We start from the raw sequence: 56132 nt of genomic DNA on the forward strand, positions 1-56132 counted from the left end.
TTGCTTACTTTCTTTGCAGCAGCAAAGAAAGTGAGTGCCGCCCCGCACAGGGGCAGTGCTAATAGACCGACACGAAATCAGGCTTCCACACAAACGCAAGCGAACAGAACAGAACCGAACCGAACCGAAACAAGGAGCAAACAAAGAGATGAAGAAGATCATCAACAACCCTGAAGCCTTCGTCGATGAAATCATCGAATCCCTGCTGATAGCGCATCCAAAATGGATCAAACCCGCGACAGAAGACAAACGCGCACTCGTCCGCGCTGACGCCCCGACGCAAGGCCGCGTAGGCATCGTCACCGGCGGTGGCTCGGGCCACATGCCCGGCTTCCTCGGCTACGTAGGCGAGGGCCTATGCGCCGGCGTGGCAGTAGGCAACGTCTTCTCATCGCCATCATCGGAACAGATATTCGAAGCGACGAAAGCAGTCAACGGCGATGCAGGCGTGCTCTACGTCTACGGCAACTACGGCGGCGACGTGCTCAACTTCGATCTCGCCGCGGACCTCGCGGAAGCCGAAGGCATCGACATCAAAACGGTCGTGCTGACCGACGATGTCGCCTCCGCACCGAAAGACCGCGCCGCCGACCGACGCGGCGTCGCCGGCATGGTCTTCGCATTCAAATGCGCTGGCGCCGCAGCAGAACGCGGCGATTCGCTCGACGACGTCGCGCGCATCTGCGCCAAGGCCAACGCGAATTGCCGCACGATGGGCGTCGGCCTCTCGCCGACCATCCTGCCCGCCGCAGGCAAACCGACGTTCACGCTGCCCGAAGGCGAGATGGAAATCGGCATCGGCATACACGGCGAACCCGGCACGCATCGCGGCAAGCTCGAATCCGCCGATGCCATCGCCGAGCGCATCACGAAGCAGATCGTCGGCGATCTCGCCGCGCCGAAAGGCTCGCGCGTCGCGTTGCTCGTCAACGGCCTCGGCGCGACGCCGCTCGAAGAGCTCTATCTGCTGTACCGGCATTCGGCGAAACTCATCGCCGATGAAGGGCTGAAAATCGCGCGCTCGTATGTCGGCGAATACGTGACGAGTCTCGAGATGGCGGGCGCATCGATCACGATCATGCTGCTCGACGACGAACTCGAGGCGCTGCTCGAAGCGCCCGCGCGTTCGCCGTTCTTCCGCGACGGCACCGAATCCTGAAAGGAGCGTGCAATGAGTGTGACGAGCAAGGAACTGCGGGACATCCTCACGCGCGCGCTGAACGCGCTTCCCGCACACGCCGATGAACTGCGCGATCTCGACGCGGCGCTCGGCGATGGCGATCTCGGCATCACGGTGCAGGCGGGATCGACGGCAGTCGTGAAAGCGTTGAACGCATTGCCCGACGAGGCGTCGTTGAACGACATCATGCTGGCCGCGGCCAAGGCATTCTCGACGGCGAATCCGTCGACGTTCGCGGCGCTCGTCGGCGGCGGATTGATCGCAGCGGCGAAGACGGTGAAGGACAAGGACGCGATCGGCCGCGACGATGCGCTTGCGATCGGTCAGGCGGTGGCGGCGCGCATCATCGAACGCGGCAAGAGTCAGGTCGGCGACAAGACCGTGCTCGATGCGCTCGTGCCGAGTCTCGATGTGCTGGCCGCATCGCAAGGCAGCGCGACGGACACACTCGATGCCATGGTCGCCAAGGCACGCGAGCAGGTCAGCGCGACTGCCACGATGCAGTCGAAGAAGGGCCGCGCGGCATGGGTGCAGGAGCGCAGCATCGGGCACGCGGATCCCGGTGCGACGGCTTATGTCAGGTTTCTAGAGGCGTTGAGAGATGCGGTCGGGGGATGAATGCCGCCCTAGCGTGATAACGTTCGTGCCGCGGCCTTAACTTCGTCTAATGTAGCCGCGGCGAGCCAATGACAATAGCCACCCAAGGTTGTTCGATCAATGTGCCCCAGTTCGATCGTTCCATATTTTCCCGCTCGAAAGTCGTGCTTCGACCAATAACTGTCCGTGTGCCACGCGTGAATGTGCAGGACATCGCTTGCAATTTTTCGATCTCCCGAGGTGAAGTGATCAAGTAAGCCAAGCGAACAGCGTTGCGGATACGTGAGGCGCAGGGCAAGTTCGCCAGCGTACATGGTCAAAACCTGCTTGCTCCAGCCCGGCCACTCGCCCGTAAAGTCGGCGAACTCTTCTTGCAGAAGACGTTCGCAATTTTCCATCTGAGAAGCCAAAAAGTTCAGCACCATTTCCGTAGGGCCGAGAACCGACGCGCCCACGTTGTGCGTGCCGTTATGCGGGAACCCCCATCGCTCACTGCATTCGGCTAGTTTTCGACGGACCGACTCCGCATAAGCATATGCGCCGAATCCGAGGCAAAGACCTGATGGCTCAAACTCGACTAACGCAGAAGTCACAAACGTGTCGCAATCTGTTTTGAGGATGTATTCGTACTCACGACAGAGGTCGAATACAGCGGGGCTGACTAGATTTGCTACCGAATTGATGAACTTATAGTCCGACCACGTGGCATGCTCGTCCGCGAAGGGTAGCGCCGTGATGTATCGAATTCGATCGTTTGAAGGAAGTTTCTTCAGGGCGTCAGGGTGGCAGACGGCGATGAGATCACACGTCGCAGTTGCACCCGAGAAGATCAAGCTTTTGTACAGCCACGAGAATTCCTCGAGCATTGTGGCAGCATTGTCTACGTAGACGAGTATGCCGGTGCGGTGGTTTTTCACGTATTTCCCCTGCCATAAATATTACGGATGCCGAAGTGTACCATTCGTGATCTGACCGCCGCATGAAAGCTTGACATCGATCATTCTTGTTTCGTTACTCTTCTCCTTTTGTAAAAAACTCATTCGCAACAATCGACGCCGTGCGAATCGATATCTAAGCTTACTCGCGTCTGTCGTCTTGTTGAGGCGGACGCTCAATATGCACATCTAGATACAAAAGGATAATAACCATGTCTTGCATTTTCTTTGTCGGTCTGCGCGACGATGAAATGGTTGAGTATGATTCGACTTTCAACGTTTGGAACGGTCGTTGGGGCCTCAACAACCAAGGCGGTGACCCAGTCACGATCGACGCAAACGATGGTGCTATCGCCATAAAGACAAAGGGTTTGTACCGCGTCTCCGGCCTGATCACTGGAATCGCGGCTCCATCGACAGGCGATAACGACCTGGTTCGCGCGTATATCAACCTCCCGCCGGATCAATTGGAGCGAGATCCAAGCTATCCGGATCCTTATTACTTCGGATCGCAAACGAAGAACGTCGGCGGAAGAACGACGCTGCCTTTCTCGGGTCATCTCGTCTTGACGACCTGGCCCAAGTTCACGTTCTACGTCAGCAAGAACTTCAGATCGCTTTCGACGAACCTATTGTTCGAATACGTTCAGCAATGATTGCATGAACCTGACGCGTCCTATACGAATGTTTCATCGAAAGACAGCCGTTAGGATTGCAATGATTCATTGACCGCGCTGAAACCCCCCGCCCCCAAGGCATCATATGGGGGGCTTCACGTCTCTACCGGCGCGCTCCAATCAGGTGAAAACGGGCTGCGTCCTCGCGGCCAACGCCTTCACGCTCGCTTCCTCTGCACCACGACCTCACGCTCGCGCTTGCCCGCCGGCACCACCTTCAACTTCTTGCGCGTAAGAGCGAGCGCTTCGGCCTTCGTTGCGACGCACGGCCCTGAGCCGAGCAAAGGCTGACGCGCCGTCTCGCGCAACGCGAGCACGGACACCACGCCAATCACGGATGCCGCCATCAGGTAATACGCGGGCATCATCAGATTGCCGGTCGCATCGACGAGCCACGCCGTGACGAGCGGCGTCGTGCCGCCGAAGAGCGACACGGATACGTTGAAACCGATGGCGAGCGCGCCATAACGAATGCGCGTCGGAAAGAGCGCGGGCAGCGATGAAGGCATCACGCCGGTGAAGGTCGATAGCAGCGCGCCGAGTATCAGCAAGCCGAGAAACACCGGAAGCATCGCGCCCGTTTGAACGAGCAGCAACGCGGGAATCGACAGCGCGAAAAGCCCGATGCAGCCGATCATCATCACCGGCTTGCGGCCGATGAGATCGGAGAGATGGCCCGCGAAGAGCGTCATCGGGATCATCAGCATCATCACGAGCAACACGAGAAACAGGCCGTGCGTTTCATCGAAGTGCAGCGTCGCCGAAAGAAAGCTCGGCAGATACGACAGCGCCATATAGTCGGTAACGTTGAAGATCAGCACGAGGCCGACGCATTGCATCATCGGCTTGAATTGCCGCGACAGCAGTTCGGCCAACGATTGTTTCGGTCGCGACCGTTCATGCGCCTCGCGCGTCTCGGCTTCCTTCTTGAACGCGGGCGTCTCTTCGAGCTTCATGCGGATATACAAGCCGACCAGCCCGAGCGGACCCGCGATCATGAACGGCACGCGCCATCCCCATGAAAGCAGCGCGTCGTGCGGGAGCAGGGCGGTCAGCAACGCAACCGTGCCCGCGCCGAGGATATAGCCCGCGAGCGTGCCGACCTCCAGAAAGCTGCCATAGAAGCCGCGCCGCGCATCGGTCGAGAACTCAGCGATGAACGTCGCCGCGCCGCCGTATTCGCCGCCCGTCGAGAAGCCTTGCACGAGACGCGCGACGAGCAGGAGAACGGGCGCGAGAATGCCGATCGAGTGATAGCTCGGAATCAGGCCGATGCAGAACGTGCCGACGGCCATCATGATCATCGTCATTGCGAGCACGCGCTGGCGGCCGATCCTGTCGCCGAGCGGCCCGAAGACCATCCCGCCGACAGGACGCACGAGAAACGCAGCGGCGAACGTGCCGAAGGTCGCGATCAACTGCGCGGACGGACTGCTCGACGGAAAAAATACTTTCCCCAGCACGACGGCGATATAGCTATACACGCCAAAGTCGAACCATTCCATGGCGTTGCCGAGCGCCATCGCGCCGACGGCACGTTTCAGCAAGGCATGGTCGACTACCGTGATATCGCCCAGCGTGAGATGCGGCGACGTTTTGCTTCGGGCGTTGCGCTCGTGCGAGAGGCTCAATTGTCTCACTCCTGATTTCGCGGCGAACGCGAGGGACTGCGTTGCGTTCGCGCGGAAGGCCGCCGATGGGGCGCGGGGCCCTCGGCACGATGAATGATCAGAGTGTGCGGGTCGCGGCGCGTGCATGCCTTCGCTCACGCGTCCTTGAATCGGCAGAAAACGACACTCGCATCATGGCAATGTCGGATTGCATCGCACACGCGACGCGCAAGCGTTGGCCTCGGTCCGACAGGAGCGCCTTGACGCGATCATCGCTCAACGCGCCAATCCCTTTACGCGCAACGCTCACAGCGATTCAGCGCGTCATTGGCACGAGCCATGCGTTTGATGAAGCGGGCGCGATGCCGCCGGCACGATGATTTCATTCCGGGAACCGTGTCGACGGATCGCGCCTCTTTTTATCGACGGATTCACGGGGTTGCCATGAAAGCGGAGACCATCGCCGTTCTTCTCGCCGCGAGCGCGGCGTCGTCGGCCGTGCCTGCGTTCGCGCACGATTGCGGCGCGGCGAACATGCAGTGCGAAAGCGCGGTGAAGCATGTATCGCACAAGGAGAACAGCGCGCGGGCGGTTCACGGGATGCGCGCGAAGAGCACCGGACACGAAATGCCCGACGCTGCCAAGACGCCGCCAATCGAACACGAGCAGCACGACAGCATCGATGCGTGGTATCGCGGTGGCTGATCGCTCAATCGAACGTGATGCCGTCGAAACGATGTCCGCCGAGCGGGCTGATCAGATAGCCATGCACGCGTTTCGATATCGGCTGGAAGATGTTGGCGTGCGCGAGCGGCGTGTACGGCACCTGATCCTTGAACACCACTTGCGCTTCTTCATAGAGCTTCGTGCGCGCGTTCTGATCGGTGACGAGACGCGCTTTCGCGAGCAGATCGTCGAACTGCCTGTTGCACCACTTCGCCATGTTGCTGCCGTGAACCGCGTCGCAACCGAGCGTCGTGCCGAGCCAGTTGTCGGGATCGCCGTTGTCGCCGAGCCAGCCGTAAAGAATCGCGTCGTGCTCGCCGTTCGTCTTCGCGCGCTTGTTGTACTCGGCCCATTCGTAAGTGACGATGTTCGCCTTCACGCCGATCTTCGCCCAGTCCGATTGAATCAGTTGCGCCATCAGACGCGCGTTCGGGTTATAGCCGCGCTGCACCGGCATCGCCCATAGCGTGATCGTGAAGCCGTTTGGAAAGCCCGCTTCCTTCAGCAGTTCCTTCGCCTTCGCGGGGTCGCGCGGTGCGTCCTTCAGCGCCTTGTTATACGACCATTGCGACGGCGGCATCGGATTCGTCGCGATGGTCGCTGCGCCTTCGTAGACCGTCTTGATGATCGCCTGCTTGTCGATCGCCATGTCGAGCGCGCGGCGCACGTTCACGTTATCGAGCGGCTTGTGCGTCGTGTTGTAGCCCACATACGCGACGTTGAAGCCGACGCCCGACAGCACCGTGAGCTTCGGATCCTGCCTCGCTGCGGCAATGTCGGCGGGACGCGGAAACGACGTCACCTGGCATTCTCCGCTCGATAGCTTCTGCTGACGCACGGCGGCATCGGGCGTGATCGAGAAAACCAGCTTGTCGATATGCACGTCCTTGCGGTTCCAGTAAGTCGGATTGGCGTCGTAGCGGATCGTCGCGTCCTTCTGATAGTCGCGGAACACGAACGCGCCCGTGCCCACTGGCTTCTGATTGAGGTCTTCCGGCTTGCCCTGCTTCAGCAGTTGCGTGGCATATTCCGCCGATACGATCGATGCGAACTCCATCGCGATGTTGCGCACGAACACGACATCAGGCGTCTTCAACGTGAAGCGCACGGTGTAGTCGTCGAGCTTGTCGACGGATGCAATGTTCTTGTCGTAGCCGAGATCGGTCAGATACGGGAAGCTGACGGGATTCGCCTTCTGAAACGGCTCGTTCGGATCGATCATGCGCTTGAACGTGAATACGACATCGTCCGCGTCGAAGTCGCGCGTCGGCTTGAACCAGGCGGTCGACTGAAACTTCACGCCGCGCCGAAGATGAAACGTGAAGGTCTTCGCATCCGCGGACTCATCCCACTTCTCGGCGAGACCCGGCACGAGATCGAGCGTGCCGCGCTTGAATTCGACGAGCTGATCGTAGACCGCATGCGCGCCCGCATCGAAGTCGGTGCTCGTCGTGTATTGCGCGGAATCGAAACCGGCGGGGCTGCCTTCGGAACAGAACACGAGCGTCTTGTTCGCCGCCGATGCGGCTTGCGACGTCAATGCGAATGCGGCAAAGAGGGAAACGGCAAGGAGTCGATGCGTCAGAACCATTTTTCTTGTTTGCTCGGAAGAGTGGGCAAGCCGCCTCGCGGCGGGCGTGAGCCATACTCTACCAAGCAAACGTTTTTCGAGCTTGCTACATCGAGCGCAACGCGAAGCGCTTGAGCTTGCCCGTCTCGGTGCGCGGCAACGCCGTTAGAAACGTCACGATGCGCGGATACTTGTAAGGCGCGACAGTGCGCTTGACGAACGCCTGCAATTCAGCGATGAGCGCATCGTCGCCGGTGAAACCGGGATTGAGCACGACGAACGCCTTTACCACTTGCCCGCGCGTTTCATCGGGCACGCCGATCACGCCGCATTCCGCCACCGCTTCATGCTGCATCAGCACGCTTTCCACTTCCGGCCCGGAGATGTTGTAGCCCGCCGATACGATCATGTCGTCGGCGCGCGCCTGATAGAACACGTAACCGTCATCATCGATCACGACGGAATCGCCGGGCAAGTTCCAGCCGTCGCGCACGAATTTCGACTGACGTTCATCGGCGAGATAGCGGCAACCCGTCGGGCCGCGCACCGCGAGCTTGCCGATGGTTCCGGGCGGCACCGGCTGCATCGCATCGTCGACGGCCTGCACGATATAGCCCGGCACCGCGCGTCCGATCGCGTGCTCGCGCACGTCCGCACCCGCCGACGAAACGAAGATATGAATCATCTCCGTGCCGCCGATGCCGTCGATCATTTCGATGCCGCTCGCTTCGCGCCATGACGCGCGCGTGGAATCGGGCAACGCTTCGCCCGCCGACACGGTCTTCTTCAGGCTCGACACATCGAAGCCTTCGATGAGCGGCGCCATCTGCCGATAGAACGTCGGCGCAGTGAACATGATCGTCGCGCGAAAGCGCTGCACGGTTTGCAGGAGCGTTTCGGGCGTGAGCTTTTCGAGCAGGATCGTCGACGCGCCCACGCGCAATGGAAAGCACAGCAGGCCGCCGAGGCCGAACGTGAACGCGAGCGGCGGCGTGCCGCAGAACACATCGTCGGCCGTGGGCTTCAGGATGTGTCGCGGGAACAGATCGCACATCGCAAGGACGTCGCGATGAAAGTGCATGCAGCCTTTCGGCGCGCCGGTCGTGCCGCTCGTGAATGCGATGAGGCACACGTCGTCGGCGGCGGTGTCGCAGGCATCGAAATGATCGGGCTTGCTTCGAGCCAGCGATTCGAGCGACGCGGGTGCATCGTCGTGAAACGTCAGCACTTGCGCGAGCGCTTCGCAATGGAAGTCGTCGCCTTTCGTCGTGCAGCGCTGCAGTTCTTCCATGAGACGCACATCGCATAGCGCCGCCGATATCCGCGCCTTCTCGATGATCTGCTTCAGTTCTTTCGCGCGCAGCAGCGGCATCGTCGGCACGACGACGAGACCGGCCTTCAGCGCCGCGAAGAACGCGACGGCCATCTGCAACGTATTCGGCCCGCGCAACAACACGCGATTGCCCGGACGCAAACCCATTTCATCGACGAGCACATGCGCGCTGCGATTCACGAGCGTGCGCAACTCGCGATACGTCGTTGCGTGCGGCTCGCCGTTCGCATCGGACCAGATTGCCGTGCGATCGCCATGTCCGCTTTCGATCGCGCGATCCAGCAACTCGGTCGCGCAATTCACGCGCGCCGGATAAGCGACGTCCGCATTGTCGAGCATGAGCACCGGCCATTGTTCCTGCGGCGGCAGATGATCGCGCGCGAAAGTATCGATGTGTGCCGAGCGTTCCATCGTGTCCTCCGCTTAGTCGGGGATAACAGCCGTGGCTTCGATCTCCACCAGCGCATCGTCTTCGATGAGCGCGACGACTTGCACCGCACTCATCGCGATGTCGTAATCGCCGATCAGCTCGCGGAATGCCGCGCCGATTTCCTTCGCCGCCGCGAGATACGCGCGCTTGTCGGTCACGTACCACGTCATGCGAACGAGATGCTCCGGCTTGCCGCCCGCTTCGCGCAGCACGGCCACGATATTGCGCAGCGCCTGCGCGGCCTGAGCGCCGAATGCGTTGCTGACGAAGCGCGCCTCTTCGTCCCAGCCGATCTGCCCCGCGATGAACACCTGCGTGCCGCGCACCGCGACGCCGTTCGCGTAACCGCGCGGCTTGATCCAGTCCGAAGGCTGAAGGGTCTTTTTCATGAGCGTGATTCCTCTTGAAGTGCGCGGCTCGTGCCCGGCGCGAACCGTTCGATCGCGAGGGCGATGTCGCCGGGAATGGCGATCGAGCGGCCATCGTCGAGCGATGTCGTCACGAGGACCTGCTTCGCGCGAAAGCGCACTTCGCCGTCGCAATGACAGACGATGTCGATGCGGATCGAGCGCTGTCCGACGGAATCGACCGCGAGCGACAGCGTCACCGTTTCGCCCATGCGGCTCGGTCGCGAGAACTCGCAATTGAGCTTGACGATGGGAAGTCCGACGCGGCGCCGCGAGATCATGTGCGCGTAGTCGATGCCGAGCGCATCGTCGAACCAGTCTTCGACGAGCATGTTCGTCATCACCAGGTATTGCGGAAAGTACACGATGCCCGCCGGATCGCAGTGCGCGAAGCGGATTCGCATCGGCATGTCGAAGCGTTGTGTCATCGTTGATGTGCTCCGTGCGCCTTGAGCAAGTCGCGTCCGACGATCAACTGCTGCACTTCCGTCGCGCCTTCATAGATGCGCAGCGCGCGTATCTCGCGATACAGCGATTCGACCGCCGTACCGCTCTTCACGCCGAGGCCGCCCCACAACTGCACGGCTGCATCGATGACCTGTTGCGCGCCTTCGCTCGCGTGCCATTTCGCCATCGCGGCTTCGCGCGTCACGCTCTCGCCCTGATCGCGCAGCCACGCGGCGCGATACACGAGCAGCGCGCTCGTGTCGATGGTCAACGCCATCTGCGCGAGCTTCGCCTGCGTGAGCTGAAAGTCGCCGAGCGTCTGGCCGAACATCTTGCGCGATGCGGCGCGTTCGAGCCCTTCCTGCATCGCGTGACGCGCGAAGCCGAGCGATGCCGCCGCCACCGACGTGCGGAAGATATCGAGCGTGCGCATCGCGATCTTGAAGCCTTCGCCCGCGGCGCCCAGCATCTGACTGCGCGGCACGCGCGCGTTCTCGAAGTGCAGGCGCGCGAGCGGATGCGGCGCGATCACGTCGATGCGTTCGGCGATCTGCAAGCCGGGCGTATCCGCATCGACGATGAACGCGCTGATGCCGCGCGAGCCCGGCGCTTCGCCTGTGCGCGCGAACACGACATGGAAGTCCGCGATGCCGCCGTTCGATATCCACGTCTTGTCGCCGTTCAGCACGTAGGCGTCGCCATGGGCGCGCGCATCGAGCGACATCGCCGCGACATCCGATCCCGCTTCCGGTTCCGACAACGCGAACGCCGCCAATGCAGTGCCGTTCGCGACGCGCGGCAAATAGCGCTCTTTCTGCGCATCGCTGCCGGCGAGCGATATGGCGCCCGAGCCGAGCCCTTGCATCGCGAAGGCGAAGTCCGCGAGGCTGTCGTGTTTCGCGAGCGTTTCGCGCAGCAGGCACACGGCGCGCGTGTCGATCGTATCGTTCGATGCGCCGTATCGGGTGCCGCCGATGCAGTGCCTGAGCCATCCCGCATCGCCGAGCATGCGCACGAGGCGCTTGCAGGCCGCGTCGGTATCGGCGTGATCGACATGCTTCAGATGCTCGTTCGCCCATGCATCGGCATCGCGTGCGAGTTCGCGATGTCTCTCATCGAAGAAGGGCCATGCGAGCGCGCTGTGTGGATCGGCGTTCATTCAGTCTCCTTCGAACACGGGACGCGTCTTCCCCGCGAACGCGCGATAGGCGCGCTCGAAATCGCGCGTGCTCATGCAGATGGCTTGCGCCTGCGCTTCCGATTCGATCGCTTCGTCGATGCTCATGCTCCATTCCTGATGCAGCATCTTCTTCGTGATGCCGTGCGCGAAGGTCGGCCCGGCGACGAGTTCGGACGCGAGCTTCGCGGCTTCGTCGAGCAAGGTTTCGGGTGCGCAAAGGCGGTTGTAGAAGCCCCAGTGATAGCCTTCTTCGCCGCTTGCCGAGCGGCCCGTGAAGAGCAATTCGGCAGCGCGTCCCTGACCGATGATGCGCGGCAGAATCGAACACGCGCCCATGTCGCAACCCGCGAGACCGACGCGCGCAAAGAGAAATGCGAGCTTGCTGCGCGCGGTGCCGAGACGCATGTCGGACGCCATCGCGAGGATCGCGCCCGCGCCCGCGCAGACGCCATCGACGGCGGCTATGATCGGCTGCGGGCAATGACGCATCGCCTTGACGAGATCGCCCGTCATGCGTGTGAAGAGCAATAGCTCGGGCATCGGTAGATCGATCAGCGGTGCGATGATTTCATGCACGTCGCCGCCGGAGCAGAAGTTGTCGCCCGCGCCGTGGATCACGACGGCTTTCACATCGGTCGCATAGGCGAGTTGCCGAAACAGATCGCGCAACTCCGCATACGATCCGAACGTCAGCGGGTTCTTGCGTTCGGGCCGGTTCAGCATGATCGTCGCGACATCGTTCGTGACGGACCATCCGAAGTGCGTCGCGCGATAGTCCGCGAGCGTTACGCGATTGCCGGCGAGAAGCGCATCGGCGCTCGATGAGCTCATCTGTGTCTCCTTAGTCCTTCAGCGTCTTCAGCAGATGCTGCTTCAGCTTGCCGAGCCGCTGATGCGTCTGCGATTTTTCGTTCAGTTCGAGACCGCCGAACATTTCGACGACCCATTGCTCATGCGCGGTCGCCATCTTGTCGAACGCGGCGCGGCCTTGCGGCGTGAGACGCACGCTCGTCGAACGGCGATCGTTCGGATCGGCATAACGCGATACCAGTCCTTCTTTTTCGAGCTGATCCGTGATGCCCGTCACATTGCCGCCGGTGACCATCATGCGGCGCGATAGCTCGGTCATCTTCAGGCCCTCGGGATGACGTTCGAGTTGCGCCATCAGGTCGAAGCGCGGCAAGGTCGTATCGAACTCGGTGCGCAGGCGCTTGCGCAGTTCGGCTTGCACGAGGTTCGTCGTGGTCAGCATGCGCAGCCATAAGCGCAGTCCCATGTGGCTGTCGGCGCCGGTGCTCATCTCGAGATCGACGACGTTGTCCGCCGGTTTCTCCACGCCCTTGCGCGGCGCTTTCTGCTCGGTTGCGGCGTTCGTCTTCTTGTTGCCTGCGATGTTGCTCACGTTACTTCTCCACCTGATACGGATATCGACTGGCCGTTCATCGCATCGGAACCGGGCGCGCACAGCCATAGCACGGCGTTGGCGACTTCTTCCGGCTGCACGAAACGGCGTTGCGGGTTGTTGCGCACGAGCGCATCGCGTGCGTCCTGTTCGCTGCGCGCGGTCTTCGACATGATCTGATCGAGCGATGCGCGCAGCAGCTCGGTTTCGGTATAACCGGGGCATACCGCGTTGACGGTTATGCCCTTCGTCGCGACTTCGAGAGCGAGCGCGCGCGTGAGACCGATGACGCCATGCTTCGCTGCGCAATACGCCGCGACATACGCATAACCGATCTGTCCCGCCGTGCTCGCGACATTCACGATGCGGCCAAAGCCACGCTCCAGCATCGACGGCAACACGGCGCGCGTGCAGAAGAACACGCCGGTGAGATTGACGTCGATCATGCGTTGCCACAGTGCCGCATCGGTTTGCGTGAAAGGCGCGGCTTGCGCGTGGCCTGCGTTGTTCACGAGGATATCGGCCGGACCGGCGCGCGAGAAGGCTTCGGCGACGGCGGCTTCATTCGTCACATCGACGCGTATGCACGCGACGTCGGCGTAATCGCGCATCGCGTCGCGCTGCGCTTCGAGGCGCGCGAGATCGCGGCCCATCAGCGTGATGCGTGCGCCGGCATGCGCGAGCGCCTCTGCGCACGATGCGCCGATGCCGCTGCCACCGCCTGTCACGACCGCGTGTTTGTCGGCGAGAGTCGTCATGATCAGACCGTTCCTTCAGCGCGTTGCGCGCGTTCTTGCGGCGTGAGGCGCGCATTGTCGGCGGCCAGTGCGCGCTCGCGTTCGAGATTGCGTTCCAGTTGCGATTTGGCGGCCGCGTATTGCTTCGGCCACGCGATATCGAAGTAGCCGATCTTCGCGGCCTCGTTCAATGTCCACGATGGATTCGCGAGATGCGGGCGCGCCACCGCGCACAAGTCCGCACGTCCCGCGGCGATGATGCTGTTCACGTGATCCGCTTCCGAGATCGCGCCGACCGCGATGGTCGCGATACCCGCTTCATTGCGTATGCGATCCGCGAACGGCGTCTGGAACATGCGCCCGAACACAGGCTTCTCCTGCTTGCTGACTTGCCCTGAAGAGACGTCGATCATGTCCGCGCCGGCGGCCTTGAATGCGCGCGCGATCTCGACGGCGTCGTCGGGCGTCGTCCCGCCATCGACCCAATCGTGCGCGGAAATGCGAACGGACATCGGCTTGTCTTGCGGCCACACAGCGCGCATCGCCTTGAATACTTCGAGCGGATAACGCAGGCGATTTTCGAGCGAGCCGCCGTATTCGTCAGTGCGATGATTGGTCAGCGGCGAGAGAAAGCTCGACAGAAAGTAGCCATGCGCGCAGTGCAGTTCGAGCCAGTCGAAGCCTGCAAGCGCGGCCATTTCCGTGGCGCGCACGAACTGCGTTTCGATCTCGCGCAATTCGTCGTGCGATGCCTCGCGCGACCATTGGCTCACGCCTTGCAGATACTGTTGCGGCGATGCGGAAACCAGCGGCCAGTTGCCATCGGGAAGCGGCTGATCGATGCCTTCCCAGCTCACGCGCGTCGATGCCTTCGCGCCCGCATGGCCGAGCTGCATGCCGATCTTCGCATCCGATTGCGCATGCACGAAATCGACGATGCGCTTCCACGCCGCGAGATGCTCCGGCGCATACATGCCCGGACATCCCGGCGTGATGCGCGCTTCGGGCGACACGCAGGTCATCTCGGTCATCACGAGCGCGGCGCCGCCCATCGCGCGCGCGCCGAGATGCATCAGGTGATAGTCGCCCGCGATGCCATCGACGGCGGAATACTGCGCCATCGGCGAAACGACCACGCGATTCTTCAGCGTGACGCCGCGCAATGTGAACGGCGTGAACATCGGCGGAACGGATCGTTGCCGCGCGTTGCGCTCGATGCCCGCACGCGCGGCCAGCCAGTCTTCGAATGAGGCGAGATATCCTGCATCGCGCTCGCGCAGGTTTTCATGCGAAATGCGCTGCGAGCGCGTGAGCAACGAGTATGCAAACTGCTCGGGCTCGAACGACGCGTATCGATCCACATGCTCGAACCACTCCGTCGAATTGCGCGCGGCATTCTGAATGCGCAATACATCGACGCTGCGTACTTGCGTGTAATGCGCGAGCGCGCCGTCGAGATCGCCGTTCTTCATCGCGAACGCAGTGTCGATGCTGTTCGCGAGTTCGATCGCATCTTCGAGCGCGAGCTTCGTCCCCGATCCGATCGAAAAATGCGCGGTATGCGCGGCATCGCCCATCAACACGACGGGCGTCCGTTTGCCGTTCGCGGATTCGCGCCAATGCACCCATTCGCGATTGACGACGCGCGGAAAGCGGATCCATTGCGCCGATCCGCGCAAGTGCGTGGCGTTCGAGATCAGCGCGTGGCCGTCGAGATGCTTCGCAAAAAGCTTTTCGCAGAACGCGATGCCGTCTTCCTTGCTCATGTCGGCGAGGCCGGCCGCACGCCATACGCGTTCGGGTGCCTCGACGATGAACGTCGACGTGTCTTCATCGAAGCGATAAGCATGCGCCTGAAACCAGCCCCATTCCGTTTTTTCGAACGCGAACGTGAATGCGTCGAAGCACTTGTGCGTGCCGAGCCACACGAAGCGGCAATCGCGCATGTCGATATCGGGCTGATACGTCGACGCGTATTTCTGCCGAATCGCGCTGTTCAATCCGTCGCTCGCGATGATGAGATCGGCGTCGTAGTCCTCGTCGTTCGTGACTTGCGTTTCGAAGACGAGCTTCACGCCGAGGTCTTCGCAACGCGCTTGCAGGATATTCAGCAGACGTTTGCGGCCGATGCCGCAGAAGCCGTGACCCGACGAGCGCACGGTGCGCCCGCCGATGTGGACGTCGATGTCGTCCCAGTGATTGAAGGCGTCGAGAATGGCATCGGCGCTTGGCGGGTCCGCCGCGCGCAGGTTGCCGAGCGTCTGGTCGGAGAACACGACGCCCCAGCCGAACGTGTCGTAAGGACGGTTGCGTTCGACGACGGTGATGTCGTAAGCGGGATGGCGGCGCTTCATCAAAAGCGCGAAATACAGGCCCGCCGGACCTCCGCCGATGCAGACGATACGCATGCTTGCTCTCCGACTCGTGTCTTTCCTCGTGATAATTTAGGTTTGGATAATTTAGATGTCAAGTAAAAAGACGACGGAGCGCACCGCGCGTCCGTACTTTTCCCCGCTAGTCTTCGCGGATTTCCCGTGCGCAACGCTGCAAGCGGATGAATGCCCGATACCGCGCGTCGTGAAGGCGCGCGAGATCGCCCGTTGCCGGCGCGTAGGTTTTTTCGACGCGCGCCATGCCGCTCATCGCCGATCGAACGTCGCCGAACAGGCCGCCCGCCACCGCGCCGAGCATCGCGGCGCCGAGCAGCACCGGCTCATCGACCTGCGTGGCCAGCACCGGCTTGCCGGTCGCATCGGCGAGCAGCTGCCGGACGAGATCGAGCCGGCCCGCGCCGCCGCTGATCATCACGCGCTCGATCGGCGCGCCGGCGTCCGCCTGCGCTTCGATGATCTGCCGCAGACCATAAGCGATGCTGCACACGCCGGCGACATACAGCGCGACCAGATTGTCGAGGCCGGCTTCCATGCCGAGACCGGCGATGACCGCGCGCGCGTGCGGATCGGCGAAGGGCGCGCGGTTGCCGAGAAACTCCGGGACGACGTGCAGGCCATCGGCGAGCTTCACCGCGTCCGACAGGCTGCCGGAGGCCTGAGCCGCCAAGCCGGCGAGCATGGCCGGCAGCGATTCGCCGCGCTCTTTCGCGCGAAGCGTGGCTTCGGCGGCGGCGGGATGCATCGCGAGCAGGCGCTCGATCGCCGCGCCGGCGACCGATTGACCGCCTTCGTTGAGCCACGCCTGCGGCACCATCGCCGAGAAGTACGGGCCCCAGACGCCGGGCACGAAGACCGGCTCGGCGGTCGTCGTCATCGTGCATGACGACGTGCCGAACACATAGGCGAGGCACGACTCCGGATCGCCCTGTGCGCCCACGGTGCCGATGCCGCCCGCATGGGCATCGATCACGCCCGCGCCGACCGGTGTGCCCGCGATCAGCCCGAGTTCCGCGGCGGCGCGTTCGGTCAGCCCGTTGCCGAGCCGCGTGCCCGGTTCGACCACCTGCTGGCCGATGCGCGCGAAGCCCTCGTCCGCCAGCGCGCCGAGACCGATGGTCCGGAAATAGCTCTCGTCCCAGCGCCGTTCATGCGCGAGATAGGTCCACTTGCAGGTCACGGTGCAGACCGACCGCGACGTATCGCCGGTCGCGCGCCATGTCAGGAAGTCGGTGAGATCGAAGAATTGCCATGCGGCGTCGAAGACGCGCGGACGGTTTTCCAGAAGCCACAACAGCTTCGGCGTCTCCATTTCCGGTGAGATCCTGCCGCCGACGTATTTCAGCACCGCGTGGCCGGTCGCGTTGATGCGCTCCGCCTGCCCGATCGCGCGATGATCCATCCAGACGACGATGTCGCGTTCCGCCTGCTCCGACGGTCCCACGGGCAGCGGTTTGCCGCCATCGCCGAGCACGACGAGCGAGCAGGTCGCATCGAAGCTGATGCCCGCGACGGACTCCGGCGCGATTGCCGCCTGCGCGAGCGCCGCTTTTACGGCGTGGCAGACGGCGCTCCAGATTTCCCCGCTCGATTGCTCGACGATGCCGCCGCTTTCATGAAACAGCGTGATGTCCTTTTTCGCCGATGCGGCCATGTTGCCGGCGGTATCGAAAATTCCGGCGCGTGCGCTGCCGGTGCCGACGTCGACGCCAACGACGTAGCGTTCGCCGGCGCTGCGGTTGCTTGCGTTCATCTCTCTGTCCGTGGTTCGGGATAGGGGCGTCGCAGATCGACGCTGTTCGGCAAACCTGCCGCCGAGTAGTATGCCCGAACCCCGAATTCCGAAGACGGCAACGCGAGGCGCTCGTCTAAAGCCGCTACTTGATGAAGCTGAGTTCCTTGCTGATCTTTTCGAGGATCGGCTTCTTTCTCTCGTTGAAGACCGCCTTGTTTTCCTGAATGAGATTGTTGCCCTTGGTATCGATCGAGATGATCAGCGGGCCGAACTCCTTCACGCGGTTGATCCACAAGGTTTCGGGCATGCCGAGATCCTGCCATTCGGCGCCTTCGATTTCCTCGACGAGCGTCGCCGCGAGCACCGCGCATCCGCCCGGGAAGATCGCATGAACCGCCTTGTGCTCCATGCAGCCCGCGGCCGTTTCCGGTCCCATGCCGCCTTTGCCGACGATCAGCTTCACGCCGGTCTGCTCGATGAACTCGCGCTCGAATTTCTCCATGCGCATGCTCGTCGTCGGTCCGATGGACACCATCTCGAACGCGCCGTCGTCCTTCTTGCGCACGATCGGGCCCGCATGAAAGATCGCGCCGCCGTTGAGATCGACGGGCAGCTCGCGCCCTTGCTCGATCAATCGACGATGCGCGACATCGCGGCACGTCACCAGGCGCCCCGTCAGATAGACGACGTCGCCGACCTTCAGATCCTCGAGGTCTTCGCTTTTGATGGGGGTTGTCAGAACCTTCTTCACAGTACGACTCCTTCATGCGAGAGCACTTCGTAGGACATGTCTGCGTTGATGCGGATCTTGCCGCGGCGATGCGCCCAGCATCCGGTGTTGATGGCCACGCCGATGGTCGACGGATGCCGCGCCGACGATTCGATGTTGACGCCCATCACGCTATTGTTTCCGGTGAGCCCCTGAGGGCCGATGCCGACTTCGTTGAGCCCTTGTTCGAGCAACTCTTCCATCAGCGCGGCGCGCGGATTCGCGCTCTTCGAATCGACCGGACGAAGGATCGCCAGCTTCGACAGTCGCGCGGCAGTCTCGACCGAAGTGGATACGCCGACGCCGACGAGCAGCGGCGGGCACGCATTCACGCCGCGCTCGGTGATGACGTCCATCACGAATTCGGCGACGCCTTCATAGCCTTGCCCCGGCATCAGAACCTTCGCCGCGCCGGGAAGCGTGCAGCCGCCGCCCGCCATGTAGACGTCGATCGTGCAGCTGTCCTTCTCCGGCACGATGCGCCAGTCGAGCCACGGAATCTGCGTGCCGGTGTTCGTGCCCGTGTTCTTCTCGTCGAACGTTTCGACGGCGTTGTGACGCAAAGGCCCGAGCTTCGTCGCGCCGGCGGTGGCTTCCTGAAGGATTTCCTCGAGCTCGCCGAGCAGCGGAAAATTCGCGCCCGCCTCGACGAAATACTGGATCACGCCCGTGTCCTGACAGCTCGGACGGTTCAGCTTGTCGGCGGCGTCCTGGTTGCTGTCCATCGAATCGTAAATCGACTTGGCGAGCGGATTGGTTTCCATCGTGCGCAATTCCGCGAGCTTCGCCTTGACATCCTTCGGCAGGCGCTTGCCGATATAGGCGGTGAACTTCGCCATGGTGTCCGTGACGGACTGAATGGCCGCTTCCTTTTCCATCTTGATTCCTCTACGACGTGTTGAGTTGGGGGACGCGCGCGTGCTTTTTCAGTGTGCGGCGGCGTTGCTGGTCGATACCGAAGGCTTCTGCGAGCGGGCGAGAAGCAAGGTCAGCACGGCGGACATCACGAGAAGACCGGCGACGAAATAGAGGCCGCCCGCATAGCTGCCCGTCGATTCCTTGAGCCAGCCGATGACGACCGGACCGGCGAAGCCGCCCAGATTGCCGATCGAGTTGATCGTCGCGATGCCGGTGGCGGCCGCCGCGCCGGAGAGAAACATCGTCGGCATGGTCCAGAGCGGCGGCTTCGCGCAACTGATGCCGATGTTCACCAGCGTCAGCGAGGCGATCAGACCGACGACGCTATTGGCCATCGCCGCCACGATCAGGCCGACCGCCGCCGCGACGCACGCCAGCACGACGTGCCAGGTTCGCTCGCCGGTGCGATCCGAATGGCGCGACCACAGCACCATCGCGATGACGGACACGATCGGCGGAATCGCGTTGAGCAGGCCGACGGTCATCGACGACACGCCCAGTTGCTTGATGATCTGCGGCGCCCAGATGCCGAGCGTGTACAGCCCCGCCGACGTGCCGAAGTAAATCAGCGACAGCGCGATTACGCGGGGATTCGCAAGGCCGCTGATGATGCCGTGCTTCGCCGTGGTCGCGCGGCTGGCGGTTTCGGCGTTCATGACATCGACCAGCCAGTTGCGCTCGTCGTCCTTCAGCCATTTGGCCTTCTCGGGCTTGTCGGTCATGTAGAAGAAGACGACCACGCCGAGAATGAGCGCCGGCACGGCTTCGAGGATGAAGAGCCATTGCCATCCGTGCAGTCCCATTACGCCGTCCATTTCGAGCAGCGCGGCGGACAGCGGCGAGCCGAGCGCGGTGGAAAGCGGCGCGGCGGCCATGAAGAACGCGACGACGCCAGCGCGATGCCGCGCGGGAAACCAGTAGCTGAGATACAGGATGATGCCGGGGAAGAAGCCCGCTTCGGCCGCGCCCAGCAGGAAGCGGATGATGTAGAAGCTCGTCGGCCCGGTGACGAACGCCATCGCCGCCGAGATGATCGCCCACGTCACCATGACCCGCGCAATCCAGATGCGCGCGCCGACCTTGTGCAGCACGATGTTCGACGGCACTTCGAACAGGAAATAGCCCCAGAAGAAGATGCCCGCGCCGAAGCCGAGAATCGACGCGGTGAAGCCGAGGTCGGTCTTCATCGTGAGCGCCGCGAAGCCGATATTCACCCGGTCGATATACGCGATGAAGTACAGCAGCATGATGAACGGCACGATGCGCCAGCTGACCTTGCGCAGAGTGCGCTTCTCGATGTCCATTTCCATGGAACGTCTCCTGATTCCGATTGATAGGGTTCGAAACCGTCTGGTGCGGTTTTGATGCCGTCTTCGAACGTCGGCTCGAAGCGGTCGCCCTTTACGTGAGCTGACGCCTAGGTTAAAACCGTTGGAATCGCGTATGAATCGACTTAAACTTAATTCATCATTGCAAAAAAATCACGAATGGGCACCGACTCGGAACTGGGATTCTTCTGCCTGCTGGTGAAGCAAGGCAGTCTGGCCGCGACCGCGCGAGAGCTGAATCTGACGCCGCCGGCGGTCTCGCGGCGGCTCTCTTCGCTCGAAGACCGGCTCGGCGTGCGCCTGCTCAACCGCACGACGCGGCGCATCAGCCTGACGAGCGAAGGCGAGGTGTATTTCGCGAACGCCCAGCGAATATTGAGCGATATCGACGACATGGAGCGGACGGTCTCCAGCAGCCGGGCCGCGCCGAAAGGACTGTTGCGCGTCAATGCGCCGTTGGGATTCGGGCGGTCGTATATCGGTCCGGCGATCTCGGAATTCAGCGAGGCGTTTCCCGATGTCGAAGTGCAACTGCATCTGACCGATCGGCCGATCAGCCTGCCGGACGAGAGCATCGACGTGTCCGTGCGCTTCGGCGAGATGCCGGATTCACGGCTGATCGCGAAGAAGATCGCGTCGAATCGGCGGCTTCTGGTGTCGTCGCCGGGATATTTGCGTGTGGCCGGAGAGCCGGCGCATCCGCATGATCTGACTTCGCATCAATGCATCGTGCTGCGTCAGAACGAGGCCGCCTATGGCAACTGGCGTCTGACGCGCAGCGGGCGCACGGAGACCGTGAAAGTGCACGGCAAGCTCAGCACCAACGACGGCGAAGTGGCGCTGAACTGGGCGCTGGAAGGGCGCGGCATTCTCATGCGCGCGGAATGGGACGTCGCGAAGTATCTGCGCAGCGGAAGGCTGGTTCAGGTGTTGAGCGAATACGACACGCCGCCCGCCGATATCTACGCGGTCTATCCCGAACGGCTGAATCTGTCGCCGAAGGTCGCGGTTTTCGTCGATCATCTGCGTCACTATCTCGGCCAGCACGCCGACGGCCCGTCGCCCGCCGGCTCGCCGTGGTAGCGGCGCTTCACGCGTCGCCCTTCAGCTCCTGCGCGATGAAGTCGACGAACGTGCGAATGCGGTTCGACATCTGATGCCGCTGCGAGTAGACCGCGAAGATATCGGCGTTGGGCGTTTCGTGGTCGGGCAGCACGCGCACGAGCGAGCCATCGGCCAGATACGGCTTCAGGTCCCATTCGGCGCGCATCAGGATGCCGTGGCCTTCGAGCGCCCACTTCACGGCTATTTCGCCGTCGTTCGTCGTGAGCGTGCCGTCGATGCGCACCGCTTCCGTCTTGCGCGACGCGCCGCGTCCGGACGTGAGCCGCCACACGCCGTAGGCTTCGTCGCCCTGACGAATGCCGATGCAGTTATGCCGCGTCAGATCGTGCGGGACGAGCGGCATGCCATGCGCCTCGATATACGACGGCGCGGCGCACAACAGCCGCCGGTTTCCCGCGAGACGCCGCGCGATCACGCGCGTATCGGGCGGTTCGCCGAACCGGATGCAGACGTCGAACTTGTCGTCGGTGAGCGGCGGCGGCGTGACCGACAACTGCAACTGCACCGACACTTGCGGATACATCCTGCTGAAACGCGAAATCAGCGGCGCGACGTGACTGCGCCCGAAACCGAGCGTCGCGTTCACGCGCAGCAGACCTTTCGGGCTTTGCTTGGCGGCGCCGAGCAGTTCGGAGAGTTCGTCGATCTCGTCGAGAATCCGGCGCGCGTGTTCCAGATACAGCTCGCCTTCCGGCGTGAGCATCATCCGCCGCGTCGTGCGATTGACGAGCGCCACGCCGGCGCGCGCTTCCATCTGCGAAAGACGCTTGCTGACGGCCGCCGCCGTGAGGCCGAGCTCGCGCGCGGCCGCGCTCAGACTGCCTGCCGCCGACAGCGTGGAGAAGAAGCTCAGATCGGCGGGCTGGACGGCATCGGGCATCGGTTCATTCGTAACTTCAGGTTAAAGATGCTTTGAGTCTAGCACCGGTTTTGGAGCCGGAATGCGGTTAAAGTTCGCCCATACCCGACAACATCGAAGGACGGAGACATGAAGAGCTATCGCATTGCAACGATTCCCGGCGACGGCATCGGCAAGGAAGTGGTTCCGGCGGGCCAGCAAGTGCTCGAAGCGCTCGCCAAGTCCACGCAGGCATTCGCTTTCGAATTCGAGAATTTCGACTGGGGCGCGGACTATTACCGTCAGCATGGCGTGATGATGCCCGCGAACGGACTCGATGCGATCCGGGACAAGGACGCCATTCTCTTCGGCTCGGCGGGCGATCCGGACGTGCCCGATCACATCACGCTGTGGGGCCTGCGTCTCAAGATTTGCCAGGGATTCGACCAGTACGCGAACGTGCGTCCGACGCGCATCCTGCCGGGCATCGACGCGCCGCTGAAGCGCTGCAAGCCCGAAGACCTGAACTGGGTGATCGTGCGCGAAAACTCGGAAGGCGAATATTCCGGCGTGGGCGGGCGCGTGCATCAAGGTCATCCGATCGAAGCCGCGACCGATGTGTCGATCATGACGCGCGCGGGCGTCGAGCGCATTCTGCGGTTCGCGTTCCGCCTCGCGCAGTCGCGTCCGCGCAAGCTGCTGACCGTCATCACGAAGAGCAACGCGCAACGTCACGCAATGGTCATGTGGGACGAGATCGCGAACGAGGTCGCCGCCGAATTCCCCGATGTCAAATGGGACAAGGAACTCGTCGACGCCGCCACCGCGCGCATGGTCAATCGTCCGCAGACGCTCGATACGATCGTCGCCACCAATCTTCACGCCGACATTCTCAGCGATCTCGCCGCCGCGCTCGCGGGCAGTCTCGGCATCGCGCCGACGGGCAACATCGATCCGGAGCGCCGCTATCCGTCGATGTTCGAACCGATTCACGGCTCCGCGTTCGACATCATGGGCAAGGGCCTGGCGAATCCCGTCGGCACGTTCTGGTCGGTCGTGATGCTGCTCGAACATCTCGGCGAGTTCGACGCGGCCAAACGCGTCATGCAGGCGATCGAAGCCGTGACATCCGACAAGTCGCTGCACACCGGCGATCTCGGCGGCACCGCGACGACGGCGCAAGTCACGGCCGCCGTCTGCGCGCTGGTCGACAAGCAGGCGGCTAACGCGGCCTGAATCGGTTGCCCGATGACGTCCCGCGAGCGCGTCTATTTCTCCGCGCCGATGGTCGTCACGGGCTGCCATTTCATCGACTTGACCTGATACAGCGTCGATGTCGGGTTGTTCAGATCGCCGAACTTGTCGAACGAGATATTTCCGGTGATGCCGTTGTACTGGATCGTGCGCAGCGTCTCGATGATCGCGGCGGGCTTCACGGAATTTGCTTTCTTCATCGCGGTGATGGCGAGCCACGCGCAGTCATACGCGAACGGCGCGTAGGTCAGCGTCTCCGCGCCGAAGCGCTTCTTGAATTTCGCGGCGAACGCGCGGCCTTCGGGCAATGAATCGACGGGCCGGCCGTATTCCCAGGCCATCGCGCCTTCAGCCGCGTTTCCCGCTGAACTGATGAACACGCTGTCGGCAATCCCGCCGCTGCCGACGAACTGCGCGCGGATGCCGAGCTGCTTCATGCGCTTGACGATCAGCCCGGCCTGACCATCGAGTCCGCCGAAGTACAGAAGATCGGCGTTGGCGGCCTTGATGTTCGTCAGTTGCGCATTGAATTCGACGGCCTTGTCGTTGGTGTATTCCTCCGACACGACCTGGCCGCCCGCCGCCTGCACCGCCTTCCTGAACTCTTCGACCGCGCCTTGCCCGAAGGCGGTCCGGTCGTCCATGACCGCGATCCGCTTCGCCTTCGTGACCTTCACGGCATACGTGCCGGCGTTGCCGGAATTCTGCGTGTCGGTGGCGATGATGCGGAACACGTTGTTCAAGCCCTGACGCGTAATCGCGGGATTCGTCGCCGCGGGATCGAGCAGCGGAATGCCGGCCTTCCCGAAGATGGGCGCGGAAGGCAGCGCGACGCCGGAGTTGTAATAGCCGACGACCGCAACGACGCCATCGTCGACGAGTTTCTGCGCCACCTGAACGCCGATGCGCGGATCGCCCTGATCGTCGACGGATGCGAGCTCGAACTGGACCGGCTGTCCGTCGATGCTGATGTGCTGGGCGTTGGCTTCTTCGATCGCGAGCCGCACGCCGTTTTCCAGATCCTTGCCGTTCGCGGCGCTGATGCCGGTGAGCGGCGCGGACAGGCCGATCTTGACGGTCTGCTGCGCGCTTGCAATGAGCGGAGCCAGGCAGAGCGCGGACGCCGCGAAGAGGGAAACGAACGTTTTCATGACAGGGCACTCCATCAAGTGAAGGTCATACGCGGTTCAGGCGTTCGCTTAACGCGGGCGAAGGCCGTCATTCGGCTTGTCGTATCGTTTCGGGACTTATTTTCTGTCGAATTCCGGCGGTTCGTATTCGGGGGAAAATACTGATTTCTCCGCGAGCGAACGATTGTTCTGCGGCGCGCCCATCATGAGTCGAGGATTTGCAGATGAATCGGACAGAGAAAGAAAAGATGCTGGCTGGCGAGCTGTACACGGCCAACAACGCAGAAATTCAGGCCGATCAGGCAGCGGCGCGCGCATGGATGGCGCGCTTCAATGGCGCGATGGACATGCCGCTCGCACAGCGGTACGGGTTGCTCGGCGAACGGTTCGCCGCCATCGGTCCGGACTCGATGGTCCGGCCGCCGTTTCATTGCGACTACGGCTACAACATCACGCTCGGCGCGGGCGTGTTCTTGAACTACAACTGCACGATTCTCGATGTCGTCGCCGTGGAGATCGGCGACATGACGCAGATCGCGACGGGCGTGCAGATTCTGACCGCCGATCATCCGCGCGATCCTGCCGTGCGCGCAACGGGCCTCGAACTGGGGCGTCCCGTGCGGATCGGCCGCAATGTGTGGATCGGCGCGGGCGCGATCATCCTGCCGGGCGTGACGATCGGCGATGACGCTCTGATCGGCGCAGGCAGCATCGTGACGCGCGATGTGCCCGCCGGCGCCACGGCGGTCGGGAATCCGGCGCGTGTTCGTCCTGCTGTCCGCGACTAGAAGTCCCGATCGCCGTTACCAGTTCTTCGATGCGAGCAGCGCCTTCACCTGTCCGGCGACGATGGTATAGCCGGCGTCGTTGAGATGGATCGCGTCGGAGCGCAGTGAAGACGGCGGAATGTCGTGGCTGTGATCGATGACGTCCTGAGGAAGGCTCGGATTGTAGGCATTGACGAGCGCAGTCTCGACGTCGATGAAATTGTCGGGATACGCCGCCTTCAGGGACGCGTTGAGATCGTCGAGATATTTCGCGACTTCTCCGCCCGCATACTCGCCGGTGAAATCGCCCTTGATGATCGAAAGCACCGCGAAGTGCGCGCCCGCGGGCTTGAGCCACTGTACGATGGACTTCACGTCCGCGAGGACGGTCTGTGCGTCATAGCCATTGTTGCGGCCGACCCAGATGATCGCGGTCCATGTGTCATAGCCTTCCGAATCGCCGAGAAATGCCGATCCGGCGGCGCAAGGCACTGCCGATCCGGCGCTGTCCCGCACGAACGTATAGGTTTCGGTCGTCGATGGCGGCCCGCCGTCCGCTGTGCGCTGGAGCGCGCCATGCACCGAGCAGAGCGTGCCCGGCTTGCTCCGAGCGACGTCATCGGCGGGTGTCGACAGCATGTCGATCGACACGCTCGAAAGATGGACCGCCGTGTTGCTCGCCGGCACGGCGTCGCCATCGACCGTGACCGTCGATGGCAATGCTCCGACGCGCGCCGCGATCTGCGTCGATGTCTGCCCGCCGATGCCGAGATTCGCAAAGGTCCGATTATTTAGTATGCCGGACAAAATTGCCGGGTATCCGCCGATATCCGATCCGACTCCCTGCGTCAGGCTATCGCCGATGGCAACGATATTCGGCGACGAACCCGCGGGCGTGGCAGCGGGAGCAGGCTCTGAAGCCGGCGTAGGCGCGGTCGCGGTGGACGTGCTTTGAACGCCCGAAGAACTGTCGCCGCCGCCGCCGCAAGCCGCCAGCAACGAAGTGGCGGCCAATGCCGCCAAGCGTGCCTGAATCCGGTTCATGTCTCCCCCAAGTCGACTGGACGTCGTTGTCATTGCCTGCGAGGGTACTGTCATGAAACCGGGGACATGGCGGCCGGACGGAAATCGCCAAGACGTTGTCGGCCTGGAACCTGTCCGGCGCGCGTATCCGCATGTCGCGTTGCGACTAACTGCTTACTCAAACTTCGCGATCGGGCAGCAACGCCGCAAGCAGCCGCCGTAACTCCAGACATTCCTTTTTCGTCAGCCGCGCGGTGAGAATGCGCTCGACTTCCTCGACGCGCGGACGCAGCGCCGCCAGTTGCTTCTTTCCGGCCGGCGTCAGGAAGAGCACGTAACTGCGCTTGTCGACGGGATCGTCCGAGCGTTCGATGAGACCGTTGCGAACCATGCGCGCGACGAGATCGGCGATCGTCGAACGGTCCACATCGAGTTCATCGCCGAGCTGGCGCTGATTGACGCCTGGCGTTTCGTGCAGGACCTCGAGCGCCGCGTACTGCACGCTCGTAATCTCGGCGGAAACCTCGGCGAGCCAAACCGCGACATGGCGCTGCTGCGCGCGACGCACGAGGCTGCCCGTGTATCGCGACAGCGCGCGGTCATCTTCTTTATTCGGCAATTTGATCAGTTCATGAGCGGGTTGAAGCACGCGGAAAGATCGGATCGAAAAAGGCGTTCAGTTCCGCGTACGCGTCCAGGGGCAGGACATGCGCGACGTATTGATCCGGACGGACCACGACGATCGCGCCCCGTTCGCGATCGATGCCGCGCTCGTGGAAAATATCAGTCGCCGCATCGTTGGTAAATGCTTTCTCGTAGTCGACCAGACCATAGCGCCCCTTGCGCGGCAGGAGAATGCCCGGCAGTTCATTCAACGCGACGTCCCGATGATCCCGCTGCAACACCGCGCGCAGATCGAGAACGCTGTCCGGATCGGCGCCTTCCGGCGTCACGCGCCGCAGAACGGAATCGGGCGAAGCGCAAAGATGTTCGCACAGCGCATGCAGCGCGCGGCCGTTCGCATCAGAAAACGCATACAGACGCCAGCGGCCATCGGCGCGCGCGACGTGTCCGAGATGCATCGGCTTGGCATCGGCCAGACGAATCACGGGCGACGAGTGAAAGCGCGTGCCGATCGCGAAGCCGCTCGCGAGCGCCTGATGCGTCGGCTCGCCCGTCAGCATGGCCGGACGGTAGCGCGTCGCGACGCCCGCTGTGTAGCGGCCCGCGCGCACGAAGTACGCCTGAAGCTCGGCGGGATCGACGCCGCCCGCTTCGGGCCGGTTCGGGTCTTTGGGCGGTGCGGCCATCATGGCCGACCATTCCTTGTCGAAATCGATGAGCTCCTGCGCGATCGGCTGACGTTCGTCGGAATAGGTGCGCAGCAGGTCGGCGTCGCCGAGTCCGCGCAGCACCGCGCCGAGTTTCCAGCCGAGATTGAAGCCGTCCTGCATCGAGACGTTCATGCCCTGGCCGGCCTTCGCGCTATGCGTGTGGCAGGCATCGCCCGCGATGAACACGCGCGGCTCGCGACTCGTGCCATCGGCGGCGATGGCATCGTCGAAACGGTCCGTCAGACGCTGCCCGACCTCGTACACGGAGAACCACGCGACTTCCTTCACGTCGAGCGAATAGGGATGAAGGATACGTTGCGCGGTCTGAATGATGCGATCGACCTTGATCTGCTTGATGGTGTCGCGATTGTCCGCCGTGACCTCGCCCAGATCGACGTAAAAGCGCACCAGATACCCGCCTTCGCGCGGAATGATGAGCAGATTGCCTTCGCTCGCGGATTGAATCGCGACCTTCAGACGAATGTCGGGGAAGTCCGTGACAGCGAGCGCATCCATCACGCCCCACGCGTGATTGGCCGCATCGCCACGCAGCGTTTGCCCGATGGCCGTCCGCACGCGGCTGCGCGCGCCATCGCAACCCACGACATAACGCGCGCGCACGGTGACGGTCTCGTCGAGCCGCGCCGCATCGGTGCGCCGCAGCGTGACTTTCACCGGATGATCGCCGTCGCCGTCGCCGTCGTCGTCGCGCTCGACATCGACGACTTCGAGATCGTAGTCCGGTTCGAGACGCAAGGCGGAACGCCGCATCACACCCAGCAGATAGTCCTGCACGCGCGCCTGATTGACGATGACGTGCGGAAACTCCGACAAACCTGTTTCGGTATCCTGAACGCGGCCGGTACGCCTGATCGCGCCGCGATCTTCGGCATCGGGCCGCCAGAAAGCCGTTTCGTTGACCCAGTACGCCTCGCGCTGCAGGCGATCGCTCAGGCCGAACGCATTGAACATCTCGACGGTGCGGCACGCGACGCCGTCCGCCTGGCCCATCAAGAGCGGTCCGGAACGGCGCTCGACGATGCGCGTATCGATCGTCGGAAACTGCGAGAGTTGCGCGGCCAGCACGAGTCCCGCAGGCCCGCTGCCGACGATCAGGACATCGACCGTTTCGGGCATGTCGACGCGAGGCGCGTCGCTGGCGGCAGGTTCGATCGTCGGATCGCCGACGCGGAAACCGTCGAGATGAAATTGCATGGTGTCTCCCTCTTTGACTGGATGTCTCGATGGCCTGAAATATACTCCGTACACCAACTATATCAAAGCGATTCCGACGAACTGGATGTTTACCCCTAGATCGGCGCGTCTCGTGCAGCAAAGCATGGCGGGTTGCGTCGGCTGGCTCGGGCCGCAGCGTGCGTTCTGCGCGCGTGGCGGCATCGACGAATGCGGATATATTCAGTTGCGTGGCGGCGGGCGATCGGCTCGTACATCTGATTCGCTCGGATCGGCGACGGCGATCTGGATCGTCAGCCGCACGGGCGGCTGAGCCGCGCATGTCATGGAGCAGCGCACGCAGACTTTCCTGCTGCGTCCGCGGGCGAAGTATGAGATGACGCCGTCATCCGAAAACGCGACCGGTTCGCAGGAATCGCGTGCGGCGGGAAACGATCAACCAAGGAGGCATCCATGGTCATCACGAACTCGCAGTCCGGCACGAACGTCGAGGAAATCGCCGCTGGCGTGTATCGCATCAACACGCCCGTGACGCTGCCCGGCGGTGCGGGCGGTTTTTCCTTCAACCAGTATCTGATCGTCGATGACGATCCGCTGCTCTTTCATACCGGTCCGCGCAAGATGTTCCCGCTCGTGCGGGAAGCGCTCGCGAGCGTGATCGATCCGGCGCGCTTGCGGCACATCGCGTTCTCGCACGTCGAAGCGGACGAGTGCGGTTCGCTCAACGAGTGGCTTGCGGCGTCGCCCGATGCCACGCCGCTGTGCGGCACGGTCGCGGCGATGGTGTCGATCACCGATCTCGCCGATCGCGCGCCCGTCGCGCTCGCCGACGGAGAATCGATCTCGCTCGGACGTCATCGCGTGCGATGGATCGACACGCCGCATCTGCCGCACGCCTGGGAGTGCGGCTTCATGATGGAAGACAGCACGCGCACGCTGTTATGCGGCGATCTGTTCACGCAAGGCGGCGCGACGCTGCCCGCGTTGACCACCGGGGATATTCTGGGCCCGAGCGAAGCGTTCCGGCACAGCATGGATTACTTCTCTCACACGCGTAACGCCGACGCGATGTTCGAGCGCCTCGCGCAACTCGCTCCGACCACGCTCGCCTGCATGCACGGCAGCGCGTGGAGCGGTGACGGCGCTGCGTTGCTGCGCGCATTGGCGCAGAGCGTAAAGCAATGAAACGTCCGACGTCATTCGATATCGAGTTTCGTCAGACACATTCCTTTCGCCCCGACGACACAGCCCGTCACGACATCGAAACGCAGGCCGTGCGCGGGGCATTGAAGGATATGTCCGTCGAGCCGGCCGTTCGCGAGCGAAGCGCCGTTGTGCGGACATGAATTGTCGATCGCGTGAACGACGCCTTCGATATTGAAGAGCACGACGCTGCGTCCATCGACGAACGTGAGCGTGCGCGCGCCGGTCTGCGGCATGTTCTCCGGCGCGATCGATAGTTTGCGTGTCATCGCGGATTCAATGCCACGGACTCAGGTCATCGCACGGCGTGTGCGCGTCCATCCAGTCGTAGGGGCCGTATGACGCTCCCCACGCCCATGTCCGCGTGGACGTCGAGGTCGACGGGACCTCCGGCTTCGATTGTTCGACGGTGTCGGCGGTTTCGGTCGACGAAGCCGTGTGCAGGCGATCGGTCATTGCGGTTTCTCCTTGAAGTGGCGTGAATTTATCGGCTGATTTCGGTTGCTTGCTGCTCTGATGCACGTCCGCGCAGCGCGTCGATCTTGTCGAGATCGCGTGCATATCTCGCTCTGCCGAGCGCGAATGCGACCATTGCCGCCACGCCGACGAGCGGAATCACCTGTAACGCGCCCAACAGACCGATGCGGTCGGCGATGGCGCCCGTCACGAGCGGGCCGGGCGCGAGGCCGAGCAGGTTGTTGGCGAGCGTGAGCGTCGCGAATGCGGAGGCGTGGATCGTCGATGGCGTGAGGTTGGCCACCATCGCGCCCGCCGGCCCCGACGTACCCGCGACGACCAGAATGCCCGCGCCGAGCAGCACGAGCTGCAATGCGCCTGGCGCAACGCGGAAGCCGATGGACAGCAGCACGATCGAGATCAGGCAATAGGCCAGCGCCGTGATCCACTTGCGCGACGGCGCGTTGCGGCAAATCTTGTCCGTGACGACACCGCACGCGACCATGCCGATTCCGCCGAGCAGCACGAAGACGGCGGCGCCTGCCGCGGCCTTGTCGGCGGGCATCGCGTAGTAGCGGTTGAGGAAGCTCGGCATCCACGCGATCACCGCGCCCATGATGAAAAGCTGCAAGCCGCTGCCGACGTACGCGCAGACGACGGAAACCGTCGAGAAGAGTCCGGCCAGCAGCGCGCGCAGACTCGTGCGGATGCCGTCCGCCTGTCGCGTGGCGGGTTGCGCGTCGCCATATCGCGCGGCGATGCGCTTGTCGGAAACCGTCAGACGATAGACGATCACGAGCACGATGCCGAAGATCGCCATCGCCGCGAACGAGGCACGCCATCCGAAGTGCATGGCGACGAAGCCGCCGAGCGCCATGCCGAGCACCGAGCCGAACGCACCGCCGGCCATGAACGCGCCGGTGAGCGTGGAGCGCAAGTGCGCGGGGAAAATGCTGAGAATCAGCGCGATGCCGACGCTGCCGTAAGCCGCCTCGCCGAGACCGACGCAGGCGCGCGCCACGAGCATTTCGCCGTAGTTGGTCGCGATCGCACAGCCGAGCGTCGCGAGACTCCAGAGCGTCGCCATCAGAACGAGGCTGCGCACGCGGCCCCAGCGGTCGGCGAGCACGGAAAGCGGAAAGGTGAGTAGGCCGACCATCAGCGCGACGACGCCGCTCAACGAGCCCAACTGCGTGTCGGAAAGGCCCCATGCCTGCTTGAGTAGCGGAAACACCGCGTTCAGCACTTGCCGGGACATGTAGTCCGATAAAAGCAGACCGAAGGTCAGCGCGAAAACGATCCACGCGTATTTGCGTGATTTGGCCGTGGCGGTGTTGTGGTCACACTTCGCCGGCTCGATGCAATGAATATCCAAGATTGTCTCCTCCGATGTCCGGCTTCCGGCAGGACGCGTGAGCATCCCGCCATCGCCGTGGAGTGTTGATGTCAGGCCGCGCGCAGCGGCAGATTGACCTGGCCGGCCTTGCGGTTCGGCGCCATGCCGTTGGCGGCGAGCGTTTCGTCGATGGTTTCGTATTGCACGCCGATGCGATAGATCTCGCGCGCTTCCTTGCCGCTCGCGATCTCGCGTCCCAGTTCGCGCGCCACGCGCACGCACTGCTCGATCTGCTGCACCGACGTGAAACGGTTGCCGTGCTGATCGATGATCGTATCCTCGATGCCGCAGCGCGGATGCAGGCCCATCGACATCGCCATCATGTTGAACGGCAGCACGTTCTTCAGCAGCGACTCCGCCGTGAGCGTGCAGCCGTCCGGCGCGCGATGCACGAAGTTGAAGAAGTTGAACGGATTCGGACCGTCGAAGCCGCCGCCGATGCCGATCCACGTCAGATTCAGCGGCCCCTTGTACACGCCCTTGCGCACGAGGCGTTCGAGCGTCTCCAGCGCGTGGATGCCGGTCAACTGGAAATGCGGCTGGATGCCGGACGCCTGCAGACGGCGCAGATGCTCCTCGACCCATGCGGGGCCGGCGGGAACCGTCATTTCCGCGTAGGCGGCCATGAACGCCGGGTTGGAGAGCGAAGTGCCCGCCAGATACTCCGGATACAGCAGCTCCATGATGTTCATCTGCGTCGTGTTGATCGCGACGGTCACCTGATCGGGCTTCGGATCGAGTTCGGCGAGCATGTGACGCGTATCGTCGGAAAGCCACTTGGCCGCCTGACCGTCGTCTTCCGGCGCGAAAGAGATCGAACCGCCGACCTGGATGATCATGTCCGGCACCGCCGCGCGCACGCCGGCGATCAGCTCGTTGAACTTCGAGAGGCGCTTGCTGCCCTTGCCATCGAGTTCCCGCACATGCAGATGGAGAACGGTCGCGCCCGCGTTGTAGCAGTCGACGGCTTTCTGCACCTGCTCTTCCATCGTCACGGGGATATCTTCAGGGAAATCTTCCGGCATCCACTCGGGACCGTAAGGCGCAACGGTGATTACGACCTTGTCCTGGTTTTCGGGGTGCAGGGAATCGTCGAGGAATTGCATGTTCGCTCCTGTGAATTGGATTCGTTGACCTGAACCCATCGTAGTGGAGAGATGTCTCGTGCAACCCTCTCGCGTCGGGAGGGGAGGGCGCGATATTGAGGGCGCGATCTGCAGCCGTTGCCCCTCCCGCCGCGAGAGGGGTTTTGACCGCGCGCTTTCCGTATTCTTGCAACATGACTTCACGCGCCGTGAAGCGGCCGATTACGCGGCTGCCTTTTCGATCACGACGTCCGGAAGCAACAAGATACGGAGACCTTATGAAACTCGGAAGAATTCCATGCTTCGCCGCGTTGCTCGCGTGCTCAGGCGCTGCGGCGGCACAAGGTTCGGTGACGCTTTACGGCGTCGTCGATGCAGGCTTGCTTTATCAGAGCACGTCGGCCGCGTCGTTCGCGCCGAACGCGCCCAATCTGGGCAAGGTGTATCGCTACAAGGACGGCGGCATCTACGCCAGCTACTGGGGCCTTAAAGGCTACGAAGATCTCGGCGGCGGATATCGCGTCAACTTCAGGCTGCAGGGCACCTTCGATTCGGGCAGCGGCCGCTTCGGTCTGTCCGATACACCCGGCGTGCCCGCGCAGTTCAACCAGTTCGCGACGCTCGGCATTTCCGGCCCGTTCGGCACGTTCAACGCGGGCCGCCAGATCGTGCCGATGGTCTACGCAATGTTCGATACCGACGTGCGCGGCGCGCAGTACTTCGGCAGCATTCTCACCGCGTGGCTCGGCATGAATCAGGCCGCCGGCTGGCCGGGCACCAGCACGAACGGTCCGATCGGCGCGCTGTACGACAGCAACGCGCTCGTCTACGAATCGCCGAAATTCTATGGCGCGTCGCTCGCGCTCGAATACGCGCCGGGCGGCGTACCGGGCGAATTCCAGGGCGGCACGCGCGAGTCCGCCGTGGTCAAGTATTCGAACTTCGGCCTGAACCTCGCGGCGGTCTACTACAACGGACACGATGCGAACCCGCTGCCCGGCGTCGCGGCGACCGGCCTCAACAACAACCGGCTCGTCTACTTCGGCGCGATGTACACGTTCAGCGACATTTCGGTGTCCGGCTCGTACAGCCACGGCAAGAATCCGGCGAACGCGGGCCGCGCGGACTACGACCTCTATTCGGCGGGCCTCGGCTATCGCTTCTCGCCGGTGTTGAAGATGACTTCGGGCTTCTATTACCTGAAGGACAACAACAACTCGACGAATCATTCGAGCGAATTCGCGCTCGGCGCGGAGTACAGCCTGTCGAAGCGCACGCTCGCTTATGCGCAAGTCGGCTATGTCGACAATCACGGCACGATGAACCAGACGATCGTCTACGGGCAACCCGTGGCTCCGGGCGAGTCGACCACCGCGGCGATGATCGGCCTGCGGCACAACTTCTAAGACGATAAACGGAGCAACCATGAAGAAAATCATGTCACGCAATGCGGTGGGCGGCGCAGCGATCGTGATGGCGTCGATGAGCGCCGGCCTCGAATCGAGCCAGTCGATCGCGGCGGCGAGCGCGCCTTCGATGGCCTCGGCCGCGAGCGCACCTGTCGCCACGCGCAAGGAGAATCGCGCGCTGCGCAAGCTCGTGTACGCGGCGTTCGCGAAGGACAAGAGCATCGATGCGGGCGATATCGGCGTGAGCGCGAAAGACGGCGCGGTGACGCTGACGGGCACCGCGGCCGACGCGGCGCAGATCGAGAAGGCTGCAACGCTGGCGAAAGGCGTCCCGGGCGTGACGTCTGTCACGAACAAGCTGACCGTCCGGCGCAATTTCGCGCAATAACGGAGATTGCATGAGAACGATGGAATACAGCATGGCGACGATCGATGAATTCGTCGGCCAGGAATTGGGCGTGTCGGACTGGGTCATCGTCGATCAGGCGCGCATCGAGGCATTCGCGCAATGCACGGGCGACATGCAGTGGATTCACGTCAACGAGGAACGCGCGAAACGCGAGAGCCCGTTCGGCGGAACGATCGCGCACGGCTATCTGACGTTGTCGCTCCTGGCGACGCTCGCGATCGAAGTCGGCCTCATTCCGCCCGATGCATCCGCCGCGCTGAATTACGGACTCGACAAGGTGCGCTTCATGACGCCGGTGCGATCGGGCAAGCGCGTGCGATGCCGCGTCGTGCTCAGTGCGGTCGAGCGCAAGGACGGCGGACGCATCCTCGTGAAGACGGACAGTGAATTGCAGATCGAAGGCGAGACGAAGCCGGCGCTGATCGCACAAACGCTCGCAATGCTCGTCGCGTAACGGCGGCGCGTGGAAGGAATTTCAAATGATCAACGAGAACGAAGGCCTCACGGCCAGCGCCGCCGACGGCATGCTCGGACCCAACCCGTTCGTCGGATTGCGCGCGGTCGACATGTTTGCGGCTGCGGGACAGATCGGCGCTCAGGCGATGCTGCATCCCGCGTTGCTGATGGGACAGACCGCGGCGCTCGTCCGCGATCTGAGTTCGGCGGTCAACGGCGCTCACGCGCCTTCGCCGCAGCAAGGCGACAAGCGATTCGCCGATCCGGCATGGCGCGAACAGCCGCTGTATCGCACGACGCTGACGGGGTATCTGGCATGGCGCGATGCGCTCGCCGGATTCATCGATCGGTCCGCGCTCGACGATGCCAGCAAGGAGCGCGCGCAGTTCGTGATGTCGCTCCTGACCGATGCGCTCGCGCCGACCAACACGCTCGCGGGCAATCCGGCGGCGCTGCGCAAGCTCGTCGACACGCGCGGTGCGAGCGTCGTCGCCGGCATGCGCAACATGCTCACCGATACGCTCAACAACAAGGGCATGCCTTCGCAGGTCGACAAGCGCGCGTTTCGCGTCGGCGGGAATCTCGCGACGACGCCGGGCGCGGTCGTCTTCCGCAACGAAGTGCTCGAACTCATCCAGTATGCGCCGGCGACGCCGAACGTCCGCGCGCGTCCGCAGCTCATCGTGCCGCCGCAGATCAACAAGTTCTATATCTTCGATCTGTCGGCGGGGAAGAGCATCGTCGAATATCTGGTGCAGAGCGAGTTCCAGGTGTTCGCCGTGAGCTGGCGCAACCCGACCGAGGCGCAGCGCGACTGGGACATGGACACGTATGTCGCCGCGCTCATCGAAGCGATCGACGCGGTGGGCGACATCACCGGTCACGCGGATGTGAACCTGCACGGCGCGTGCTCCGGCGCGATGACGATCTCCGCGCTGCTCGGCCATCTGGCGGCGCGCGGCGACAAGACGGTCCACGCGGCCACGCTGATGGTCGCCGTGCTCGACAGCAGCGCCGATTCGCAACTCGGTCTCTTTACGACGCCCGAAGCCATCGAAGTCGCCAAGCGCAACAGCCGCGCGAAGGGCGTGCTGCCCGGCGAGGAAATGGGCCGCGTGTTCGCATGGATGCGGCCGAACGATCTCGTCTGGAGCTTCTGGGTCAACAACTATCTGATGGGCGAGGCGCCGCCGGCCTTCGACATCCTCTACTGGAACAACGACACGACGCGCCTGCCCGCGAAGCTGCACGGCCAGTTGCTCGACATCTTCACGCGCAGCCTGCTCAGCGAGCCGGGCAAGCTGACGGTGCTCGGCACGCCGGTCGATCTGTTGAAGGTCGAGTGCGACACGTATGTGATGGCCGGCATGACCGATCACATCACGCCGTGGAAGGGCGTCTATAACACGGCGCGCGCGTTCGGCGGCAAGACGCGCTATGTGCTGAGTTCGAGCGGGCATATCCAGAGCCTCATCAATCCGCCGGGCAATCCGAAGGCGAAGTTCTTCCGTAACGACGCATTGCCCGAAGACGCCGATGCATGGTTCGCCGGCGCGCGCCCGGAAGCGGATTCGTGGTGGAACGACTGGCGCGACTGGCTTGCGCAACGCTCGGGCGAACTGCGTCCCGCGCCGCGAACCCTCGGCAACCGGCGTCACAAGCGACTGGCCGACGCGCCCGGAACGTATGTCAGCGAGGCCTGAAGCGAAGCGTCCAAACGGAAAACAAAGATGAAAAACGTGCGCGCACCGGAAATACAGACTGTTTCGCTGGATGGCCAAACGCTTCGCGTGGGCATCTGGCGTGGCAACGAGACTTCGCCGCCGCTCGTCGTGTTCAACGGCATCGGCGCGAATCTCGAACTGATTCAGCCATTCGCCGATGCGCTCGGCGATGTCGAAGTCGTCGTCTTCGATGTTCCCGGCGTCGGCGGATCGCCCGCGCCGCTCGTGCCGTATCGCTTCGCGACGCTCGCGGTGATGACCGACAAGCTGCTCGGGAAGCTCGGCTACGAAGGGCCGGTCGACATTCTCGGCGTGTCGTGGGGCGGCGCGCTGGCGCAACAGTTCGCGTATATGTATCCGTATCGCTGCCGCAGGCTGGTGTTGGCCGCGACATCGCCGGGCGTCATCATGGTGCCGGGGCGGCTATCGGTGCTGTCGAAGCTCGTCGGCGCGCGGCGTTACCGCGATCCGGACTATCTGCGGGAAGTGGGCGCGGAGATTTACGGCGGCGCTTATCGGCGCGATCCCGCGCTGCTGGCGGAACATGGCCGTCACATTCGCGCGCCGGGCGGACGCGGATACATGTATCAACTGCTCGCGACGTGCGGATGGAGCAGCCTGCTCTGGCTCGGCTCCCTGCGCCAGCCGACGCTCGTCATGCACGGCGACGACGATCCCATCGTTCCGCTCGTCAACGCGCAAATCCTTGCACGCCGCATCCGGCGCGCGACGCTGCATGTCATCGAGGACGGGCATCTGTTTCTCATCACGCGAACATGCGAAGTCGGGCCGCTGGTGCGCAGTTTCCTGGCGAGCGAATAGCGAAAGAAACGCGTATCGTGTCGGATACCTCGGACTCGCATCGTGCTTCATGAACCTCATTCGCCTCGACATGCGGCGCGCGATCGTCATCGCCGCCGCCAGCTTCATGCTCGCGCTGACAGGATGCGCGTCTTCTTCACGCGATGCGCAATCGTCGCTCGATGCCGCGATTAACGGATCGCAACGCAGCGACAAGGCGAGGGCGCGCGACGTCTATCGTCATCCGAGAGAAACGCTGCAGTTCTTCGAGCTGACTCCGACACAGGCGGTGCTCGAAATCGCGCCGGGCGGCGGGTGGTACACGGACATACTCGCGCCCTATCTGCACGATTCGGGTCAGCTTTACGAGGCGCAATATCTGAGCATATCCGCCGACCTCGCCGCCGAGGACAGCGATACCGACGCCGCTTATCGGCGCAAGCTCGCGGCTGCGCCCGCGGTGTATGGAAACGTCGTCGTCGGCACGTTGCACGCGGGGCGCTTCATCGGCTTTAACGCGCATGAGCGGTTCGACCGCGTGTTCACGTTCAGGAACATCCATAACTGGATCAAGGACGGCCAGATCGATGCAAACCTGCGCGCGTTCAATGACGCGCTCAAGCATGGCGGCGTGCTCGGCGTGGAGGAGCATCGCGCGCGGCCGGGAGCGACCGTGCAGCAAATGATCGATTCCGGCTACGTGACCGAAGCATTCGTGATCGAGCACGCGCAAGCAGCGGGTTTCGTGCTGGTTGCGCGCAGCGAGATCAACGCGAATGCAAAGGATACGAAGGACTATCCGAACGGCGTGTGGTCCTTGCCGCCCACTTACCGGGGCGGCGATGTCGACCGGTCGCGTTACGCCGCCATCGGCGAGTCGGATCGCATGACGCTCAGGTTCGTCAAGCCTTAGTGACGTCTCAGACCTGAGCGATGCCGCCGTCGACGAAGAATTCCGCGCCCGCGACGAAGCTCGATTCATCGGATCCGAGGAACAGCACGACCTTCGCGACTTCGTCCGGATCGCCGACGCGTCCGAGCGGCACGTTCGACGCCATGTAGTCGAGCAGGCCTTGCTGCTGCGCCTGATCGGGGCCGGCCAGCTCGACGAGACCAGGCGTTTTCACCGGCCCCGGGCTGACGACGTTCACGCGAATTCCGCGATCCTTCAGGTCCAGCGTCCAGCTACGCGCGAGGTTGCGCACGGCCGCCTTCGACGCGCTATAGACGCTGAACGCGGCGGTGCCCACGCTGCCCGCCGTCGACCCGGTCAGGATCACCGACGCGCCGTCGCGCAGCAGCGGAAGCGCCTTCTGAACGGTGAAGATCGTGCCCTTCACGTTGCGCCCGAACGTGTCTTCGTAGTGCTCTTCGGTGATCGCGCCGAGCGGCAGCATCGAGCCGCCGCCGGCGTTGGCGAACAGCACGTCGATGTGCGAATGCTTCTGCTGAACGGCATCGTAGACGCGGTCGATATCCGCGAGGTTCGACATGTCCGCGCGGATGCCGACGACGCGGCCCTTCATCGACTCGACAGCCGCGTCGAGCTCCTTCTGACGACGGCCGGTGATGAACACCGACGCGCCTTCCGCCGCGAAACGCGCCGCCGTTGCATAGCCGATTCCGCTGGTGCCGCCCGTCACGACCACGACCTTGTTTTCGAATTTGCCAGTCATTTGAGTTCTCCGTTGGTTTCGCGTCGCACGTTGCGTCGCGTTGAAGACATCATGCCGATGAGACAATCGGCGCGGTAGACTGCGAAACTGGGTTTGATAGTTCCAAAAATGGGTCAATCGAGGCATTCGGCATGGCGGACATCAACGATTACGTTCTATTTGCGGAAGTCGTCGGGCATGGAGGCTTCGCGGCGGCGAGCCGCGTCCTGCGCACGCCTAAATCGACGATCAGCCGACGCATCGCCGGGCTCGAAGCGCGGCTCGGCGTGCGCCTGATCGAACGTTCGACGCGCCGCTTTCGCGTGACCGACGTCGGACAGGCGTTCTACGAGCGTTGCCGGACGATCGTGCTCGACGTGCAGCAAGCCGATTCGGTCGTCTCCGAAGCGCTCAGCGAACCGCGCGGCGTGATCCGCTGCAGTTGTCCGCTCGGTCTCATGCCGACTTTGTCGAAGGCATACAACACGTTTCTGACGCGCTTTCCGAAGGCGCGCTTGCAGGTGATCGCCGTGGATCGTCCCGTCGATCTGATCGAGGAACGCATCGACATTGCCATTCGCGTGCGCGTCAGGCTGGACACGGACGCGTCGTTGATCGTGCGGACGCTGGGGCATTCGAGCCGCATTCTGGTGGCCGCGCCCGTCGTCGCGTCGCTTTGCACGAGCGGCGACATTGCGGTGTTATCGACATTGCCGACGCTCGCGACCACCGATCAGATGGGCGAGATCGAATGGCAATTCACCGGACCGGATGGCGCGTCGCATACGATCCGCAGCGAGCCGCGCATGACGTGCGTGGACTATGTCTCACTGCGCGATGCGACGATGGCTGGGCTCGGCGTCGCCTTGCTGCCGGATCACGTCTGTCGCGAGCAGGTCGCGAGCGGCGAGCTCGTGCATGTATTTCCGTCGTGGAAAACCGAAACCGGGATCGTCCACCTCGTCTTTACGACCCGTCGCGGGCTGCCGCCTGTCGTCCGCGCGTTCATCGATCATGTGGCGTCCATCTTTCAGCTTTGAATCTCGCTCACGGAATGCGATAGCTGCCGGTCTTCTTGCCGACGTAGTTATATGTCCCTTTGTCCGAGGGCAGGGCGACGACTTGCTGCCAGTCGAACTGACCTTCGATGCCCTTGTATTTTCCCGTGCCCGAGCCGATCGTTCCCTTGCCCTTGGGCGTGCCGCCCTGATACGTGTAGGACTCGATGAACTTGTCGCCGTCCTTGTCCGAATAGACGCAATATCCGGTCGCCGTGCCCGCGCTGAAGCCAGCTTCGACGCAGCGCGCGGTGACGTTCTGCATCAGCGGCGATTTGTTGTTCGTCATCAGGAGCGTGGATTCGAAGAGATACACGGCGTCATCGCCGCTCACGCTGATATTGCGCACATCCGCGCCGGATGCGGTGTACGTGGCTTCGATATTGCCTTGCTTCGGAAGCGTCTGCGCCCAAGCGGCGGATGCGCCTGCCATCAGGCTCAGAACCGGCAACGCAAGGAGTTTCGTTGAACAGGGGAAACGGGTCATGATCAACCTCCGAAATTTTCTTCAGAACATATGGTTCGAGTTCCTAACTAATTCGAGCGAGCTTCGTCGCGGACGGATGCCTTTCGGACGGCGCTTGCACATCCCGTTATAGAAGTTTCAATCTGAAAGGTCCAGCGATTCGTCCGCACCGCTCCGGACGTTCGCGATGAAGCACGAACGTACGCGTTCCGCGCTACGCCGCCCGGCGGCTATGACAAAATCGGCCTCATGAGGCCTCCTTCCCCAACCGTTCCCATCTCGGTCGTCAACGGCTTCCTTTCGGGCGCCGACCGCGCCGCGGTCATCCGGCTCGCGGAGCATTCCGGCATTCCGCACGAGCTGCTCGGCATGCCAGCCGCGCGCGTCACACAGGAGCAGTTTTCGACGCTTTATCGCCTGCTTGCGATGGAACTCGACGACGAGATGCCGGGAATCTTCGCGCGTCCGCTGCGCAACGGCACGCTCAAATTCCTGTGTTTGAGCCTGCTCGACGCGCCGCGTCTGGAGGTCGCGCTGCATCGCTTCGGGCAGTTCTTCCATCTGGTGCTCGATGAATTCCAGCTCGTGTCGCGCCGCGAGGGACCGTATGCGACCGTCGAATTCGTCGCGAATCCCGCTGGACCGCCCGCGAGCGCGCTCGCGCGGGAACTCGTGCTGAAGCTCGTGCACGGCGTCGCGTCGTGGCTGATCCGCGCGAAGATTCCACTCATCGAAGCGGCGTTCGAATTCATGCGGCCCGCGCAGTCCGGCGATCTGCTGTACCTGTTTCCGGGGCCGGTGCGTTTCGGCCGCGACCGCACGCTCATCGCGTTCGATGCGCGCTATCTCGACCGCCCGATCCGTCAGCGCAAGTCCGATCTCGACGCGTTTCTTCAGCGCGCGCCGGAGGACTGGATTTTCGTGTCGTTCACGGAAGAGATGGTGTGTCATCGCGTGCGGCAGTGCATCGCGACGGGCCTGCCGTCGACGCCGACCGTCGATGCCGTCGCGCAGCAGTTGCACTATTCGATGCGCACGCTCTGCCGACGTCTCGAAGCCGAGGGCACGACCTTTCAGGCGATCAAGGACGAAGTGCGCCGCGACATCGCGATCCAGCGTCTCACCCGTTCGAACGATGCCATCGCGGCCATTGCATACGACGTCGGCTTCGATAATCCGACCGCGTTTCATCGCGCGTTCCGTCACTGGACCGGCAGCACGCCCGCGGCGTACCGGCAAAGAAAAGGCGAGTGACGCGCCCAAAAGCGGCCGGCGCGTTTGGCAGATTTTGTCAGTGAAAGGGCAGATTCCGGTAGCTAAGGATTTCGGCGGCGTTGATACCATGCATCGCAACACATCAACGTTTGTTTGCCACAGCGCGCGTTTCGTCGAAAGGCTGTGGGCCCAGGAGTCATCGATGAATTACACGCCGCCCGTCAAGGAAATGATGTTTGTCATGGAAGAGCTGGCAGATATTGCAAGCATCAGCCAGCTTCCCGGACTTGCCGATTCGAACGCGGACACAGCGCTTGCCATTCTCGAGGAAGGCGCGAAACTCGCCGCCGAAGTCATCGCGCCGCTGAATGCGCGCGGCGACCAGCAGCCGAGCGAGTGGCGCGACGGCGAAGTGACGGCGACGCCCGGTTTCGCCGATGCCTTCCGTCAATACACGGAAGGCGGCTGGCAAGGCATCAGCCATCCGGCCGAATTCGGCGGACAAGGGCTCGCGAAACTGATCGCGTCGCCGTGCATCGAAATGCTGAACGCGTCGAACCTTTCCTTCGCGCTGTGCCCGCTGCTCACCGATGGCGCCATCGAAGCGTTGCTGCTCGCGGGCTCGGACGAACTGAAGGCGCGCTATCTGCCGAAGCTGATCGAAGGCGTCTGGACCGGCACGATGAATCTGACCGAGCCGCAAGCCGGCTCCGATCTCGCGCTCGTGCGTTCGCGCGCCGAACGGCAGGGCGACGGCACCTACAAGGTGTTCGGCACCAAGATTTTCATCACCTGGGGCGAGCACGACATGGCCGAGAACATCGTCCATCTCGTGCTGGCGCGCACGCCGGACGCGCCCGAAGGCGTGAAAGGCATCTCGCTGTTCGTCGTGCCGAAGTTCCTCGTCAACGACGACGGCAGCCTCGGCGCGCGCAACGACGTGCATTGCGTGTCGATCGAGCACAAGCTCGGCATCAAGGCGAGCCCGACCGCCGTGCTCCAGTACGGCGATAACGGCGGCGCGACCGGCTATCTCGTCGGCGAAGAGAATCGCGGCCTCGAATACATGTTCGTGATGATGAACGCGGCGCGCTTCGGCGTCGGCTTGCAGGGCATCGCGCTGTCCGACGCCGCTTATCAGAAGGCCGCCGACTATGCGAAGGAACGCGTGCAGAGCCGTCCCGTCGATGGTTCGAGCGCGGGTTCCGTCGCGATCATCCGTCATCCCGACGTGCGGCGCATGCTCGGCACGATGCGCGCGATGACCGAAGGCGCGCGTGCGCTCGCCTACGTCGCGGCCGCGCACGCGGATATCGCCCATCATCACGACGACGCCGACACGCGCGCCCGCCATCTCGCGCTCAACGAATTCCTCGTGCCGCTCGTGAAAGGCTGGAGCACCGAAATGGCAAACGACGTGACGAGCCTCGGCGTTCAGGTTCACGGCGGCATGGGTTTCATCGAGGAGACCGGCGCGGCGCAGCTCTATCGCGACGCGCGCATCCTCGCGATCTACGAAGGCACGACGGCGATTCAGGCGAACGATCTCGTCGGCCGCAAGACGCTGCGCGATCGCGGCGCGACGGCGCAGGTGCTGCTCGCGCAGATCGACGAGACGCTCGACGCTCTGAAATCGGTCGATGCCGGCGATGCCGCGCGCGTTTTCGATTCGATGCATCGCCGTCTCGCCGATGGCCGCGACGCGCTCGCGAACGTCGTCGCCTACGTGCTCGAATCCGCGAAGCGCGATCCGAACGCGGTGTTCGCGGGCAGCGTGCTGTATCTGAAGCTCGCGGGCATCGTGTTGTCGGGCTGGCAGATGGCGCGCGCGCTGCTCGTCGCGCAAGCCAGACGGGCCGACGATCCGGCGTTCCACGGCGCGAAGATCGCGACCGCGCACTGCTTCTCCGAATACGTGCTGACGCAGGCGCGCGCGCTGGAAACCGCGATCGTCTCGGCGCACGGCGACGATCCGCTGTTCACATTGAGCGAGGCGCAATTCTGACGCCTGCGCGCGAAATCAACAGGAGCGATGCAATGCGTGAAGTAGTGGTGGCAAGCGGCGTGCGAACTGCGATCGGCGACTTCGGCGGCAGCCTGAAGGATTTCTCTCCGACGCAACTCGGCGCGATGATCGTGCGCGAAACGCTTCAGCGCGCGAACGTCGCGGGCGACGACGTCGGTCACGTCGTCTTCGGCAATGTCGTGCATACGGAACCGAAGGACATGTATCTCGCGCGCGTCGCGGCGATCGACGGCGGCGTCGCGCAGCACGTTCCGGCGCTGACGGTGAACCGGCTGTGCGGATCGGGCTTGCAGGCCATCGTATCGGCTGCGCAGACGATCATGCTCGGCGACGCGGACATCGCGATCGGCGGCGGCGCGGAATCCATGAGCCGCGCGCTGTACGCGTTGCCGGGCGCGCGCTTCGGGCAGCGCATGGGCGACGGCAAGCTCGTCGACATGATGCTCGGCGCGCTGCACGATCCCTTTCAGACAATCCACATGGGCGTGACGGCGGAAAACGTGGCGCGCAAATACGGCATTTCCCGCGAGGCGCAGGACGCGCTCGCGCTCGAATCGCATCGCCGTGCGGCGCGTGCGATCGCGGAAGGCCGTTTCGGCGAGCAGATTCTGCCGATCACCGTGCGCGCGAAAAAAGGCGATGCCGTCTTCGACACCGACGAGCACGTCCGCCACGACGCGCGCCCGAGCGACTTCGAAAGCCTGAAGGCCGTGTTCGTCAAGGAGAACGGCACGGTGACGGCCGGCAACGCATCGGGCATCAACGACGCGGCGGCGGCCGTGCTGCTGATGGAGCGTGGCGAAGCCGAGCGGCGCGGCGCGAAACCGCTCGCGCGGCTCGTGTCCTACGCGCACGCGGGCGTCGATCCGGCGTATATGGGCATCGGTCCCGTGCCCGCGACGCGCAAGGCGCTGGAACGGGCGGGTCTGTCCGTCGATCAGCTCGATGTCGTCGAGGCCAACGAAGCGTTCGCCGCGCAGGCGTGCGCGGTGACGAACGAGCTCGGACTCGATCCGCGCAAGGTGAATCCGAACGGTTCGGGCATTTCGCTCGGGCATCCGGTCGGCGCGACGGGCGCGCTCATCACGGTGAAGGCGCTTTATGAACTGAAGCGCATCGGCGGGCGTTACGCGCTCGTCACGATGTGCATCGGCGGCGGTCAGGGCATCGCGGCGATCTTCGAAAATCTTCAGTGAATCAGCCGAACGCGGGGACGACCTGCAGGAGCGGCTCGGGCTTCACCGCGATCTCGCCGGAGAATGGGCGGTCGTGCGAGAGAATCAGCAGCATGGTCGTCGCGAGACTCGCGCAGAAGAGCCCGATCGCGACGGCCGATGTCAGCCGGTTTTCGCCATGAACGAGCGCGATCGCGAAGACGAGACACACGGCGAGAAAGCCGAGGCACAGCCATTTGATGCCGCTGACTTCGGACCGGCTCACCAGAATGCGCTCGCGGCGCGCTTCGAGCGCCCGTTCCAGCGATACCGCTACCTGCCGCTGCGCGGTCTGCTGCCCGGGGGTTATCGCGGGCAGGGCGAGCGCGAACTGAAGCGCCTTGTTCAGCGTCGGCGGACTGATTTTCAGCGTGACCGCGCCTTGCGCCATCATCGGCCATTCCGTATTGACGGTGTATTCGATGTATTCGCGGATCAGCTTGCGCAACTGGATCTGCGCGTCTGGCGGAAAAGCGGCGGATAGCACGACGACGGATCGCAGCGCGCCGGCTTCGGCATCGACGGCGCCGTTGGCGCGCGCGGTGTCGTTCCAGACCTGCGCGGCGGTGAACGCGATGAGCAAGCCGAAGATGACGCCGATCGGCGAAAGCAGGCCCGGCGAAAGCGTCGTGAAGGCGCGCCGATGCGCGCTGGCCGCGAGCCGGCCCGTTACGAAGTGGATCGCCGCCCCCGCGACGCCCGTCGCGCCGAATACCACGAGCGTCATCTGCCACAGCGGAAGGTTATGCAACCAGGTGCTCGTCATCGGATGCGCTCCGTGGACCCGAACGGAGCACATTAAATCACAGTCGATGGGGGGCTTCGAAGGTGCCCGTGCGGATTTCGCCGCTGGGCTGATAGCGGGTGATAGCCGCTTCCGAACGTCAGCACATTCGCGGCGCGCGGAAATCGACGCGGCGGTGAGTGCGGGCCACGCGCTAGCGAATTTTCTGTTGGCGGTCGAGTTCGCCGAGGTTCGCGAAGAATTCGTCGCCGTCGACGTGGTCAGCGCGATCGATTTGCGTATGCCCGATGGCAAGGGATTGATCGTCGGTTTCATGGGGTCGGCTATGTTCACGGTCAATTCAGTCAAGGAATGAACACCCGAATCTCGACCATATTCAGTCCCGCAGCAACGCGATTCCGCCCAAAATCGCCCCACTCACCGCCAAAGCACCGTAAAAAAATCCCGTATAGTTAATGACTTGCGGGATTTTGTTTTGGCGACCCACAAAATGACCCACGTCTGTCACGGCCTTTGATGTGCCGTTGGTCTGACATTGAGCGTTGCGGTTCGAATTGATACAAACGGTCCTCACATCTTTCTTGTGGCGTGTCGGAGCGAAGAGCGACACGTCCTGACGCATCGCTAACTCGCACGACTTGGAATGCTCTCGCAAGCGGGGAGCAAGCGAGAGCGGGACTTACCCGACATCAATATGACGCTAGCTATTTCTGGCTATTGAACTTCGCGAACAATCCGCTTTCTGCAACCTTCGATAGACTTCTCGTCAGTCTGCGCTATTCCATACGCATATTTGCAATATTCAGAAAGCTCTTTTTGGATGTCAGGTGATAGCTCATTCGCAGGAAAAGGATTTCCCTCATTTGCGAACGGATTGACGAACTCTCTTCGAAGCGTCAGCCTCCTTTTCAAGAAGTAGATGACGTTATCCTCATGATCGATATAGGAATGGTAATATCCGATGCTCAACCAAAATCCGAGCGTGAGCAAAGCAAAAACCATAAAAATAGCAGCAACGTTTCTCTTTCTATTCATAGAAATTACTTCCCCGGATCGGCAAGTGACAGTTCCGAGCGCAGCAATTTAACAATATCCATTCCGAGATTTCCGGGGCACGCGCGTCCCTTTTTTGTTGCGAGTTGCTGATATTCACGGTGCCCGCCTAACCTTTGAATATCGAAGAATTCCACGAGCACGCTACACAACGCTTTGCTTGCCTTTATTTGTTCAAGCGTTGGTTTGTCATGCCACAAAACAACCTGGTCCGTTAAAATTCCGCGAATATTCTTAATCTTATCAACCAACGATAAGCGGCTATATTCTTCCTGATACGCTTCACCAGCTTGCACAAGATCGGCAAGAAAAACTATTCCTATCTTACCCGTGTTATCGCCGGCGACGTGCTCGCCGGTGAACCGTATATCGCGACCTTCATAGATTTCACCTTGGCACGAAATAGCGTAGTGGTATCCGGCATCATCAAATGGCGGGCTTCTACTCATGTCTTCTGCTTGAACGCGCTGCATTTCCTCAATAGAGGGCGCGCCACACGAATAACTTCGGCCAGCGTGATGCAAAACAATATCTTGGTAGTCCCAATAACTATCCTTCAATACTTTTCGCGGCGGTTTTGCGTGCCATTCCGATCGCTCGATCAGCTTGTAGCCCTTTCTTGAAAGCGCATTAATGATCGCCTGCCGGGTCGCCGCACGATTATTCACAGAGATGGCTATCGCATCATCTTTACTGCTTCCCAGCGCTGAACGACTCGATGTCCAGTGTTCGATCTTGTAATCCGTGCTCATGTGCTTAAGCTCCTCTTCCGGGGTTTAGCTCCCGTTTGGGTGACGAGAACGAGACGTGGATATCGATAGCACTCACGCCATCTGTCTCAATTTTTGCGTAGCCGTTGGCGTCTGTCTTTCCGGATTGTTCGACGCCGGACACGCGCGCAACATACTTCTGATCGCGTAGCGGCTCACCGGTAACGCTGTCCTGCACATAGAACCAACTCGTATGCTTGCCTTCGCGGGCTGCCTGTGTAGGTGGCGCTGCAATTGGAGCACCACCATCTGTTGATGTGTGAGTCCCGTCTCCTTTCCCGTCCCTTATCAAGAACTCGGGATGCCCCGAAAGCACGCGATTCTGCCCACACGGACAAAGCACTCGATCCATATGCCTGACGAGCGGTAGCCCTTCGTCGAGCATCGTGTCGGCAGTGCCCAATATCGGAAAACCACCTTCACAATTCCCACAACTAGCAATGTCGTTGCGGCGTGAGAGCGTTCGCCCGTTCTCCGCGAAGAACGACGAAGAGCCGCCTAGAACTCGGCCTCGCGTAGTCGTCCAATCGCCTTTTCCAACCAGCTTGTCAGTCATGCAATGCTCGCCGCTCTATCGGCAAGGATCATTGATTCGTTATGCTTGCTTTTTGGCATTTGTTTCTATCCCTGTCGTGAATGCTCGCCCGGTTTGAGCGGCATCGTCAGCATACGAAGGCAGCGACCACGCGCAAGCAGCCGACGACATAGACACGGCGAAATCAACGAATTTTTACGGCATCATAAAATCAGCGCTGCGGGGTTCTGTCGTATTCGGCGAAATCTGGCGCGTGGTTGCGCAGGGACGGGCTTGGCAGCTTTTAGTGAGTTTTCCAACCCGCGACGGTCGCGCAATGCGAGCGAAGCGATAGAACCCCAAGCGCCAAAAGGACCGTTGACGCATGGTGCTTTGGCACGCCTATGGGCGGGACGTGGCAGGGAATCCGAAAGGGTTGCCGGTAATGGTTGTACTCACCCGGTCTGCCACCCTTGTCACTGTTCCCGCCCGCCCCTTCCATCGAAGGGCGCGGCTCCGGGCTTCACACAGGAGTGAGACATGGGTAATCGAAGCGTCCATTCTGTCACAGGCACAGTCAGGATCGAGCATCGGCTGAGTCAGACAGCCGTGACTATCAAACGGACGCAAGACATCATCGCACAACAGAAGCAGACGCTTTGCGCTGAACAGGCGGCAAAGCTGGATGCCGTTGAGTCCAGTCTGTTGGCGGCATTGGCAAATGCCAGATTGTCAATACAGCTTTTCCAATCGGTGCGCGCCATGCTTCGACCGATGGACGCCGCCGAACAACAGCTTTTCGATGAGCTTGTTAAATGCGGCGTCGTGTCAAAGACCAGCGCGCGAACATAAAGGGAACCGTCTATCGCTCGAATGTCCGCAATTGACATGCGAACGTTCGCGTGAGGCGTTCGCATTGTCCGCACCAATTCGCACCTGCGTCGGAACGTGCCAGTCTAAATGAGCATGAGTGCATTCGTTTATGCGTACACCTTTGCGAATACTTAGCTACTGAGTATTTGCGCGTCATCGCGCCCGCATAGCGATTCTGATTTAGGAAGGACCCGCGCCGCCGTTTTTCAACCACCCCCCGTGCGAAGCGCATTTCGGGGCATGGGGTGTCGATGCGAGTCATGTGTTGTTCGCCAGTCGCGCTCGGCATTCGCGCAGAAATTTGTTTAGGCGGCGCGCTCTTCCAGCCGCTGCGATGCGCTTCTATATAGGGCTGGCGCATTCGTCGAACGTGATCGCTTTCGCTTTGGCCGTTTCGTCGGCGGCGCGGTCTTTCTGCTTGGCGTCGAGCGGGTCAATCCCGTCGAGCAGGAGCCGCCGACATTCGAGCGCGCGTACGGGCGTCGGCGAGTCCGATCGTGTGGAATGGCCCGAGACCCATGTATCGGGCGCGGCCCTGCCGCATGTAGCGGAACAGCCACGTTGACGCCGTTCTTTGTAATCTGTAAGTACAGCCCGTTCCCGTCACAGTAGTTCCCGGCGCGGCAGTCTTGTTGGCGAACGCCTGAGAGAGACGATTGATTGCGTTTGCCATGATTGAACCCACATATCGACCCACAAAATAATAGCGGATTCGCGCGGAAAGGTGCGGATTGATGCGGTTAGCATTTCCCTCTATTTAATTGATGTATAAGGGATTCTTGGATCGATGTGCAAAAGCATGGAATGCAAATGGGCGGACCCACTCACCGCCCGAGCCCGCTCGCCGCGATCTGCTGCTCGACATACTGCGCGAAGAGCGCGTGCATGCGCGTCGTCGGATGCAGTTCGTCGGCGAACATGTACGTCTGGTCCGCGTTCGACGTCACGTAGGTCGCCGGCGAGCACAGCAGCGACGTATCGTGCGGCGTCTTCGACGGATCGCACGCCTGCGCCGTGTTCGACACGGTGAATCCGTTGGCCTGATAGTTCGCGATGGTCTGCGTCGTCCACGTATAGGAATCGACGACGATGACCTTGCCTTGCAGCCCGTTCGTCTGCAACGCCGAGGTCAGCGTCGCATTGAAAAGCTGCGACAGTTGCGTGAGGTTGCCGCCGCCATCGGACTGGCGGAGGCCATCGGGCGAGAGTCCGATATTCGGCACGTTCACCACCACCACATGCGTGGCTCCGCTCTGCACGATCTTGCCGACGAGTTGCGCGAGCGTCGTCGCGGCGGTCTGCACGGTCGTGTTGGCGGCGGGCGGCGTGCCCGCGCGCAGAACATCGTTCGCGCCGGCCCAAACGAGCACGAGCTGATTCGAATTGAAACTTCCGTGCGACGACAGATAGCTCGAAATCTGCTGATTGACCGGCATTTCAATATCGCCGATCACATCGGTCAGGAACTGGTTCTGATCGGCCGGCGTGGCGACCGTGGAACCGCCTTGCGCGTAGCCCAAACCGCTTTGCGGCTTCAACTCGTGTCCGAGGTCGATCGTGAATGCCGCCGTCAGCGTGTCGCCGTAATACTGCGCGACATTCTGCGTCCAGACCTGGCCCGGATTGGTCGTGAAGCGCCCGCCTTTGACCGCGCTCGCGATGGGCGCGTACGTGCCGACATCCGACAAGCTGTCGCCGAACGCGACGACCTGCAGCTTCACGCCGCCCGCCGGCGCGGACGGACTCGTTCCGCCCGAGTCGCTATCGCTGCCGCTGCCGCCGCCGCATGAGGTAAGCAGTGCAATCAGCACGGCAGAAATTGCGCGGCGAATGCCGGGCGTGATTCCGATCTGGCGCATCGCTCCTCCGTCTCATCCTTGTCCGGGGCGGCTTCGCGCGCGTCGACGGAATGTCGTCCGGCGAGGAAGAAGTCGCGGCTCCGGGTATCGATGGCAACGTCAAGCAAGAAAGATGCGCTTCCCACTCCAGCGTCAGTAACCCGCTTATTCCGTCCCGCAGTCGTTGCAGGTGTTGTCGATGTACCTCGCCGGTTTGCCGTGCGTGGGCGGGCTGATCTGCATATAGCCGCCATCCAGGATGTTGTGACGCACGACGTTCCCGCTATAGTCGACGCCGCCTTCGCCATTCGCCCCGCCCGTGATGTTGCCCCCGTTGACCATGCGGTTGCATTCGAGCACGTTGCCGCCGGTGTCCTGCGTGGCGTCGTTGTTCTCGGGGCCCATGCGGCAGTTGTCGGCGAGGTTATAGGCCACGCGCCCGTTCACCGAGCCGACGAGCGCGATGCCGTACAGCGGGCAGTTGGCGAACGAGTTGAACATCAGCACGGCGCCGGTGCCGCCGCCCTGGCCTTCGGTCTGGAACATAGACTGGCCGAAGAAATCGCGGAAGCTGTTGCCCGCGAGGACGAAGTTGTCGACCGCGCCATTGGTCTGGACGGGAATGTCGTATTCGCCGGGGCGATCCCATTCGCGGATACGCGTCGGATTCGCGCCCACGAAGTTGCAGCCGACGAGACTGTTGCCCGTCGACGGCCCTTCGTAATTGAACATGTTGCCGTTGTTGCGGATCGTCTTCCTGAGCGTCACGCCCGGCTCGCACTGTAGATGCCGGTTGCTGGCCGTGACGACGACCGTGTGATTGAGCAGATACGTGCCGGCGGGCACGAGCACATCGCCGGCATCGATGGCGGCCTGGAACGCCTTGGTGTCGTCGGTCTTGCCGTCGCCGGCCGCGCCGAAATCCTTCGGGCTGCGCGGATCGACGAGCTTCGGCGGCGTGAACGACGTCAGCGGGCAACTCGGCGTCGCCGGGACCGGCGAACTCGTGAGCGTGGCGCGATGCGCGCCGCCGTAGTTCTCGTTCCTCAGCCGATGCCACCAGCGCACGAAGGTTTGCCAGTTCAGCCGGTTCAGAACCCGGCCATCGTCCCAGACTGCGTAGACCGTCTGCACATGCTGCGTCACGCGTGGCGTGTTTATCGCGAGCACGGAAACAACAATCATTATTACGACAACCCAAATGGATTTCTTCATTTGCCTTCCGTACGCGCATTGAGATTCACGATGACGAGGCTCCGATGACGCCGCGCGCAGCCGCCACTCTCGCACGTTATGAACGTGGACTTCTGCACGGTAGCGCACCCGGCAAGCGCGCAAACTGCCCGGGCGTGCCAGCATGACCGTGCAGAATCGCGGGGTTCGCGCATGGCATCGGCGCGCGCCGTGCTGTGGCGAACAGTTCGCGCATGCCGTTTGATGCACTCTCCCCCGGTGCGCAAGCAAGCATCCGTCTTGCGCGGATCGAGGTCAATTTGCCGGAGGGAGAGTGCTGACCGCAACAGTGCAATCGCTAAGAGAACGTCTGCTCGGGGTTCATCAGGATCACAAGCGCATCGCGAGGAGCGCCTTCGTCCTGCTGCTGTTCGTTCTTGCCGGGAAGCTGATCGGCGCATCGAAGGAAATGGCGATCGCGTATCGATACGGCGTCAGCGGCACCGTCGATGCCTATCAGCTCGCGCTCACGATCATCACCTGGCTGCCCGCGACGATCACGAATCAGTTGAGCGTGCTGCTCGTGCCCGCGCTCGTCGCGCTCAGGAACGACAAGCACCGGCAGAACCAGCTTCTCAGCGAGCTCGAGGGCGCGGGGCTTGCCATCGGCATCGTGGTATCGCTGCTGCTGTATTTTTTATGGCCGCACATGGTCGGTCTCTTCGCCGGAACGCTCTCCGAATCGACGCGCGAAATGTGCCGGCAGATGGTCGTCGGGATGACGCCGGTCGGCGTGCTGGCCTTCACGATCTGCATTTCGGCGGCGCGGCTCCAGGCATCCGAAAGGCACATCAACACGCTGCTGGAATGCGTGCCGGCCATCGCGCTGCTGGTGTTCGTGCTGAGCGCGCGCAACAACACGTCGATCATGCCGCTCATCGTCGGCACGACGATCGGCATCGTGATTCAGGCCGTGTGGCTGCGCATCCTCGCCCGGCGCGCCGATGGCGTGCCCGCGCGCCCGCGTCTCTCCGTGCGCGCGCCGCATTGGCCGGGCATGACGCGCTCGCTCGGCATGTTGCTGATCGGCTCGGTGGTGGCGAACCTGTGGCTTCCCGTCGATCAATACTTCATGGCGCATATGGGCGATGGCGCCATCGCGACGCTCGGCTACGCGAACCGGCTGCTGTCGCTGCTCGTGAGCATGGGCGCGATCGCGATCAGTCGGGCGACCTTGCCGATTCTTTCGGAAATCCTGCATCGCGGCGATCACGCGCGGGCGCGCAGCACGGCGCGCAAATGGTCGTTCGTGATGCTGGGCGTGGGAACGGTCGGCGCGATGATCGCCTATGCGCTTGCGCCGTACGCGATCAAGCTGCTGTTCCAGAAGGGCGCGTTCACGAGCGAGGACACGATCGCGGTCACGAGCCTGTTCCGCTGCGGGCTTTCGCAGATTCCGTTTTCGTTCGGGATGTGCGTGCTCATTCAGTCGTTCGCGAGCGAGGCGCGCTACAAGGCGATCACGGTCATTTCCGTGCTGGGATTCGCGACCAAGCTAGCGGCCACGGCGATTCTGATCCGCTTTTTCGGATCGCAGGGCGTGCTGCTCGGGACCGGCGTGGGCGCGGCGAGCGTCTTCATCTGCTACTTCTTCCTCACCAGCTTCGCGCCGACCGCTACCGCACCGCGTTCCGATAGCCAGTGATTCATCGGCAGTCAGCCGCTCCGTTCGCGCGAGCGGCTGACCCGCTGGCAAGTCCTACGCGCCCCGCACCATCACGCCATGACCGCGACGCTGCATTTCGGTGTCGTCCTCGGCGCTGTAGTCGCGGTCGAGCGCGGCAGCCGCCGCATACACGCCCGGTTCCTCGATGACGCCCGCATGGTTGCCCGGCACTTCCGCGACCGTCAGCCCACGGCGCGCAATCTTGCGCCAGAGCGGCAGCGGATCGCCCCGGTCTTCCTCGCGCGACGCGGCCCGTACGTAGACGATCGGGCCGCCTTCGTACGGCTTCGGCCGATAGTTGTTCATCGCGGCGCGGAACGTGTCGCGCATGCGCCGCAAAACCGGCGGCATCGGATCGGCGGATGCGACTTGCGCCGGCGTCTGCGGCACGCGGCCGAGGCGCATCGCCAGCTTGTTCCCGGCGGCCGACAACTTCGCGCCCGCAAAACCGACGCGTTCGCGCGGCGACATCCGCGCGAGCGTCTTCCATAGACGGCTCGCGTAATCGCGGCGGAATTCGAGCAGCGCGAACCACGGCAGCCAGCGTTCCTGCACGTAGGTGTCGAGCAGACACACGAACTCTGTCTGCTCGCCTGCGCCGAACAACTGCTGCGCGATTTCGAGCGCGACCAGTCCGCCGAACGAGAATCCGGCGAGCGCATACGGGCCGTTCGGCTGAACCTTGCGAATCTGCTCGACGTAAGTCTTCGCCATGTCCTCGACGCGGCGTTGCGGCGCCGTCTCGCCATCGAGCCCGAGCGCCTGAAGGCCGTACACCGGGCGCTCCTTGCGCATATTGCCGATCAGGCGCGTGCATTCGAGCACCGATCCCGTCACGCTATGCACGAGGAAGAGCGGGACGCCTTCGCCTTCGCGCATCGGCACGAGCACTTCCGATGTCTGCGGCAGCGCGCCGTTGTCGATGACATCGGCGAGCTTCGCGATGGTCGGCGCGCGCAACATCGTCGAGAGCGGGATTGGCCGTCCGATGATCGGTTGCAGTTCCGCCAGCAGACGCGCCGCAAGCAGCGAATGTCCGCCGAGTTCGAAGAAATTGTCGTCGCGAGCGATCGGGGCGAACGCGAAGAGCTGCTCCCATTTGGTCTGCAACAGCCGCTCCAGTTCCTCGCGCGTCGCGTAGCTCTGCGGCACGTCGCCGGATCGCGGCTGCAACGCGGGATGATGACGGATCGCATCGAGCGATGCCGGATTGCGCAGCGCGGCGGCGTTGGTCACATCGAGCCCGTTGACGGCATTGCGCACTGCGGCTTCCGTCAGCTTGCCGCTATGCGTGACCGGCAGATCGTCGACGGCCGCGATCACGTCGGGGACATGGGCGGCGGACGTGCGGCTCACGAGATCGCGCCGGATGCGCGCGATCAGCGTGCCGGTGAGCCGCGCGCCGGCTTTCAGCGTCAGGAGCAGCACGAGCCGTTCGCCGACCGGATTGCCGGGCGCATCGGCATCGGCATCGGCGGCGCGCACGCGCTGCTGAACGACGATGCCCTCGCGAATCTCGGGAATGTCGTTGAGCACGCGATAGATCTCGCCCGGCCCGACATTGATGCCGCGCACGACGAGCACGCCGTCGCTGCGTCCGTGCAGACGCGCCGTGCCTTCCGGCGGAAACTCGATCTGATCGCCGTGCGTCCACACGCCCGCATTGGCGCTGAAATACGCCTTGTGAAAGCGCTCGCCGTCCGGATCGTTGAGAAATCCGAGCGGGCGCGACGGGAACGGGTTCACGCACACCAGATCGCCGACGCCTTGCGTGCGCGCGCCGTCGCGCCACGCCTGCACATCGAACGCGAGGCTCTTGCATTGCGCCTCG

Annotated in this window: 56 protein-coding genes (1 of these 56 running past the window's edge); 22 read left to right on the forward strand and 34 right to left on the reverse strand. The window is 62.8% G+C overall.

Annotated elements, in window-relative coordinates:
- The first annotated feature begins 148 nt into the window (after positions 1–148).
- On the forward strand, positions 149–1159 hold the full coding sequence (locus tag NCT05_RS26095) for a dihydroxyacetone kinase subunit DhaK (protein ID WP_008347470.1): 1011 nt from the start codon (positions 149–151) through the stop codon (positions 1157–1159).
- A 12-nt stretch (positions 1160–1171) separates the two neighbouring features.
- Complete coding sequence (locus NCT05_RS26100) at positions 1172–1798, forward strand: DAK2 domain-containing protein (protein ID WP_250503536.1); 627 nt, start codon at positions 1172–1174, stop codon at positions 1796–1798.
- A gap of 8 nt (positions 1799–1806) precedes the next feature.
- Here NCT05_RS26100 and NCT05_RS26105 read toward each other — a convergent pair whose 3' ends face one another.
- Positions 1807–2694 (reverse strand): DUF7164 domain-containing protein, encoded by an 888-nt coding sequence (locus NCT05_RS26105; RefSeq protein ID WP_250503537.1) that lies wholly within the window; start codon positions 2692–2694, stop codon positions 1807–1809.
- 230 nt (positions 2695–2924) lie between these two features.
- Here NCT05_RS26105 and NCT05_RS26110 point away from each other — a divergent pair, with 230 nt between their 5' ends.
- Entirely contained in the window at positions 2925–3368 is a 444-nt protein-coding gene (locus tag NCT05_RS26110) for a hypothetical protein (protein ID WP_250503538.1), read from the forward strand.
- 179 nt (positions 3369–3547) lie between these two features.
- On the opposite strand, the gene proP is transcribed toward NCT05_RS26110, so the two are convergent.
- On the reverse strand, positions 3548–5020 hold the full coding sequence (proP, locus tag NCT05_RS26115; RefSeq protein WP_175980499.1) for a glycine betaine/L-proline transporter ProP: 1473 nt from the start codon (positions 5018–5020) through the stop codon (positions 3548–3550).
- A 423-nt stretch (positions 5021–5443) separates the two neighbouring features.
- On the opposite strand from proP, the gene NCT05_RS26120 reads away from it, so the two are divergent.
- On the forward strand, positions 5444–5704 hold the full coding sequence (locus tag NCT05_RS26120) for a hypothetical protein (RefSeq protein WP_175980500.1): 261 nt from the start codon (positions 5444–5446) through the stop codon (positions 5702–5704).
- A 4-nt stretch (positions 5705–5708) separates the two neighbouring features.
- Here the strand turns inward: NCT05_RS26120 and NCT05_RS26125 are convergent, their stop codons facing one another.
- The 13 genes from NCT05_RS26125 to NCT05_RS26185 form a co-directional block, all read right to left on the reverse strand.
- Entirely contained in the window at positions 5709–7316 is a 1608-nt protein-coding gene (locus NCT05_RS26125) for an ABC transporter substrate-binding protein (RefSeq protein WP_250503539.1), read from the reverse strand.
- An 85-nt stretch (positions 7317–7401) separates the two neighbouring features.
- Positions 7402–9039, reverse strand: coding sequence for an AMP-binding protein (locus tag NCT05_RS26130; protein WP_250458536.1), 1638 nt, complete (start codon positions 9037–9039; stop codon positions 7402–7404).
- A gap of 12 nt (positions 9040–9051) precedes the next feature.
- Positions 9052–9447, reverse strand: a complete 396-nt coding sequence (locus tag NCT05_RS26135; protein ID WP_008347482.1) for a RidA family protein — start codon at positions 9445–9447, stop codon at positions 9052–9054.
- Positions 9444–9893: an acyl-CoA thioesterase gene (locus NCT05_RS26140; protein ID WP_008347484.1), complete on the reverse strand. Its 450-nt coding sequence runs from the start codon at positions 9891–9893 to the stop codon at positions 9444–9446. The genes NCT05_RS26135 and NCT05_RS26140 overlap by 4 nt, the downstream gene beginning before the upstream one ends.
- The gene (locus NCT05_RS26145) at positions 9890–11071 is read right to left on the reverse strand and encodes an acyl-CoA dehydrogenase family protein (protein ID WP_250503540.1); all 1182 of its coding nucleotides are present in this window, start codon (positions 11069–11071) and stop codon (positions 9890–9892) included. The genes NCT05_RS26140 and NCT05_RS26145 overlap by 4 nt, the downstream gene beginning before the upstream one ends.
- On the reverse strand, positions 11072–11923 hold the full coding sequence (locus tag NCT05_RS26150; RefSeq protein ID WP_008347487.1) for an enoyl-CoA hydratase family protein: 852 nt from the start codon (positions 11921–11923) through the stop codon (positions 11072–11074).
- Positions 11924–11933: 10 nt separating this feature from the next.
- A complete protein-coding gene (locus NCT05_RS26155) occupies positions 11934–12494 on the reverse strand; it encodes a MarR family winged helix-turn-helix transcriptional regulator (RefSeq protein WP_008347489.1) in 561 nt (186 codons plus the stop codon).
- The gene (locus NCT05_RS26160) at positions 12491–13252 is read right to left on the reverse strand and encodes an SDR family NAD(P)-dependent oxidoreductase (RefSeq protein ID WP_008347491.1); all 762 of its coding nucleotides are present in this window, start codon (positions 13250–13252) and stop codon (positions 12491–12493) included. Before NCT05_RS26160 ends, NCT05_RS26155 begins: the two co-directional genes overlap by 4 nt.
- Before the next feature lie 2 nt (positions 13253–13254).
- On the reverse strand, positions 13255–15639 hold the full coding sequence (locus NCT05_RS26165; protein WP_008347493.1) for a bifunctional salicylyl-CoA 5-hydroxylase/oxidoreductase: 2385 nt from the start codon (positions 15637–15639) through the stop codon (positions 13255–13257).
- 106 nt (positions 15640–15745) lie between these two features.
- Positions 15746–17374 (reverse strand): FGGY-family carbohydrate kinase, encoded by a 1629-nt coding sequence (locus NCT05_RS26170; RefSeq protein WP_175980505.1) that lies wholly within the window; start codon positions 17372–17374, stop codon positions 15746–15748.
- 124 nt (positions 17375–17498) lie between these two features.
- A complete protein-coding gene (gene ttdB, locus NCT05_RS26175) occupies positions 17499–18107 on the reverse strand; it encodes a L(+)-tartrate dehydratase subunit beta (protein ID WP_175980506.1) in 609 nt (202 codons plus the stop codon).
- Positions 18104–19003 (reverse strand): L(+)-tartrate dehydratase subunit alpha, encoded by a 900-nt coding sequence (gene ttdA / locus NCT05_RS26180; protein WP_008347498.1) that lies wholly within the window; start codon positions 19001–19003, stop codon positions 18104–18106. Before ttdA ends, ttdB begins: the two co-directional genes overlap by 4 nt.
- Before the next feature lie 48 nt (positions 19004–19051).
- Positions 19052–20353 (reverse strand): MFS transporter, encoded by a 1302-nt coding sequence (locus NCT05_RS26185; RefSeq protein ID WP_008347500.1) that lies wholly within the window; start codon positions 20351–20353, stop codon positions 19052–19054.
- 177 nt (positions 20354–20530) lie between these two features.
- On the opposite strand from NCT05_RS26185, the gene NCT05_RS26190 reads away from it, so the two are divergent.
- Positions 20531–21454, forward strand: coding sequence for a LysR family transcriptional regulator (locus NCT05_RS26190; RefSeq protein ID WP_008347501.1), 924 nt, complete (start codon positions 20531–20533; stop codon positions 21452–21454).
- A 7-nt stretch (positions 21455–21461) separates the two neighbouring features.
- Here the strand turns inward: NCT05_RS26190 and NCT05_RS26195 are convergent, their stop codons facing one another.
- A complete protein-coding gene (locus NCT05_RS26195) occupies positions 21462–22376 on the reverse strand; it encodes a LysR family transcriptional regulator (RefSeq protein ID WP_008347503.1) in 915 nt (304 codons plus the stop codon).
- 108 nt (positions 22377–22484) lie between these two features.
- Between NCT05_RS26195 and NCT05_RS26200 the strand changes: the two genes are divergently transcribed.
- Complete coding sequence (locus tag NCT05_RS26200) at positions 22485–23570, forward strand: tartrate dehydrogenase (protein ID WP_250503541.1); 1086 nt, start codon at positions 22485–22487, stop codon at positions 23568–23570.
- A gap of 32 nt (positions 23571–23602) precedes the next feature.
- Here NCT05_RS26200 and NCT05_RS26205 read toward each other — a convergent pair whose 3' ends face one another.
- The gene (locus NCT05_RS26205) at positions 23603–24739 is read right to left on the reverse strand and encodes a branched-chain amino acid ABC transporter substrate-binding protein (protein ID WP_008347507.1); all 1137 of its coding nucleotides are present in this window, start codon (positions 24737–24739) and stop codon (positions 23603–23605) included.
- 203 nt (positions 24740–24942) lie between these two features.
- Here NCT05_RS26205 and NCT05_RS26210 point away from each other — a divergent pair, with 203 nt between their 5' ends.
- The gene (locus tag NCT05_RS26210) at positions 24943–25506 is read left to right on the forward strand and encodes a sugar O-acetyltransferase (protein WP_250503542.1); all 564 of its coding nucleotides are present in this window, start codon (positions 24943–24945) and stop codon (positions 25504–25506) included.
- Between the two features lie 15 nt (positions 25507–25521).
- Here NCT05_RS26210 and NCT05_RS26215 read toward each other — a convergent pair whose 3' ends face one another.
- From NCT05_RS26215 to NCT05_RS26225, 3 genes are all read right to left on the reverse strand, one after another.
- Positions 25522–26529: an SGNH/GDSL hydrolase family protein gene (locus NCT05_RS26215; protein ID WP_250503543.1), complete on the reverse strand. Its 1008-nt coding sequence runs from the start codon at positions 26527–26529 to the stop codon at positions 25522–25524.
- A 157-nt stretch (positions 26530–26686) separates the two neighbouring features.
- Positions 26687–27127, reverse strand: a complete 441-nt coding sequence (locus NCT05_RS26220) for a MarR family winged helix-turn-helix transcriptional regulator (RefSeq protein WP_033536433.1) — start codon at positions 27125–27127, stop codon at positions 26687–26689.
- 10 nt (positions 27128–27137) lie between these two features.
- On the reverse strand, positions 27138–29057 hold the full coding sequence (locus tag NCT05_RS26225; protein WP_250503544.1) for an FAD-binding monooxygenase: 1920 nt from the start codon (positions 29055–29057) through the stop codon (positions 27138–27140).
- Between the two features lie 85 nt (positions 29058–29142).
- Here NCT05_RS26225 and NCT05_RS26230 point away from each other — a divergent pair, with 85 nt between their 5' ends.
- Positions 29143–29349 carry a hypothetical protein gene (locus tag NCT05_RS26230; RefSeq protein ID WP_175980495.1) on the forward strand — a complete coding sequence of 69 codons (207 nt, stop codon included), beginning with the start codon at positions 29143–29145 and terminating at the stop codon, positions 29347–29349.
- 140 nt (positions 29350–29489) lie between these two features.
- Positions 29490–30221: an oxygen-binding di-iron domain-containing protein gene (locus tag NCT05_RS26235; RefSeq protein WP_250503545.1), complete on the forward strand. Its 732-nt coding sequence runs from the start codon at positions 29490–29492 to the stop codon at positions 30219–30221.
- A gap of 11 nt (positions 30222–30232) precedes the next feature.
- Here NCT05_RS26235 and NCT05_RS26240 read toward each other — a convergent pair whose 3' ends face one another.
- The 4 genes from NCT05_RS26240 to NCT05_RS26255 all read right to left on the reverse strand — a co-directional run bounded on the left by NCT05_RS26240 (position 30233) and on the right by NCT05_RS26255 (position 33197).
- Complete coding sequence (locus NCT05_RS26240) at positions 30233–30508, reverse strand: Rieske (2Fe-2S) protein (RefSeq protein ID WP_250503546.1); 276 nt, start codon at positions 30506–30508, stop codon at positions 30233–30235.
- 7 nt (positions 30509–30515) lie between these two features.
- On the reverse strand, positions 30516–30695 hold the full coding sequence (locus NCT05_RS26245) for a hypothetical protein (protein WP_033536412.1): 180 nt from the start codon (positions 30693–30695) through the stop codon (positions 30516–30518).
- 28 nt (positions 30696–30723) lie between these two features.
- On the reverse strand, positions 30724–32070 hold the full coding sequence (locus NCT05_RS26250) for an MFS transporter (protein ID WP_284504382.1): 1347 nt from the start codon (positions 32068–32070) through the stop codon (positions 30724–30726).
- A gap of 71 nt (positions 32071–32141) precedes the next feature.
- Positions 32142–33197: a beta-keto acid cleavage family enzyme gene (locus tag NCT05_RS26255; protein WP_008347521.1), complete on the reverse strand. Its 1056-nt coding sequence runs from the start codon at positions 33195–33197 to the stop codon at positions 32142–32144.
- A 257-nt stretch (positions 33198–33454) separates the two neighbouring features.
- On the opposite strand from NCT05_RS26255, the gene NCT05_RS26260 reads away from it, so the two are divergent.
- Genes NCT05_RS26260 through NCT05_RS26285 form a run of 6 tightly spaced genes read left to right on the forward strand, consistent with a single transcriptional unit; the run spans position 33455 to position 38888 of the window.
- The gene (locus tag NCT05_RS26260) at positions 33455–34582 is read left to right on the forward strand and encodes a porin (protein ID WP_250437119.1); all 1128 of its coding nucleotides are present in this window, start codon (positions 33455–33457) and stop codon (positions 34580–34582) included.
- 19 nt (positions 34583–34601) lie between these two features.
- Positions 34602–34973, forward strand: coding sequence for a BON domain-containing protein (locus NCT05_RS26265; protein WP_008347525.1), 372 nt, complete (start codon positions 34602–34604; stop codon positions 34971–34973).
- Positions 34974–34983: 10 nt separating this feature from the next.
- Positions 34984–35448, forward strand: coding sequence for a MaoC family dehydratase (locus NCT05_RS26270; protein ID WP_033536411.1), 465 nt, complete (start codon positions 34984–34986; stop codon positions 35446–35448).
- A gap of 25 nt (positions 35449–35473) precedes the next feature.
- Positions 35474–37153 (forward strand): alpha/beta fold hydrolase, encoded by a 1680-nt coding sequence (locus NCT05_RS26275; protein ID WP_250503547.1) that lies wholly within the window; start codon positions 35474–35476, stop codon positions 37151–37153.
- Between the two features lie 27 nt (positions 37154–37180).
- Positions 37181–37996: a poly(3-hydroxyalkanoate) depolymerase gene (gene phaZ / locus NCT05_RS26280; protein WP_008347529.1), complete on the forward strand. Its 816-nt coding sequence runs from the start codon at positions 37181–37183 to the stop codon at positions 37994–37996.
- A 49-nt stretch (positions 37997–38045) separates the two neighbouring features.
- A complete protein-coding gene (locus tag NCT05_RS26285; protein WP_175980512.1) occupies positions 38046–38888 on the forward strand; it encodes a class I SAM-dependent methyltransferase in 843 nt (280 codons plus the stop codon).
- Between the two features lie 7 nt (positions 38889–38895).
- Here the strand turns inward: NCT05_RS26285 and NCT05_RS26290 are convergent, their stop codons facing one another.
- Positions 38896–39651 (reverse strand): SDR family NAD(P)-dependent oxidoreductase, encoded by a 756-nt coding sequence (locus tag NCT05_RS26290; protein WP_033536410.1) that lies wholly within the window; start codon positions 39649–39651, stop codon positions 38896–38898.
- A 131-nt stretch (positions 39652–39782) separates the two neighbouring features.
- On the opposite strand from NCT05_RS26290, the gene NCT05_RS26295 reads away from it, so the two are divergent.
- Positions 39783–40670: a LysR substrate-binding domain-containing protein gene (locus NCT05_RS26295; protein WP_175980514.1), complete on the forward strand. Its 888-nt coding sequence runs from the start codon at positions 39783–39785 to the stop codon at positions 40668–40670.
- Between the two features lie 7 nt (positions 40671–40677).
- On the opposite strand, the gene NCT05_RS26300 is transcribed toward NCT05_RS26295, so the two are convergent.
- On the reverse strand, positions 40678–41175 hold the full coding sequence (locus NCT05_RS26300) for a hypothetical protein (RefSeq protein WP_051079011.1): 498 nt from the start codon (positions 41173–41175) through the stop codon (positions 40678–40680).
- Between the two features lie 228 nt (positions 41176–41403).
- On the opposite strand from NCT05_RS26300, the gene NCT05_RS26305 reads away from it, so the two are divergent.
- From NCT05_RS26305 to bktB, 3 genes are all read left to right on the forward strand, one after another.
- Entirely contained in the window at positions 41404–42408 is a 1005-nt protein-coding gene (locus NCT05_RS26305) for an AraC family transcriptional regulator (protein WP_081851888.1), read from the forward strand.
- A gap of 163 nt (positions 42409–42571) precedes the next feature.
- Positions 42572–44374 carry an acyl-CoA dehydrogenase gene (locus NCT05_RS26310; RefSeq protein ID WP_250503548.1) on the forward strand — a complete coding sequence of 601 codons (1803 nt, stop codon included), beginning with the start codon at positions 42572–42574 and terminating at the stop codon, positions 44372–44374.
- A gap of 32 nt (positions 44375–44406) precedes the next feature.
- The gene (gene bktB / locus NCT05_RS26315) at positions 44407–45591 is read left to right on the forward strand and encodes a beta-ketothiolase BktB (RefSeq protein ID WP_008347546.1); all 1185 of its coding nucleotides are present in this window, start codon (positions 44407–44409) and stop codon (positions 45589–45591) included.
- Position 45592: 1 nt separating this feature from the next.
- Here the strand turns inward: bktB and NCT05_RS26320 are convergent, their stop codons facing one another.
- Positions 45593–46375, reverse strand: coding sequence for a bestrophin-like domain (locus NCT05_RS26320; protein WP_008347548.1), 783 nt, complete (start codon positions 46373–46375; stop codon positions 45593–45595).
- Positions 46376–46421: 46 nt separating this feature from the next.
- On the opposite strand from NCT05_RS26320, the gene NCT05_RS26325 reads away from it, so the two are divergent.
- A complete protein-coding gene (locus NCT05_RS26325; protein ID WP_250503549.1) occupies positions 46422–46709 on the forward strand; it encodes a hypothetical protein in 288 nt (95 codons plus the stop codon).
- A gap of 21 nt (positions 46710–46730) precedes the next feature.
- Here the strand turns inward: NCT05_RS26325 and NCT05_RS26330 are convergent, their stop codons facing one another.
- From NCT05_RS26330 to NCT05_RS26340, 3 genes are all read right to left on the reverse strand, one after another.
- Positions 46731–46976: a hypothetical protein gene (locus tag NCT05_RS26330; RefSeq protein WP_250503550.1), complete on the reverse strand. Its 246-nt coding sequence runs from the start codon at positions 46974–46976 to the stop codon at positions 46731–46733.
- Positions 46977–47394: 418 nt separating this feature from the next.
- Positions 47395–48159, reverse strand: coding sequence for a peptidoglycan recognition protein family protein (locus NCT05_RS26335; RefSeq protein WP_250503551.1), 765 nt, complete (start codon positions 48157–48159; stop codon positions 47395–47397).
- A 4-nt stretch (positions 48160–48163) separates the two neighbouring features.
- Positions 48164–48733: a PAAR domain-containing protein gene (locus NCT05_RS26340; protein WP_175980519.1), complete on the reverse strand. Its 570-nt coding sequence runs from the start codon at positions 48731–48733 to the stop codon at positions 48164–48166.
- Positions 48734–49231: 498 nt separating this feature from the next.
- Here NCT05_RS26340 and NCT05_RS26345 point away from each other — a divergent pair, with 498 nt between their 5' ends.
- On the forward strand, positions 49232–49543 hold the full coding sequence (locus tag NCT05_RS26345) for a hypothetical protein (RefSeq protein ID WP_250503552.1): 312 nt from the start codon (positions 49232–49234) through the stop codon (positions 49541–49543).
- A gap of 454 nt (positions 49544–49997) precedes the next feature.
- Here the strand turns inward: NCT05_RS26345 and NCT05_RS37040 are convergent, their stop codons facing one another.
- The 3 genes from NCT05_RS37040 to NCT05_RS26355 all read right to left on the reverse strand — a co-directional run bounded on the left by NCT05_RS37040 (position 49998) and on the right by NCT05_RS26355 (position 52572).
- Positions 49998–50237, reverse strand: a complete 240-nt coding sequence (locus tag NCT05_RS37040) for an Arm DNA-binding domain-containing protein (protein ID WP_350030094.1) — start codon at positions 50235–50237, stop codon at positions 49998–50000.
- A 151-nt stretch (positions 50238–50388) separates the two neighbouring features.
- On the reverse strand, positions 50389–51423 hold the full coding sequence (locus tag NCT05_RS26350; protein ID WP_008347551.1) for an SGNH/GDSL hydrolase family protein: 1035 nt from the start codon (positions 51421–51423) through the stop codon (positions 50389–50391).
- 144 nt (positions 51424–51567) lie between these two features.
- Positions 51568–52572, reverse strand: a complete 1005-nt coding sequence (locus tag NCT05_RS26355) for a glycosyl hydrolase family 28-related protein (RefSeq protein ID WP_235366248.1) — start codon at positions 52570–52572, stop codon at positions 51568–51570.
- A 337-nt stretch (positions 52573–52909) separates the two neighbouring features.
- On the opposite strand from NCT05_RS26355, the gene murJ reads away from it, so the two are divergent.
- On the forward strand, positions 52910–54280 hold the full coding sequence (murJ, locus tag NCT05_RS26360; RefSeq protein WP_008347555.1) for a murein biosynthesis integral membrane protein MurJ: 1371 nt from the start codon (positions 52910–52912) through the stop codon (positions 54278–54280).
- A 54-nt stretch (positions 54281–54334) separates the two neighbouring features.
- Here murJ and NCT05_RS26365 read toward each other — a convergent pair whose 3' ends face one another.
- Positions 54335–56132, reverse strand: the 3' portion of a protein-coding gene (locus NCT05_RS26365) for an acetoacetate--CoA ligase (RefSeq protein ID WP_250503553.1). 1340 nt of this gene lie beyond the right edge of the window; only the last 1798 of its 3138 coding nucleotides appear in the window; the start codon falls outside the window, past its right edge; its stop codon occupies positions 54335–54337.

The organism is Caballeronia sp. AZ7_KS35, from assembly GCF_023631045.1.
GTDB classification, from domain to species: domain Bacteria; phylum Pseudomonadota; class Gammaproteobacteria; order Burkholderiales; family Burkholderiaceae; genus Caballeronia; species Caballeronia zhejiangensis.

Excerpts from the sequence above, each read along its gene's own strand:
- NCT05_RS26335 (WP_250503551.1), bottom strand. The coding sequence starts at position 48,159 with ATGAGCACGGATTACAAGATCGAACACTGGACATCGAGTCGTTCAGCG.
- bktB (WP_008347546.1), top strand. The coding sequence starts at position 44,407 with ATGCGTGAAGTAGTGGTGGCAAGCGGCGTGCGAACTGCGATCGGCGAC.
- NCT05_RS26165 (WP_008347493.1), bottom strand. The coding sequence starts at position 15,639 with ATGCGTATCGTCTGCATCGGCGGAGGTCCGGCGGGCCTGTATTTCGCG.
- NCT05_RS26235 (WP_250503545.1), top strand. The coding sequence starts at position 29,490 with ATGGTCATCACGAACTCGCAGTCCGGCACGAACGTCGAGGAAATCGCC.
- NCT05_RS26160 (WP_008347491.1), bottom strand. The coding sequence starts at position 13,252 with ATGACGACTCTCGCCGACAAACACGCGGTCGTGACAGGCGGTGGCAGC.
- NCT05_RS26195 (WP_008347503.1), bottom strand. The coding sequence starts at position 22,376 with ATGCCCGATGCCGTCCAGCCCGCCGATCTGAGCTTCTTCTCCACGCTG.
- NCT05_RS26145 (WP_250503540.1), bottom strand. The coding sequence starts at position 11,071 with ATGAACGCCGATCCACACAGCGCGCTCGCATGGCCCTTCTTCGATGAG.
- NCT05_RS26190 (WP_008347501.1), top strand. The coding sequence starts at position 20,531 with ATGGGCACCGACTCGGAACTGGGATTCTTCTGCCTGCTGGTGAAGCAA.
- NCT05_RS26095 (WP_008347470.1), top strand. The coding sequence starts at position 149 with ATGAAGAAGATCATCAACAACCCTGAAGCCTTCGTCGATGAAATCATC.
- NCT05_RS26320 (WP_008347548.1), bottom strand. The coding sequence starts at position 46,375 with ATGACGAGCACCTGGTTGCATAACCTTCCGCTGTGGCAGATGACGCTC.
- ttdA (WP_008347498.1), bottom strand. The coding sequence starts at position 19,003 with ATGGAAAAGGAAGCGGCCATTCAGTCCGTCACGGACACCATGGCGAAG.
- NCT05_RS26210 (WP_250503542.1), top strand. The coding sequence starts at position 24,943 with ATGAATCGGACAGAGAAAGAAAAGATGCTGGCTGGCGAGCTGTACACG.
- NCT05_RS26185 (WP_008347500.1), bottom strand. The coding sequence starts at position 20,353 with ATGGAAATGGACATCGAGAAGCGCACTCTGCGCAAGGTCAGCTGGCGC.
- NCT05_RS26265 (WP_008347525.1), top strand. The coding sequence starts at position 34,602 with ATGAAGAAAATCATGTCACGCAATGCGGTGGGCGGCGCAGCGATCGTG.
- NCT05_RS26215 (WP_250503543.1), bottom strand. The coding sequence starts at position 26,529 with ATGAACCGGATTCAGGCACGCTTGGCGGCATTGGCCGCCACTTCGTTG.
- phaZ (WP_008347529.1), top strand. The coding sequence starts at position 37,181 with ATGAAAAACGTGCGCGCACCGGAAATACAGACTGTTTCGCTGGATGGC.
- NCT05_RS26125 (WP_250503539.1), bottom strand. The coding sequence starts at position 7,316 with ATGGTTCTGACGCATCGACTCCTTGCCGTTTCCCTCTTTGCCGCATTC.
- NCT05_RS26225 (WP_250503544.1), bottom strand. The coding sequence starts at position 29,057 with ATGCAATTTCATCTCGACGGTTTCCGCGTCGGCGATCCGACGATCGAA.
- NCT05_RS26345 (WP_250503552.1), top strand. The coding sequence starts at position 49,232 with ATGGGTAATCGAAGCGTCCATTCTGTCACAGGCACAGTCAGGATCGAG.
- NCT05_RS26140 (WP_008347484.1), bottom strand. The coding sequence starts at position 9,893 with ATGACACAACGCTTCGACATGCCGATGCGAATCCGCTTCGCGCACTGC.
- NCT05_RS26275 (WP_250503547.1), top strand. The coding sequence starts at position 35,474 with ATGATCAACGAGAACGAAGGCCTCACGGCCAGCGCCGCCGACGGCATG.
- NCT05_RS26330 (WP_250503550.1), bottom strand. The coding sequence starts at position 46,976 with ATGCGTCAGGACGTGTCGCTCTTCGCTCCGACACGCCACAAGAAAGAT.
- NCT05_RS26285 (WP_175980512.1), top strand. The coding sequence starts at position 38,046 with ATGAACCTCATTCGCCTCGACATGCGGCGCGCGATCGTCATCGCCGCC.
- NCT05_RS26200 (WP_250503541.1), top strand. The coding sequence starts at position 22,485 with ATGAAGAGCTATCGCATTGCAACGATTCCCGGCGACGGCATCGGCAAG.
- NCT05_RS26245 (WP_033536412.1), bottom strand. The coding sequence starts at position 30,695 with ATGACCGATCGCCTGCACACGGCTTCGTCGACCGAAACCGCCGACACC.
- NCT05_RS26230 (WP_175980495.1), top strand. The coding sequence starts at position 29,143 with ATGTTTACCCCTAGATCGGCGCGTCTCGTGCAGCAAAGCATGGCGGGT.
- NCT05_RS26120 (WP_175980500.1), top strand. The coding sequence starts at position 5,444 with ATGAAAGCGGAGACCATCGCCGTTCTTCTCGCCGCGAGCGCGGCGTCG.
- NCT05_RS26325 (WP_250503549.1), top strand. The coding sequence starts at position 46,422 with ATGGGGGGCTTCGAAGGTGCCCGTGCGGATTTCGCCGCTGGGCTGATA.
- NCT05_RS26300 (WP_051079011.1), bottom strand. The coding sequence starts at position 41,175 with ATGACCCGTTTCCCCTGTTCAACGAAACTCCTTGCGTTGCCGGTTCTG.
- NCT05_RS26240 (WP_250503546.1), bottom strand. The coding sequence starts at position 30,508 with ATGACACGCAAACTATCGATCGCGCCGGAGAACATGCCGCAGACCGGC.
- NCT05_RS26295 (WP_175980514.1), top strand. The coding sequence starts at position 39,783 with ATGGCGGACATCAACGATTACGTTCTATTTGCGGAAGTCGTCGGGCAT.
- NCT05_RS26205 (WP_008347507.1), bottom strand. The coding sequence starts at position 24,739 with ATGAAAACGTTCGTTTCCCTCTTCGCGGCGTCCGCGCTCTGCCTGGCT.
- NCT05_RS26170 (WP_175980505.1), bottom strand. The coding sequence starts at position 17,374 with ATGAACGCAAGCAACCGCAGCGCCGGCGAACGCTACGTCGTTGGCGTC.
- NCT05_RS26110 (WP_250503538.1), top strand. The coding sequence starts at position 2,925 with ATGTCTTGCATTTTCTTTGTCGGTCTGCGCGACGATGAAATGGTTGAG.
- NCT05_RS26350 (WP_008347551.1), bottom strand. The coding sequence starts at position 51,423 with ATGCGCCAGATCGGAATCACGCCCGGCATTCGCCGCGCAATTTCTGCC.
- NCT05_RS26270 (WP_033536411.1), top strand. The coding sequence starts at position 34,984 with ATGAGAACGATGGAATACAGCATGGCGACGATCGATGAATTCGTCGGC.
- NCT05_RS26260 (WP_250437119.1), top strand. The coding sequence starts at position 33,455 with ATGAAACTCGGAAGAATTCCATGCTTCGCCGCGTTGCTCGCGTGCTCA.
- NCT05_RS37040 (WP_350030094.1), bottom strand. The coding sequence starts at position 50,237 with ATGGCAAACGCAATCAATCGTCTCTCTCAGGCGTTCGCCAACAAGACT.
- NCT05_RS26135 (WP_008347482.1), bottom strand. The coding sequence starts at position 9,447 with ATGAAAAAGACCCTTCAGCCTTCGGACTGGATCAAGCCGCGCGGTTAC.
- NCT05_RS26255 (WP_008347521.1), bottom strand. The coding sequence starts at position 33,197 with ATGCAATTCCTCGACGATTCCCTGCACCCCGAAAACCAGGACAAGGTC.
- NCT05_RS26290 (WP_033536410.1), bottom strand. The coding sequence starts at position 39,651 with ATGACTGGCAAATTCGAAAACAAGGTCGTGGTCGTGACGGGCGGCACC.
- NCT05_RS26150 (WP_008347487.1), bottom strand. The coding sequence starts at position 11,923 with ATGAGCTCATCGAGCGCCGATGCGCTTCTCGCCGGCAATCGCGTAACG.
- NCT05_RS26100 (WP_250503536.1), top strand. The coding sequence starts at position 1,172 with ATGAGTGTGACGAGCAAGGAACTGCGGGACATCCTCACGCGCGCGCTG.
- NCT05_RS26310 (WP_250503548.1), top strand. The coding sequence starts at position 42,572 with ATGAATTACACGCCGCCCGTCAAGGAAATGATGTTTGTCATGGAAGAG.
- NCT05_RS26340 (WP_175980519.1), bottom strand. The coding sequence starts at position 48,733 with ATGACTGACAAGCTGGTTGGAAAAGGCGATTGGACGACTACGCGAGGC.
- NCT05_RS26305 (WP_081851888.1), top strand. The coding sequence starts at position 41,404 with ATGAGGCCTCCTTCCCCAACCGTTCCCATCTCGGTCGTCAACGGCTTC.
- NCT05_RS26130 (WP_250458536.1), bottom strand. The coding sequence starts at position 9,039 with ATGGAACGCTCGGCACACATCGATACTTTCGCGCGCGATCATCTGCCG.